The sequence below is a fragment of the Teichococcus aerofrigidensis genome, from assembly GCF_054073225.1.
This window is the reverse complement of the sequence record NZ_JBSXMU010000025.1, coordinates 1-44,354: the sequence shown is the minus strand read 5'-3', so window position 1 is coordinate 44,354 and position 44,354 is coordinate 1. Positions and strand designations below refer to the sequence as shown.

The following is a 44,354-nucleotide window of genomic DNA, read 5'->3' as shown; positions in this document are numbered from 1 at the left end:
GGCGCACCCCCCCCGGGGGGGGGGGGGCGGGTCTGGCCACGTGGCGCGCCGCCTCCTGCCAGAAGCCCGCGCGTAGCGCCTTCTTGTCGATCTTGCCGATCGGCGTGGTGGGCAGGGCGTCGATCAGCACCACGGACTTGGGCGCCTGCACCGGGCCCTTCAGGGCGCGCACATGCTCGGCCAGCGCCGCCTCGTCCGGACGCCGGCCATCGCGCGGCACCACGAAGGCCTGCACCCGCTCGCCCCAGCGCGCATCCGGCACGCCGATCACCGCCGCCGCCGCCACGTCCGGGTGGGTCGCCAGCGCATCCTCCACCTCGCGCGGATAGACGTTGAAGCCGCCGGAGATGATCATGTCCTTGCGCCGGTCGACGATGTGCAGGTACCCGCCCTCGTCCTCGCGCGCGATATCGCCGGTGTGCAGCCAGCCGCCGCGCAGGGCCTCCTCCGTCTCCGTCGGCCGCTTCCAGTAGCCGCGCATGACCAGCCGGCCGCGCACGCAGATCTCGCCCGGCTCGCCGCGCGGCACGGGCGTGCCGTCCTCCGCCAGCAGCCGCACATCGACGCCGGCCATCGGCTCGCCGCAGGAGGAGAGCAGCGCCGGCCGCGCCGGATCATGATCCGCCCGGCGCAGCAGGCAGACGGTGTTGGGCGCCTCCGTCTGGCCGTAGAGCTGCATGAACACGGGGCCGATCCGCTCCATCGCCTCCAGCAGCGTGGCGGGGGCGATGGGCGCCGCGCCGTAGATGAAGGTCTCCAGCCCGCGCGTGCGGGCGCGCGAGAGTCTGGGCTCGGCCAGCAGGGCGCGGATCATGGTGGGCACGCCGAAGCCGCAGTTGATGCCCTGCTCCCCGATGCGGCGGAGATAGGGTTCCGGCTCGAAGCCGCCCAGTACGTGCACGGTGCCGCCGCGCAGCAGCACCGGGATCACCAGCGAGCCCGCCGCGTGACTCAGCGGCGTCGCCAGCAGCATGCGCGGCACGGCGGGCCAGTCGTATTCGGCCAGCATCATCGTCGCGCATTGCACCAGGGCGCGGTGCGGCAGCATCACGCCCTTGGGCTGACCCGTGGTGCCGCCGGTATAGCTGAGCTGGCCGAGATCCTCGTCGTCGCCGACAGGGTCGAGATCATCGCCCGATTCTTCCGCCGCCGCCGCCTGCAGGTCGCGCCGCCGCCCCTCGCCGCCGCCGAGCGACAGCACCAGCGGGCATCCCGCCGCCTCCGCCGCCGCATGGGCGCGCTCCGCCTCCGCCGGGTCGTGCACCAGCAGGCGGATCTCGGCGTCGCGCAGGATATGGGCGAGGTCGGCCGGGCCGGCGAGGCGGTTCAGTGCCGTGTAGCGGCAGCCGATGAGCTGCGCGGCGGTACGGACCATGAACACCTCCGGCCGGTTGGCCATCAGGGCCGAGACGCCGTCCCCCCGCCGCAGCCCAAAGCGCAGCAGGGCGCGGGCCATGGCGCTGATGCCGTCCGCCACGTGCCGGCGCGACCAGACCTGCCCATCCTGCGCGAAGGCCGGCCGTTCCGGATGGCGCCGCAGGCCCAGCAGGGCGAGATGGGCGATGGTGACACCGGCCTGCGCCGTCGCGCCGCTCATTCGGGCTGGATCCCGGCGGCCTGGATCAGCCGCTGGTTCAGCGCGGCCTCGCGGGTCAGGCGGGTCATCAGCGCCTCCGGCCCCGGCGCGGCGGGCACCAGGCCGAGGCTGTCCAGCCGCGCGCGGGCCTCGGGCGCGGCGAAGGCCTCCACCGCCGCCTTCTCCAGGCTGGAGCGGATGCCGGGCGGCGTGCCCGCCGGCGCCGAGAGGGTGAACCAGCCGCTGCTGACGAAATCCTTCTGCCCCAGCTCCTCGAGGGTCGGCACCTCCGGCAGAACGGGGTTGCGCTGCGGCGAGGGGATGGCCAGCGCCCGCAGCCGGCCTGCCTCGACATGCGGCCGCGCCGGGGCGAAGGTGGAGAACATCAGATCGGCCCGGCCGGCGATGGTGTCGGTCAGCGCGGGCGGCGAGCCGCTGTAGGGCACGTGCAGCAACTCCGTGCCGGTGCGCGCCATCAGATCCACCATCATCAGATGCGCCGTGGTGCCCACGCCCCAGGTCGCGAAGGACAGCCGCCCCGGCCGCTGCCGCGCCGCCGCCAGCAGCTCCTCCAGGCTGGACCAGCGGGGATTGGCCACCAGCAGGAAGAGCGTGTCCGAGATCATCGTGATGTGGGCGAAGTCCTTCACCGCGTCGAAGCCCGGATCGCGCAGGGCGTAGGGCGCGGTCGTGAAGGTGACCACCGTGCCCATCAGCAGCGTATAGCCGTCCGGCCTGGCCCGCGCCGCCAGACGCGCGGCGAGGGTGGTGGAGGCGCCGGGCCTGTGGTCGAGCACGAAATTGCCGCCGAGCCGCCGGTGCAGGCCCTGCGTGAGCACCTGCCCCAGCACATCCGGCGCGCCGCCGGGCGCATAGGGCACCAGGATGCTGACCGGCTGGGTGCCGGGATAGTCGGCCGCCGCCCTGGCCGGGCGCGGCAGGGCGGGCGCCGCCAGCGCGCCGGCGAGGCCGGCCAGCAGGGGCCGCCGTCCAAGATTTGAAAGGGTCATCGTCCTTGTTCGCTCCCGCCAGTCCCTGTCCGAGCCCTCTTCGGGGCCGCCGCGGGGGGAGCCTGCGATAGGCTCGGCCCTGGTGTCAATTTCGCTGTGCGATCCGGAAAGATTGCTGGGCGGACATTGACGGCTTCCCCCCGGATGCTCCAGGCTGGCCGCAAGCGGCAGGACAGCCGCGCGACGTCCATGAGGCAGGGGAGTGGTCCGAGGATGGCGCATCTGGCGCGATGGGCCGGGCAGCAGCCCGAGAAGGTGGCGGCATACTTCCCGGATGACGGCACCGCCCTGAGCTTCGCCGAGCTGGACCAGCGGTCCAACCGCATCGCGCAATGGCTGATCGGCCTCGGCCTGCGGCCGGGGGACGGCATCGCCCTGCTGCTGGAGAACGGCCCCGCCTTCCTGGAACTGGCCTATGCCGCGCGCCGCGCCGGCCTCTACTACACCCCGCTCAGCACCCATCTCCGCGTGCCGGAAGTGGCCTACATGCTGGCGGACAGCGACGCGAAGCTGCTCATCACCAGCCCGGCCATGGCGGAGCTGGCGCAGGCGCTGCAGTCGGAGGGCGCCCTGGGCGAGCGGCTGCGCTACGCGACCGGCACGGGGCTGGCGGGCTATGAAAGCCTGGAGGCGGCGCTCCTGGCCTATCCCGGCCCGGCGGCGCTGCCGGAGCGCCCCGTGGGGCGGGAGTTCCTCTATTCCTCGGGCACCACCGGCCTGCCCAAGGGCATCCGCCGCGACCTGCTGCCGCCGGAGCGGCGCGAGGCGCCCGACTGGACGCCCGGCTGGCTCGCCAGCTACGGCTTCGACCGCGACACCGTCTACCTCTCCCCCGCGCCGCTCTATCACGCGGCGCCGCATCGCTACACCACGCGCGCCATCGACCTCGGCGGCACCGCCGTGGTGATGCGGAAGTTCGATGCCGGGAAGGCCCTGGCACTGATCGAGCGGCACCGCGTCACCCATAGCCAGTGGGTGCCGACCATGTTCATCCGCCTGCTGGCCCTGCCGGAGGAGGTGCGGAACCGCCACGATCTCTCGAGCCATCGCGTCGCCATCCATGCCGCCGCGCCCTGCCCGCGCGATGTGAAGCAGGCGATGATCGCGTGGTGGGGCCCGATCCTGGTCGAGTACTACGCGGGCTCGGAGGGCATCGGCGGCACCGTCATCGACAGCCGGGACTGGCTGGCGCATCCGGGCTCGGTCGGGCGGCCGCTGGAATGCCGCCTGCACATCCTGGACGAGGCGGGGCGGGAATTGCCGCCCGGCGAGGTGGGTGGCATCTGGTTCTCGCCGCTCACCCCCGGCGCCCCGCGCTTCCGCTACCACAACGCGCCGGAGAAGACCGCCGCGGCCTATGACGCGGAGGGGCGGGGCACCTATGGCGATGTGGGCTCCGTCGACGAGGAGGGCTTCCTCTATCTCAGCGACCGGCGGGCCGATCTCGTCCTCTCCGGCGGCGTGAACATCTATCCCTGGGAGATCGAGCAGGTGCTGGTGCAGCATCCGGCGGTGGCCGAGGCGGCGGTGATCGGCGTGCCGCATGCGGAGTTCGGCGAGACGGTGCGCGCCATCATCCGCGCGGCTGACGGCGTGGAGGCCGGGCCGGCCCTGGAGGAACGGATCATCGCCTTCTGCCGCGACCGGCTGGCCGGCCCGAAATGCCCGCGCCAAGTGGACTTCGTCGAGGAGTTGCCGCGCAGCGAGACCGGCAAGCTGCTGCGCCGCATCCTGAAGGAGCGCTACCGCGCCGCGCCCTGAACCCATACCGAGGAGACGACACCGCATGAGCCTGCCAGCGGGCCGCCCGCGCCCCGAACCGACACCCGAGACGCAGCACTTCTGGGAGGGCGCGCGCGCCGGCGAGCTGCGCCTGCAACGTTGCACCGCCTGCGAGAAGGTCTATTTCCCGCCGCGCCCCTTCTGCCCCGGCTGCGGCTCGCGCGAGGTCGCGGTCTTCGCCGCCAGCGGCCGCGCCACCCTGCACAGCTATGTCATCCATCACCGCAAGGTGCCGGGCTTCGAGCCGCCCTATGCCATCGCCGTGGTCGAGCTGGAGGAAGGGCCGCGCATGATGACCAATATCGTCGACTGCCCGCAGACGCCCGAGGCGCTGCAGCTCGACATGGAACTAGAGGTGGCCTTCACCCCGATGGACGACGAGATCAGCCTGCCGCTGTTCCGCCCGGCCCAGGGGTCAGACAGGGGAGAGCGGGCATGAGCATCGCCCCGGGCTCCATCGCCATCGTCGGCGCGGCGGAAAGCACCCGCATCGGCGCCGTGCCCGAGATGTCGCAGATCATGCTGCACGCCGATGCGGCGCTGAACGCCCTGGCCGATGCCGGGCTGAAGCCCGCCGACATCGACGGCGTGGCCTGCACCGGCGCGATGATGACGCAACAGATCGCGCACTACCTCGGCATCACGCCGAAATGGGTGGACGGCACCAGCGTCGGCGGCTGCTCCTTCATGCTGCATGTCCGCCACGCCGCCGCCGCCATCGCCGCCGGCTATTGCCGGACGGTGCTGATCACCCATGGCGAGAGCGGCAAGTCGCGCATCAACGCCACGCCGCGCCCGCCGGAGCCGCAGAGCCTGAACGGCCAGTTCGAGGCGCCCTATGGTCCCTTCGGCCCGCCGACGCTCTTCCCCATTCCCGTGCTGCGCTACATGAAGACCTATGGCGTGACGCATGAGCAGCTCGCCATGGTCGCGGTCGTGCAGCGGGAATGGGCGGGGCGGAATCCGCGCGCGGCGCAGCGCGAGCCGATCACCGTGGATGACGTGCTGAACAGCCGCATGATCGCCTATCCCTTCCGGCTGCTGCAATGCTGCCTGGTGACGGATGGCGGCGGCGCGCTGATCCTGACCTCGGCCGACCGCGCGCGCGATTTCCCCCAGCCGCCGGCCTATCTCCTCGGCACGGGCGAGAGCGTCGAGACCAACATGATCAGCCAGATGGAGGACTTCACCTCCTCTCGCGCCTTCCGCGTCGCCGGGCCGACCGCCTTCCAGGCCGCCGGCATCCGCCACGCCGATGTCGATCACCTGATGATCTACGACGCCTTCGCCCATCTGCCGCTCTACGGGCTGGAGGATCTGGGCTTCGTCGGGCGAGGGGAGGCGGGGGCCTTCATCGAGGCCCGCCACACCGCGCCCGGCGGCAGGCTGCCCATGAACACCAATGGCGGCGGCCTCTCCTACACCCATACCGGCATGTACGGCATGTTCGCCCTGCAGGAGAGCGTGCGGCAGGTGCGCGGGCAGGCGCCGGCCCAGGTGCCGGACGTGAAGGTCTCCGTCTGTCACGGGGTGGGGGGCATGTTCTCGGCCAGCGGCACCGTGATCCTGGGGCGGGAGCGGCCCTGAGGATGGCGGGCGGCCAGGCGGCGATCGAGGCGGCCATCACGGGCCGCCGCAGCATCCGCGGCTTCCTGCCGCGCCCGGTGCCGACGGAGGTCCTGCGGCGCATCCTGGCGGTGGCCAGCCGGGCGCCGAGCGGCAGCAACATCCAGCCCTGGAAGCTGCACGCCGTGACCGGCGCCGCCCTGGCGCGGCTGACCGCGGCCATGGGCGCCGCCCATGCGGCGGGCGAGGCGAGCCGCCGGGAATATGAATACTACCCGGTCACCTGGCGCTCGCCCTACCTCGAGCGGCGCCGCAAGCTCGGCTGGCAACTCTATGAACTGACAGGGGTGAAGCGCGGCGATCACGAAGCCGGCGCGCGGCAGGTCGGGCGCAACTTCAGCTTCTTCGGCGCGCCGGTGGGGCTGGTCTTCACCATCGATGCCGATATGGAGCAGGGCAGCTGGCTCGACTACGGCATGTTCCTGCAGAACATCATGATCGCCGCCCGGGCGCACGGGCTGGAGACCTGCCCGCAGGCCGCCATCGCCAACTACCCGGACATCCTGCGGCGGGAGCTCGGCATCCCGGAGAGCGAGATCGTCGTCTGCGGCATGGCGCTGGGCTTCGAGGACCCGGCGGAACCGGCCAACCGGCTGCGCTCGGAGCGCGAGCCGGTGGACGGCTTCGTGACCTTCCACGATCGCTGAAAGGCGGGAGGGGAAGGCCTCTTCCCCTCCGCCCGCCGGCGCGCGGGCTCAGAAGGCGACCTTGTCGCCGCCCTTCAGCGCCAGGATCTCGCGCGCCTCGTCCGGCGAGGCCACCTCCAGTCCCAGCCCCTCGATGATCTGCCGGGCCAGCCGCACCTGTTCGGCATTGCTCTCGGCGAGGCGCCCCGGTCCGCCCCAGAGGCTGTCCTCCAGCCCGACGCGGACATTGCCCCCCATGGCCGCCGCCATGGCCGCGATCGGGAGCTGGTTCCGCCCGGCGCCGAGCACCGACCACTTGTAGTTGTCGCCGAACAGGCGGTCGGCCGTGCGCTTCATGTGCAGCACGTCCTCCTCATGCGCGCCGATGCCGCCCTGCAGGCCGAAGACGGTCTGGATGAACAGCGGACCGGTGACGATGCCCTGGTCGAAGAAGTATTTCAGGTTATAGAGATGCGCGGTGTCGTAGCATTCGAACTCGAAGCGCGTGCCGTTCTCGCGGCAGGTCGTCAGGATGTACTCGATGTCGGCGAAGCTGTTGCGGAAGATGATGCCCTTGTCGGAGAGGTAGTCCTTCTCCCATTGGTGCTTGAACTCCTTGAACCGGTTCAGCATCCCGAAGAGGCCGAAGTTCATGCTGCCCATGTTGAGGCTGGCGACCTCCGGCTTGTGCGTGGCGGCCGGGCGCACGCGCTCCTCGATGGTCATGGTCGGCGCGCCGCCGGTGGTGATGTTCACCACCGCGTCGGTGCGTTGCTTGATCACCTTGAGGAAGGGGGTGAAGCCTTCCGGCGTCTGGTCCGGCCGGCCATCCTCGGGGTTGCGCGCATGCAGGTGCACGATGGCCGCGCCCGCCTCGGCGGCCCCGATGGCGGCATCGGCGATCTGCTCGGCGGTGACCGGCAGGTGCGGCGACATGCTCGGGGTGTGGATGGCGCCCGTCACGGCGCAGGTGATGATGACTTTCCGCTTCGTCGCCATGGATCAGTTCTCCTCCTGGGTCCTCTTGTGCGCGCGCAGCGCGGCCAGCCGCTGGTCGCGCCAGCGCATCTTCGCCGGCAGGTCGCCCTCGGCCGGCCAGTGCGACAGGATGCGCGCCGTCGCCTCCTCGCCATAGACCTCGGGCCCCGCCGGCTCGGCCGCCAGCCGTTTGTAGAAGCCGGTGTAGCGGGCGCAATAGTCCGGGATGCCGCCCGGCGCGTTCAGCTCGATGGTCTCGAAGGGCCCCATGAAGGACCACCGCAGGCCGAGGCCGTCCTTCACCGTGTGGTCCAGATCCTCCGGCGTGACATAGCCCTCGGAGACCAGGCGGAAGGCCTCGGCCAGCAGCGCGCCCTGCAGGCGGTTGAGGATGAAGCCCTCCACCTCCTTCAGCACCGTGATGGGCACCTGGCCGATCCCGGCATAGATGGCGCGGGCCCGCAGGAGGATCTCGGGGGCGGTCCATTCGGCGCCGGACAGTTCCACCAGCGGGATCAGGTGCGGCGGATTGACCGGATGGCCGATCAGGCAGCGCGACCGCCCCGCCAGCCCGGCGGCGAAGAGCGAGACGCGGATCGCCGAGGAGGAGGAGGCCAGGATGGCCTCGGGCGGCGCCAGCCGGTCCATTTCGGCGAAGAGCCGCTGCTTGACGGCGAGGTCCTCCGGCCCGTTCTCCTGCGCGAAGCTGGCCCCCTCCAGCGCCGCCGCGAGATCCGGGCTGGCCGTGATGCGCGCGGCGGCGCCGGCCGGATCGTCACAGAGGCCCTGCGCGGCGAGGTCCCGGAGGCCTTCCGCGCAAAGGCCGAGGGCGCTCCCGGCCACGCCCGGCGCCGGATCGTGCAGGGCGACGCGCCAGCCGGCGCGGGCGAAGATCATCGCCCAGGCGCGGCCGATCAGGCCGGCGCCGATGATGGCGACCTTGCGGGTCTCGGATGTCATGCGGTGATCCTTGAGGGGCGCATCAGAGCCAGAGGACCTTGCGCCGCAGGTCCAGATCGTCCCGCAGCAGGCGGGATTCGCCGCGCCAGGTCACCGCGCCGCGCTCCAGCGCCACGGTGCTGTCCGACAGCGCCAGGGCGAGGTCGAGGTTGTGGTCGACGATGAGGATGGAGATGTCCTTGCGCAGCCTGTCGAAGGCTTCGAACAGCTCCTCCGTGACGGCGGGGGAGAGTCCCTCGAAGGGCTCGTCGAGCAGCAGCAGGCGCGTGTCGCCGGACAGAGCGCGCGCGACCGCGACCATCTGCTGCTCGCCGCCGGACAGGGCGTCGGCCGGGGTGCGCCAGCGTTGCCTGAGGCGCGGGAAGGCTTCCAGCACCCGCTCCTCCGACCAGTGCTCGCCGGCGCCGGTCAGCCGCTTCAGCCGGCCGAGCGCCAGGTTCTCGGCCACCGACATGCCGGCGAACAGGCCGCGCCCCTGGGGCACGAAGCCGATGCCGCGCCGGGCGATGCGGTCGGCCGGCAGGCCCGCGATCTCCTCGCCGGCCAGGGTCATGCTGCCGCTGGCGGGCCGGGCGATGCCCATGATGCTCTTCAGCAGGGTGGACTTGCCGGCGCCGTTGCGGCCGAGGAGCGCCAGGATCTCGCCCTGCTTCACGGCGAGGTCCACGCCCTGCAGGATGTGGCTCTTGCCATAGAAGGTGTTGATGCCCTCGAGCCGCAGCAGATCCTCGGGCCGCGCCGAGGAGGTGCGCGGCCGCGCCGCGATGGCGCTGGTGCCGGAGCCGAGATAGACCGCCTGCACCCGCTGATCGGTGCGGGCATCCTCGACCGTGCCGTCCACCAGCACCTCGCCGTCGTTCATCACCGTCACGCGGTCGGCCAGGGCGAAGACGCGGTCGATGTCGTGCTCGACCAGCAGCACCGGGATATCGGCCGAGATGCGCTTGATCAGCTCGCCGACGCGGGCGCGCTCGGCGGTGGCCAGGCCGGCCAGCGGCTCGTCGAGCAGCAGCAGGCGCGGGCGGGTGGCGACGGCCACCGCCATGTCCACCAGCCGCTGCCCGCCATAGGAGAGGGCGCCGGCCTCGGCCTTCTCGATGCCGGCCAGGCCCATCCAGCGCAGCAGCGTCGCCGTGTCGTCGTTCATGTCGTCGTATTCGCGGGCATCGTGCCAGAGGCCGAAGCGGGCCGCGTGCCGCGCCTGGATGGCGAGGCGGAGATTCTCCTCGATGCTGAGGCCGGGGAAGAGGTTGGTGATCTGGAAGGAGCGGCCGATGCCGGCGCGGGTGATGCGCTGCGGCTCGAAGCCGGTGATGTCGCGCTGGTCCAGCATCACCCGGCCCTTGTCGGGCGGGAACATGCCGGAGATCAGGTTGAAGGCGGTGGTCTTGCCGGCGCCGTTCGGGCCGATCAGGGCATGCAGCGTGCGGTCGGCCATCTCGAAGCCGACGCCGCGCACGGCGTGGATGCGGCCGAAGCTCTTCTCCAGCCCCTCGACGCGCAGCACCGGCCCCTGCGCCACGCCGGGCCGAACGAACCGGTTCGGCACGGGGGAGGGATCGACGGTGCGCCGCGCCGACATGGCCGCGTCCTCGACCTCCTTGCGGCGGAAGGGCGCGAGGAGGCGCCGGCCGACACCGACCAGCCCGTCCGGCGAGAAGACGATGAAGCCGACGAAGAGCAGGCCGAAGACCAGCAGCCAGTTCGCCGTGTAGATCGAGAGGAACTCGCGGAACAGGATGTAGAAGAGGGCGCCCAGGGCGGGCCCGAGAAAGCTGCGCATGCCGCCGATGACGACCATGGCCAGCATCTCGCCCGAGAAGGCGATGGCGATGGGCTCGGCGGAGGCGAAGCGGTGGTTGAAGGCGGCGAGCACGCCGGCCAGGCCGGTGACGCTGGCCGAGAGGGTGAAGGCCAGCAGCTTGTAGCGGTCGGTGTCATAGCCCAGGAAGCGGGCCCGCTGCTCGTTCTCGCGGATGGCGACGAGCACGGTGCCGACCGGCGCGCTGTGGAAGCGCCAGAGGAGATAGACCACGCCGAGGCCGATGGCGGCGACGGCGGTGTAGTAGAGGGCCGCGCTGTCGAGCGCGGCGTAGCGGGTGATGCCGCCGAAGCCGTTCTCGCCGCCGGTGAGCGAGGTCCAGCGGAAGGCGATGGTGAAGAGCATCGCCGTCAGCGCGAGGGTCAGCAGGGAGAAGTAGACGCCGCGGCGGCGCAGGATCAGCAGGCCGGCGAGGCAGGCCAGGGCGGCCACCACCAGCACGGCGCCGAGGCCGGGGAGCAGCATGTCGCCCGGGAAGAGGCTGCGCTGCAGGATGCCGGCCGCATAGGCGCCGATGCCGAACCAGGCGCCATGGCCGAAGGAGACCAGGCCGGTATGGCCGACCAGGATGTTCAGCCCCATGGCCGCGATGGCGAAGATCGCCACATCGGTGGCCGAGACCAGGGTCAGGCCGAGCGCCGGCAGCAGGAAGGGCAGGATGATCAGCGCCGCGAGGGCGATCAGCAGCGGGCGGATGTCGCGGGTCATGATGCTCACTCGAACTTCGCGATGCGTTCGCCGAACAGGCCGCGCGGGCGCAGCAGCAGGACGAGCAGCATGAGGAGGTAGATCGAGGCCTCGGTGGCCGGCGGGAAGGCATAGGCGGCGATGCCGCGCACCACGCCGACGATGATGGCGGCGACCACCACGCCCCAGAAGGAGCCGAGGCCGCCGATGACCACGACGACGAAGGCGAAGGTCAGCACCTCGGCGCCCATCGCCGGATGCACGCCGAGCACCGGCGCCAGCATGACGCCGGCCAGCGCCGCGAGCCCGACCGCGATCATCACCACGGCCGACATGTAGGGACGGAGCGAGATGCCGAGCGCGCCCACCATGTCGGGGTTCTGCACGCCGGCCCGCACCACGCGGCCGAAATGGGTCTTGCGCAGCAGCAGCCAGAGGCCGAGCACGCAGAGCGCCGCCACGCCCAGGATCATCAGCCGGTAGCGCGAATAGATGAAGTCGCCCACCTCCACCTGGCCGCGCAGCGCGGCCGGGATGGAGAAGGGGATCGGCGCCGCGCCGAAGACCATGCGCAGCGTCTGCTCCGCCACCATCGCCAGGCCGAAGGTGAGCAGCAGGGAGAGCACCGGGTCCGCCCGGTAGAAGCGCCGCAGGAGGAAGCGCTCGATCACTAGGCCCAGCAGCGCCACCAGCACCGGCACGGCGATGAAGGCGCCGCCGAAGCCGAGGCTCGGCGCCAGCGCCACGGTCAGATAGGCGCCGATGGCGTAGAAGGCGCCATGCGCCAGGTTGACGATGCCGCCCAGGCTGAAGATCAGCGAGAGGCCGAGGGCGATCAGCAGGTAGTAGGCGCCGATCAGCAGGCCGTTGAGGACCTGCTCCAGCAGATCGAAGAATTCCAAGGGAAGGGCTCCTGCGACGCGACGGGGAACGGCGCCGGGAGGGCCCGGCGCCTCGGCATCAGCTGGGGAAGGTGCAGCTCGCCTCGTCCGGCGTGGAGGCGATCGCCTCCAGGCTCTCGCCCGGCCCCGGGATCGGCGGCGAGGAGGTGAAGATGTCGAAGCGGTCCTTCTGCTCGGCGGGGGGCAGGGCGGAGATCGCGTACATCTCCGTCATGATCTGGTTGTCGCGCGCGCGGAAGTAGCTCTCGCGGTCCTTCAGCACATTGAACCTGGCGCCCTTCTGCAGATGCTCGACGACCTTGGCGACGTCGTTGCTCTTCAGCTCGTTCATCGACTGCGCCAGGATCTTCACGGCGTTGTAGTCGCCCCAGGCCTGGTTCTCCGGCGGCCGGCCGAAGCGGCCGCGGAAGTCGGCGGTGAACTTCTTCGCCGCCGCGTTCTCCAGCCGGTGGTGCCACATGGTCGGCCAGGTGCCGAGGAAGTTGCCCGATCCCGCGCCCCAGGCCAGCGCCGTGTCGAAGCCGAAGCCGGCCACCGGCATGGCGAGGCCGAACTCGGAATACTGCTTCAGGAAGTTGGTGATCTGCGCGCCGGCGAGGTTCGCCACCACCACATCCGGCCGCGCCCGGCGCAGCTTCAGCAGGAAGGGCGAGAAGTCCGTCAGGTCGGTCGGGATCAGGTCCTCATTGGCGATGGTGCCGCCATTCTCGCCGAGGAAGCGCTTGGCGACCTTCAGCAGGTCGTGGCCGAAGGCGTAGTCGGCGGTCAGGGCATAAGCCTTCTTGTCGCGGATCAGCCCCTTCTCCATCAGGGCGCGGCCGACCGCCTTCACGTACATCGAGTTCTGGCCCTCGATGTGGAACATGTTGCGGCGGCAGTCGGTGCTGCGGAGCGCGTCGGAATTGGCGCCGGTGTTGATGAACATGGCGCCTTCGCGCTGCACGACCTGGCCGATGGCGAGCGCCGAGGCGGAGTTGATCTCGCCCAGGATGTAGCGGATCCCGTCACGCTGGATGTAGCGCTCCGCCTTGGAATTGGCGGTCTGCGGATTGACGCTGTCCTCGAAGCTGATCTCCAGCTTGCGGCCGTTGATGCCGCCGCCGGCATTGACCTCGTCCATCGCCAGCGTCGCCGCCTGCACGGCGAACTCGCCGAGCGGCCCGAGGAAGCCGGTGCGCGGTGTCAGGTGGCCGAAGCGCAGCGTGTCGGACTGCGCCCGGGAGATGGCGGGGGCACCCAGCAGGGCGGCGGCGCCGAGCAGGGCACCGCGCCGCGTCACGCGGGGGAGTTCGGTCATTCTCTCGGTTCCTCTCCGTGGCGGAATTCTGTGATCCCGCTTCTTGACCGATCACGGATCGTGATCTGTGATCACAGCAAGGCTTGCCCATCGCCGCCGGCTTGTCCAGAGAGAATCCGTGAACCACGCCATCGCCAGCTTGCCCGTGCTCGAGCGCCGTACCCTGGCGGAGGCCGCCTATGCGCATCTGCGCGAGCTGCTGATCTCAGGCCGGGTCGCGCCCGGCGAGCGGCTGTCGCTGCGCGACCTGTCGGAGGCGCTGGGCGTCTCGGTCATGCCGGTGCGGGAGGCGGTCAGCCGGTTGATCGCCGACCGGGCGCTGGAGGTGGCGCCGAACCGCGCCGTTCAGGTGCCGCGCCTGACGCGTGGCCAGTTCCAGGAGCTGGCCCAGGTGCGGGCCGGCATCGAGGGCTGGGCGGCGGGGTTGGCGGCGGAGCGGTGCGATGCGCGCGCCCTGGAGGCGATCACGGCGGCGGAGGCGGCGGCGCGGCTGGACCGCTCGGCGCCGGAGACCGGGCGGGTGGTGGCGCTGAACCGCGACTTCCACTTCGCCGTCTATGCCGCGGCAGGCCTGCCGACCCTTCTGGAGGTGATCGGCGGTCTGTGGCTCAAGGCGGGGCCGGTGATCAACCTCGACCTGCGCCACTCGCGCGACCGGCTGACCGCCGGCCATGCGGCACGCTGCCATGCCGCGGCGCTGGCGGCCATCCGGCGCGGCGATGCCGGGGCGGCACGTGCCGCCATCGCCGAGGACATCGTCCGCGCCGCGGAGTTCATCATCGACAAGGGCGGCCTACCGCCCGGCTGAAGGAGGAACGGCATCATGGATCTGGGCATCGAGGGGCTGCGCGTGCTGGTCACGGCGGGAGCGGCGGGGATCGGCCGCGCCGTCGCCGAGGCCTTCGCGGAAGAGGGCGCGAAGGTCTTCACCTGCGACCTGGACGAGGCGGGGCTGGCGACGCTGCCGGCCGGCATCGGCCATCGCCGCGCCGATGTGGCCGACCGGCGCGAGGTGGCGGCGCTGTTCGAGGCGGCGCTGGCGCAGCTCGGCGGGCTCGACGTGCTGGTGAACAACGCCGGCATCGCCGGGCCGACCGGGCGGCTGGAGGAGATCAACCCGGAGGACTGGGACCGCTGCCTGGAGGTCTGCCTGACCAGCCAGTTCAATTGCGCCCGGCTGGCCATCCCGCATCTGCGCCGCTCGGGCAATGCCAGCATCGTCAACCTCTCCTCGGCCGCCGGCCGGCATGGCTTCGCGCTGCGCGCGCCCTACGCGGCCGCCAAATGGGGCGTGATCGGGCTGACCAAGTCGCTCGCCATCGAGCTGGGCGATGACGGCATCCGGGTGAACGCCATCCTGCCGGGGCTGGTCGCCGGGGACCGGCAACGGCGCGTGCTGGAGGCCAAGGCGCAGCAGAAGGGCATCAGCTTCGCGGAGATGGAGCGGCTTGCCTTCTCCTTCACCTCCATCAAGGACTATGTCACGCCGCGACAGCTGGCGGACCAGATCCTCTTCCTGGCCAGCCCGCGCGGGCGGACCATCTCCGGCCAGGCGATCAGCATCGACGGCGATACGCGCATGCTGTCCTGAGAAGGAATTTTACATAACATATCTTATGCAGCTTGTGGCCCGCTGCCTTGGCCTGGCGCCGGCGCGTCCCCTCAGGCCGCGCCCCCTCAGGCCATGTCGGTCCAGTAGGTCCCCTCCATAGGGACCGTGGCGAAGCGCTCGTTCAGCACGGCCTGGCTGGCCGCCGGATCAAGCGCCGCCGCGGCCTGCGGATGGAACCAGCGGGCCATGGCTTCCACGGCGATGACATGGGTCGGCGAATCATTGAAGCCGTGCCACAGCGCATGCGCCCGCCCACCCTGCACCGCCGGCAGGCTGCCCAGGTTCTGGCGGCGGATGACCTCCTCCAGGCTGGCGCGCGCCGCCGCCGCCTCGACGCCCACGCCGAGGCTGACCCCGCCGCGCCCCCCGAAGGGCCCGCCCGTGGCCACATAGACATCCGGATTGCGCGCCAGCACGGCTTCGAGGTTGAGCTGCCCGGTCTCCGCCGGCAGGGTCTCGGCGCCGATGTTCCGCCCGCCGGCCGCCTGGATCAGGTCGTCGAAGACCCCGCGCCCGGGCGAGTAGCAGCAATCCGTGCCGCCCGCATGGACGTGCATGAAAACCGAGGGCCGCGACGCGGCTCCGGCGAGCACGGTCCGGACCGCCTGCATGCGGCCGCGATGGAAGGCCAGCAGCGCCTGGGCCTGGGCCTCGCGGCCGATCAGCGTGCCGAGTGTCTCGAGGCTCGGCTCCGTGTCGCGCAGCGGCGCGATGAAGAAGTCGATGACGGCGGCCGGAATGCCGGCGGTTTCCAGACTCCGCAGCAGACCCTGCGCCCCGGCCTCGCCCAGTGCCATCAGGTTGCGGCGGCTCAGCAGCACGAGGTCCGGCCGCGCCGCCAGGATCATCTCCAGCGAGGCGCCGCCCAGGTTCTGGCCGAGGTTCGGCAACTGGTCGAGCGCGGGGAAGCGCTGCCGGTACTTGGCGTATTCCCGCGCCTCGCCACGCCGCATGTCCTCGCTCCAGGCGACGACCAGGCTGGCGGGATCGGGATGCAGGAGATTGAGCACCGCCAGGTGCCGCCCCTGCCCCAGCACCACCCGGCGCGCCGGGCGCGGCAGCGCCACTTCCCGCCCCAGCAGGTCGCGGGCCCGCACCGGCGCCTCGGCCCGCGCCAGCCGGGGCGTGGCCAGAAGCGGCGATGCCAGGAGGGGGATGGCCATGCCCGCCGCGCCGCTCAGCAGCCGGCGCCGCGACAATCCCGTCCCGCCCGCGCATCCAGCCGCCATGCCCTGCCCTTCCATCATGTTCCTGCCCCGCGACCATAGCCGCGCGCCCGCGGCGCACAAGCCACGCCGCCGGTTTGACAGCCCCGCGTGGCGAGGGCGACGATGCCGGCCATTCAGATCGCCAGCGAAGACCGACGGACCCCCATGGACAATGCCCTGCTCGACGCGCTGAGGCGTCACGAAGCCGAATTCATCGCGCTGCGCCAGGACCTGCACCGCCATCCCGAACTTGGCTTCCAGGAGCATCGCACCGCCGGCATCGTCGCCGGCAGGCTGCGCGACTGGGGGTTCGAGGTGACGACCGGCCTGGCCGGCACCGGCATCGTCGGCACGCTGCGCGGCCGCCGGCCTGGGCAAGGCGCCATCGCGCTGCGGGCCGACATGGACGCCCTGCCGATCCGCGAGGCCACCGGCCTGCCCTATGCCTCGGAGCGGGACGGGGTGATGCATGCCTGCGGCCATGACGGGCACACCGCCATGCTGCTGGCGGCCGCCCGCCACCTGGCGGAGAATCCGGATTTCGGCGGCACGCTGCACGTCATCTTCCAGCCGGCCGAGGAGAATCTCGGCGGCGGCCGCGCCATGGTCGAGCAGGGTCTGTTCGACCGCTTTCCCTGCGACGCTGTCTTCGGCCTGCACAACGAGCCGGGCCTGCCGGTCGGGCATTTCGCCACGCGCGCGGGGCCGATGCTCGCCGCGATGGACAGCTGGGCGGTGGAGTTCCGGGGCACCGGCGGGCACGGCGCCATGCCGCACCGCGCGACCGACCCCACCCTGGCCCAGGCGCAGTTCCTGCTGACGCTGCAGGCCGCCATCGGGCGCAACATCCCGGCGCTGGAGGCGGCGGTGATCAGCGCCGGCTACATCTCGGCCGGCACGCCGGCGGCGCCGAACGTGATCCCCGCCAGCGTGGTGCTGGGCGGCACGGCGCGGACCTTCCGGTCAGAGGTGCGCGACATCCTGGAGCGCCGGCTGCGCGAGCTGGCCGAGGCCGCCGCCCTGGCGCAGGGCTGCACCGCGACCATCCGCTTCGAGGCCGAGTATCCGGTGCTGGTCAATTCCGCGGCGGAAGCGGCGCGCGCCGCCGATGCCGCCGCCGCCCTGGCCGGGGAGGCCGCGGTGCGGCGCGAGGCGGCGCCGATCACCGCCGCCGAGGACTTCGCCTACATGCTGCAGCGCAGGCCCGGCGCCTTCATGATGACCGGCAACGGCACCGGCCCGGATGGCGTCCTGCGCCCCGTGCACACGCCGCTCTACGACTTCAACGACGCCGCCCTGATCCATGGCGCCGCCTATTGGGTGACGCTGGCGCGGCGGGAGCTGGCCTGAGCCCTCGCCGGCCCGCTCAGGCCGCGTTGCCGGCGCGGATCGCCTCGGTGAAGGAGGCGTCCAGCAGATCGGCCGCCGCGATGCGCCGCCGCACCAGCCGGGCGCGGGTGTAGAGGTCGATGTTGCGCTGCTCGTCCGCCGCCACGCTGTCGTCGATCGGCACGACGCGGGTGCGCGCGCGGGCGAACCAGTGCTCGGCCACCGGCTGCGGAATGTTCATCAGCGCCGACCAGGACCGGGCATAGGCCGGGATATTGGCATTGGCCCAGGCCCGGGCCTGCGCCAGGCGGCGGACGAACTCGGCCAGATCGTCGCGCCGCGCCGCGATGGCGTCGTCCCGCGCCGCCTGGAAGGACAGGCCCGGCGTCAGCTGGCCGCCATGCACCACGCGCCGGCCGCCGGCCAGCACCTCCTCCTGGCTGACATAGGGCTCCCAGGTGGACCAGGCATCGACGGCGCCGCGCGCATAGGCCGCCTTGGCATCGGCCGGCAGCAGGAAGACCAGCTCCACCGCGTCGGTGCCAAGTCCGGCCTCCTCCAGCGCCGCCAGCACCAGCTGATGGCCGATGGAGCCGCGCCCCGTGGCGATCTTCCTGCCCTTCAGATCATCGAGGGAGCGGACCGGGCTGTCCTTCGGCACCACGATGGCCAGACCCTCGCGGTTCTCCCGCGTGGCGGCGATGGCCTTGGCCGGCACCCCGGCGGCGGCGCCGAAGGTGAAGGGGGCATCGCCCACCAGCCCGGTGTCGATGGCGCCGGCATTCAGCGCCTCGACCAGCGGCGCGGCGGCGGGGAACTCGCTCCAGGCGAAGCGCTCCTCGACGCCCTTCAGCACCCCCGCCGCTTCCATCACGGCGCGGGCATTGCCGCGCTGGTCGCCGACCCGCAGGGGCGTCTGCGCCCGCAGGAGGCGCGGCGCGCCCAGGCCTGTGGAAAGCCCCGCGCCCAGCGCGGCACCGGAAAGGATCAGGCTGCGGCGGCGGATCATTCGGCGGCCACGCCCTGCTGCTGGCGGGCCAGCCGCTCCGCGACCAGCCGGCGCGTGGCCGGCAGCAGGGAGCGGCCATACTCCACCGCGTCCTCCAGCGGGTCGAAGCCGCGGATCAGGAAGGTGGTCACGCCCAGCGCGTGGTATTCGAGGAAGGCTTCGGCCACCTGCTCGGGCGTGCCGACCAGGGCGGTGGTGTTGCCGCGCGCGCCGGTCTCCCGCGCGATGGCGGTGTAGAGCCGCCCCTCCGGCCGGTCGCCCAGGGCGGCCGCGGCCAGCAGGCGCTGCGAGCCGGCGTTCTGCGGCTGGCCGTCCGCCGGGCCCAGCGCCGCCGCGCCGCGCACCCGCCGCACCTCGGCCAGGATACGCTCCGCCTTGGCCCAGGCGGCCTCCTCCGTCTCGGCCAGGATCGGGCGGAAGGACAGGCTGAAGCGCACCTGCCGCCCATGCTTCGCCGCCTCGGCGCGCACCCGCGTCACGATCTCGCGCACCTGGGCCTGCGTCTCGCCCCAGAGCGCATAGACATCGGCATGCCGGCCGGCGACGCGCAGCGCCGCTTCCGAGGCACCGCCGAAATAGACCGGGATGTGCGGGCGGCGGACCGTCCGGACCTCGGGCGAGGCCCCCTTGATGCGATAATACGCGCCCTCGTGATCGACCGGCTGCCGTGCCGTCCAGATCGACTTCAGGATCGAGACGTACTCATCCGTGCGGGCGTAGCGGGAATCCTTGTCCAGCCAGTCGCCGTCGCGCGCCTGGTCGGCATCGTCGCCGCCGGAGATGACATGGATGGCGGCGCGGCCGCCGCTGAGCTGGTCCAGGGTGGCGAAGGCGCGGGCGGCGGTGCTGGGCGCCTGGAAGCCGGGCCGGTGCGCCACCAGGAAGCCCACCTTCCGGGTCTGCGCCGCCAGCCAGGAGGCCAGTTCCAGCCCGTCCGGGCCGTTGCTGTACCAGCCGATCAGCATGCGGTCGAAGCCCGCCTCGTCATGCGCGCGCGCCGAGGCCAGGAGATAGGCGGGATCGATCGCCTCGCCCTGCGCCGGATGGATCTCCGACTGCTCGCGCGGCTGGATCATGCCGATGAATTCAAGGGCGCCCGTCGGGTTCGGGTCGGTCTGGGTCATGGCGGATCTCCTCTGTCAGGCCAGCCCGAGGGCGGCCCGCCCGGCGGCGAGCCAGGCACTGTCGGGTTGCGGCGTATGGATGCGGGCGCACAGCACATCACGCAGATGCCGCTCCAACGGGTTGGCACGGGCCAGCGCGTGATTGCCGCAGAGCGCCACGGCCTGCTGCACCACGGCGATGGCGTTCTCCGCCGCCAGGGTCTTGATCAGGCCGTAATCGGACACGGCCATGCTCTCGCGCCGGGCGGCATCGGCCACCAGCCGGTCATTGGCCAGCAGCAGCGCCTCGATCCGGCCGACCGCCTCCTGCATGCGGGGCAGCGTGGCGAGCGGCGCGCCCAGGCTGGCCGGCGCGCGCTGGCGCAGGAAGTCGAGCAGCCAGTCGCGCGCGGCCTGCGCCACGCCGGTATAGAGCGCCGCGATCAGCAGGGTGTTCCAGGCGACCTGCTCGGCATCCGGGCGGCCCCAGGCGGCGGGCGGACGGAAGTCGATGGCATGGTCGAGGGGCAGCAGCACCTCCTCGAAGACCACATCGTGGCTGCCCGAGGCCCGCAACCCCGCCTGATCCCAGCTCTCCTCGATGCGCAGCCCGGCGGCGCCGGCCGGAACCAGCGCGATGCCGGTGCGCGGCTCGGCCTCCTCGGTGCGGCACCAGACCAGCATCCAGGACAGCGCCGGCGCGCCGGTCGAGTAGATCTTGCGGCCGTTGAGCCGCCAGCCCTCGGGGGTGCGGCGCAGGGTGGTGGCGGGCAGGCCGCCGCGTGCCGGCGTGCCGAGCTCGGGCTCGACCCGCAGCGCATTGACCAGTTCGCCGCGCTCGACCGCGCCGCGCCCGAGCAGGACGCGCAGATGCTCCGGCCAGCCGGCACTGCGAGCGATCGCCTGATGCTGGATGAACTGCATGGCCAGCACCAGCGCCGTGGCCGGGCAGCCGCGACCGATGGCGCGCACCACCGCGACGGCGCGCGGCAGCCCGGCGCCTTCGCCACCCTCCTGCGGACGGACGGTCAGTCCCAGCAGGCCGGCCTTGTGGAGCGCGGCGAAGTTCTCGTGCGGAAAGCTGCCCTCCCGGTCATGCGCCGCCGCTCCCCTGGCGAAGGCCTGCGCCAGGGTCTCGAGGCTGTCGGGACGATAGGACAGGCCATCCATGCGAGCGGAACCTTCCGATAGGGCGGGGCGAGACGAGAGATCGGAAGGTAGGCGCGCTGTATTTACCGATAAATAGGCGCTATTTTCGAATTCTGCGGCGCAGGGAGATGATTATTCCCCGAAGGCGGCCCGCCGAGGAAATCTATCCCTCATCGCCGCCGCGCCGGCGGAAGGCACCGGCCTCCAGCGGCAGGGCGGTGGTGTGCTTGATCCGCTCCATGGCGAAGCGCGAGGTGACGTTGCGCAGCGGGACGCTGGCGATCAGGCGCTTGTAGAGCCTGTCGAAGGCGGCCATGTCGGGCACGGTCACCCGCAGCATGTAGTCGACCTCGCCGGCCATGCGGTAGACCTCCATGATCTCGGGGATCTGCCGCACCAGCGTGGCGAAGCGCTCCAGCCATTCCGGGGAGTGATCGCCCGCCTCGATGGCCACGAAGACCGAGAGGCCGAGGCCCACCTTGTCCGGCGCCACCAGGCCCACCCGCCCGGTCAGCACGCCCGCCGCCTCGAGCTTCTGGATGCGCTTCCAGCAGGGCGTCGGCGACAGGCCCACCCGGTCGGCCAGTTGCGCGATCGGCAGGGTGGCGTCCTGCTGCAGCAGCGCCAGGAGCTTCTGGTCGATCTCGTCCATCAACATCGGAGGATGGTCCTCAGCCCTGGGCCTGATGCCGTTGCAGCGCCGCCGGGGAGAGGTCCGGGCGCACCACGGCATTGGCCAGCAGGAGCAGGATGCAGGCCAGCGGCACGCAGGAGACGAAGCCGAGATGGCCGAAGCTGAGCGCCCCCGCCACCCCGCCGCCGAAGAAGCTGGCCAGCAGCCCCAGGAGCAGGCGCAGCTTGGCCCGGTCGGCGCGGATGAAGGGGCGGTCCGGCGTCCGGCGGTCGCGGTTCCAGTAGACCAGCTTGCCGAGCTCGATGCCGATATCGGTGACGATGCCGGTCACATGGGTGGTGCGGATGCGCGCGCCGGAGATCTTGGTGATGGTGGCGTTCTGCAGCCCCATCAGGAAGCAGAGCAACGGCACGGCGGGGATCGCCACGCGCTCGCTCTGCGCCCAGGCGCCCAGCAGGCCGAAGGCGGCGAGCAGCGCGACCTCCAGCAGCAGCGGCGCGGCGAAGGGATTGCGCCGGAAGCGGCGGCGGCCCCAGTTCACCAGCAGGGCCGCGGTGGCCGCGCCGCCGAGGAAGGCGAGCAGCGCCACGAGCCCGCCCAGCATCAGCGCCACGCCGCCCACCGCCAGATGGTCCGCCATGGCGGAGACATTGCCCGACATGTGCGAGGTGTACTGCCCGACCAGCATGAAGCCGCCGGCATTGATGGCGCCGGCGATGAAGGTGAGCGTCAGGCCGAACTGCGCCTCGCTCGCCTCGGCGATCAGCAGCCGCGGCCCGGGGCGCGCGGCGTGGCGCTCCTCCCCCCGCCCCGCCGCCATCACCCTGGGCCTGCCCCTTCGGCCCCGGCCTCCGCCATCCGCAGGGCCGCCAGGATGCGGTCCCGCGTCCCGGCATCGGCCGCGTCCAGCGCCGCGCGCAGGCGGCGCATCTGGCGGCGGGCGCTGTAGAGCTGGTCCAGCAGGGAGAGCACGACCGGCATCGCCTCCTCATCCAGGGCCAGGCCCTGGCGCAGCTCGTGGATCAGCCGGGCGCGCGCCACGTCGATCTCGCGCAGGCGGTAGTGGCCGGGGCCGCCCTCGGCGCGCAGCCAGGCGCGACCGATCCAGAGTTCCACCTCCTCGCCGCGCAGCCCCTGGATGCTGTGGCAGAGAGTCTCGATGGTGATCATCGCCTAATCCACCATGCCCTGTCGCGGATTGAAGGGGTGTTCCGCACTCCACTCCCGCAGGAAGTCCTCCAGCCGCTGATCCACCTCGCCCCGGACGATGCGCAGGGAGACATAGGCATCGCCCGCCGGCCGCCCGCCGTGCGCCGGCACGCCGCGCCCGCGCAGCCGCAGCCGGGTGCCACTGTCGGAGTGGCGGGGCACCGTGACGCTGACCGGCCCGCCCGACGTCGGCACCGTGATCCTGCCGCCGAGCACGGCCTCGGAATAGGTCACCGGCACCTCCAGCTGGATGTCGTTGCCCTCGCGGCGGAAGATGGCGTGCGGACGGATGCCGATCTCGATCAGCGCGTCCCCCGCCTTGCCATCCGGCCCGGCGGCGCCGCCCTGGCCGCGCAGGCGCAGGATCTGCCCTTCCTCGATGCCGGCCGGCACCCGCACCTCCAGCGTCTTGCCGGTGGGCAGCGTCAGGCGCTGCGTGCCGCCGTTCACGGCGTCGAGGAAGTCCAGCTCCAGCCGGTAGTGCTCGTCGCGGCCCTGGCGGGGACCGGCGCCGCCCCGGCCCGGGCCTTGTCCCGGCCCCTGGCCTCTGCCGAACAGGTCGGCGAAGATGTCGCCCAGATCCTCGGGGTCGAAGCCGGCATAGGCGCCGGAGGCACCCGCGCCCGCCGCGCCGGGCCGGTAGCGCGGTCCCTGCCCGCCCTCGGCATAGCTGCGGTAGGAGGCGTGTTCCGGCTGCCGCTCCTGACCCGTCGCGTCGATCTCGCCGCGATCGTAGCGGGCCCGCTGCTCCGCGTCGGACAGCAGCGCATGCGCGGCCGAGGCCTCCTTGAAGCGCTCCTCGGCCGCCTTGTCCCCGGGATTGAGATCGGGGTGGTGGCGCTTGGCCAGCTTGCGGTAGGCGGAGCGGATCTCGTCCTCACCCGCCGTCCGGGCCACGCCCAGCACCTGATAGGGATCCTTGGCCGCCATTCCTGTCTCAACTCCGTCGGCGGCCGCCGCGATGCCGCCCTGCCTCTCCTTCCAAGATAGGCGCGGTCACGCTGGAATGAACAGCGGTCGCGGCGCTGCAACATTCTGTGGCTGGACGGAAGCCCTGTTGGCCTTGCTACCCTGGCGTGCATGTCCTCCGCCGCTTCGCCTCTGCAAGCCGAGATCCGCTTCGGCCTGGGCCTCCGGCCGGATCGCCCTCCGCCGGCCGATCCCCTGGCCTGGCTCGACGCCCAGCTCGAGGCGCCGGACCGCGCGCCGCCGGCCCCGCCGGGACGATCCACGCCCGGCGATCTCGCCGAGGGCTACCGCATCTGGGCGGAGCAGGATGCCATGCGGCCCTTCGAGCCGGGCCAGAAGCGGCCGCTCGAGCTCTACTTCGTCGATGAGGCGAGCACCGCGCTCGGCTGGCGTATCGACAGCGAGGCACCCTATCGCGAGCGCCTGGTGGCGTTCTGGACCAATCATTTCACCGTCAGCAAGCGCGGCGGCACGGGGGTCACGGCGGCGCTGCCCGACTTCGTGCGGCACGCCATCCGCCCGCATGTCACCGGCCGCTTCACGGAGATGCTGCTGGCGGTGGAGCGGCACCCGGCCATGCTGAGCTACCTCAACCAGAACTCCTCGGTCGGCCCGAACAGCCGCTTCGGCCGGCGCAGCGGGCGCGGGCTGAACGAGAACCTGGCGCGCGAGATCCTGGAACTGCACACCGTCAGCCCGGCGGCCGGCTATACCCAGGCGGATGTCACCGCCTTCGCCCGGCTGCTCACCGGCTGGGGCGTGCAGCGGAACCGCGAGCCCTTCGGCGCCGTGTTCCGCGTCGCCAACCACGAGCCGGGCGCCAAGACGCTGATGGGCCGGCGCTTCGAGGAGGGCGAGGCCGCCAGCGAGGCCGCGCTGCGCTTCCTGGCCGAGCATCCGGCGACGCACCGGCACCTCGCCGTCAAGCTCGCACGGCACTTCGTGGCCGACGACCCGCCGCCCGCCGCCGTGGCCCGCATCGAGGCGGTGCTGCGCGACACGGGGGGCGACCTGCTGGCCGTGTCCCGTGCCCTGCCCCGCCTGCCGGAGGCCTGGGCGCCGCCCCTGGGCAAGCTGCGGGCGCCGCAGGACTACATCGTCGCCGCCCTGCGTGCCTGCGGCGCCGAGGGCGAACGCCTGGCCCGCTTCGCCTTCGGCGCCTGCCACGCGCTGAACCAGCCGCTCTGGGTGGCGCCGCAACCCAATGGCTGGCCGGACCTGGCCTCGGCCTGGCTGGGACCCGAGCCGCTGCTGCGCCGGCTGGACTGGTCCTACGACCTGGCGGGCCGCTTCACCCGCGCCGAGCCCATGGCGCTGCTGGAGGCGGCACTCGGCCCCCTGGCCTCGGCCGAGACGCGCGCCGCGGTCCGGCGGGCCGGCGCCCCGCGCGATGCCATCGCCCTGCTTCTCGCCAGCCCGGAGTTCCAGCGCCGATGAGCCAGACGAATCCTCATCTGCCGCGCCTCGGCCGGCGTGGCCTGCTGCTCGGCCTCTCCGCCCTGGCCGTGGCGGGCAATGCCCGCCTGGCCCTGGCCTCCGGCGCCCCGCCGGCCAGCCATGCCGAGCGCCGCCTCGTCGTGGTGCTGTTGCGCGGGGCGATGGACGGCATGGCCCTGCTCGCCCCCTATGGCGATCCCGACTACCGCGCGCTGCGCGGCGCCGTCGCCCTGCCCGAGCCGGGGCAGGAGGATGGCCTGCTGGAGTGCGGCGGCTTCTTCGGCCTGCATCCCCGGCTGGGCGGGATGCACCGCTGCTTCCGGGAAGGGTCTCTGCTGCCGATCCACGCCGTGGCCGGCCCCTACCGCAACCGCAGTCATTTCGAGGCGCAGGACATGATGGAGAGCGGCACCGACCACCGGCTCTCCTCCGGCTGGCTCAACCGCGCCCTGGCCGGCCTGCCCGCGCGGCCGGCCGGACGGCCCGAGGCGGCACTCGCCCTCGGCCTCGACCTGCCCCTGCTGATGCGCGGACCGCAGCCGGTGGGCATGTGGGCGCCCCCGCGCCGGCTGCGGCCGGATCCCGACCTCTACGCCCGGATGGCGGACCTGCTGCATGCCGATCCGCTGCTGGGTCCCTCGCTGCGGGAGGGGCTGCGCGGGCGCGGCTATGCCGAGGGCGTGCTGGGCGGGGCGCCGCCGGCCAAGGGCGGCTTCGCGGCGCTGGCCGGCACCGCCGGACGGTTGCTGGCGGCACCGGGCGGGCCGCGCGTCGCCGCGCTGGAGATGGGCGGCTGGGACACCCACGTCGACCAGACGCGGCGCATGGATCCCGTGCTGGGCCAGCTCGACGAGGGGCTGATGGCCTTGCGCGAAACGCTCGGCGAGGCGGCGTGGAACCAGACCGCCATCCTGGTGATGACCGAGTTCGGCCGCACCGCCCGCGCCAATGGCGACAAGGGCACCGATCATGGCACCGGCGGCGCGGCGCTGCTCGCCGGCGGCGCGATACGCGGTGGCCGGGTGCTGGCGGACTGGCCGGGCCTGGCGGAGTCCCAACTCTACGAGAAGCGCGACCTGCAGCCGACGCGGGATCTGCGGGCCATCGCCAAGAGCCTGTTGCGGGATCATCTCGGCCTCGATGCCAGGGCCATTGCCGCCGCCTTTCCGGACAGCGGCGAAGTGGCACCGGAGGCGGGCCTGCTGCGGGGCTGATCGCCTTTGGCTTCCAGCCTTAAAGGATTGTCATAAGTACTTGATCCTGAAGTATTTTTCTTGGATCAGGCGGCGGCGGCCTCCCGCCGCTCCGCCCGGGCCAGATCGGCCAGGGCCCGGAGAGCCTGGCCGGACACCGCCCGGCTGAACTGCCGCCGCCCCAGCCGGTAGGCCGCCTCCGAACACTGCTGCCGGACCGTGGTGTCGGTCAGCAGCAGATGGAGCTCCGCCACGAAGTCGCGCCGCGAGCGGGCCAGGCGATAGGCGCCGGGCTCGCCCCCCTCGATGCCGTGCACCGCCTCCTGCGTCACCACCGCGGGCAGTCCGCGGCAGAGGTATTCCACGGTCTTGATCTTCAGGCCTCCGCCATAGAAGACCGGGTTGATGCCGATGTCGGCGGCATCGAGGAAGCCGTCGAGATCCGCCACGGCGCCATGCAGCACGACGCGGCCGGCCGTCGCGGCCGCCGCCCCAAGGGAGGCGCAGACCCCGCCGGCGACGTGCAGCTCGGCCTCATGGCCGTGGAAGCAGGGCCAGACCTGTTCCAGGAACCAGCGCAGCCCGTCGCGGTTCATCGGGCTGTCGCCGCCGACGAAGGCGACACGCCGCGCCGGCCGGCCGGCATCGTGCCGGCAGCGGTGCGGCAGGCTGTGCGGCAGGTAGAGGGCACGCCCCGGCAGGGCATCGGCAAGGAAGCGATGCTCGGCGGCCTGGATGGCCAGGACCAGGGCGAAGCTGTCCATGATGGCCAGCTCCTCCTGCACCGAGATCTGCAGGTGATGGTCCAGCCCGAAATGGGCGAAGTTCTCCGCCCGCAGCGACATCACGTCATGCGTGTCGAGCACCGTGAGGCGGGGCAGGCCCCGCGCATGGCGCAGATAGCTCAGCCGGATGTATTCCAGGATCACCGCCTCGCAGGGATGCGCCGCCAGATGCGCCTCCAGCGCGGCGAAGAAGACGCGGGCGAAGTGGCGCCTCTCGAAGCCCTTAAGCAGCGGAGACGACTCAATCCACGCGACACCCGGAAGGGCGTAGTCGCGGAAGGAGAAGACCCGGCCCCGGCCACCCACCACGCGCCGCGCCGCCGCCCGCTCCGCCGGGCTGAGGCTGCGCAGGACCAGCAGGTCGAAGTCGAGCCATTCCCGGCCGACACGCAGCATCTCGCAGATGCGCGCGTGGTTGCCGAGCTTCTCCTCCCAGAACGGCAGGTCCGTGACCAGCAGGACGCGCGGCCGGTCCAGGGCCAGGCGCAGCGCGGCGGGGGAGCGCAGGATGCCCATCTGCCGCTCGACGGTCGCGGCGTAGCGGTGGAACAGGCGCCGGCTGCCCTCGGCCACGCGCTCCCGGAAGGCGGGTTCGGCCAGGAAGCGATGCAGCGCCGGGGCCAGGGCGGCGGCATCGGCGGCGGCGTGGAACGGCTCCTCCGGCTCCAGCCCGAGCAGGGCGTCGGCGGTGCCGATCAGCGGGCAGCCATGCGCCAGCGCCTCGACCGACTTGATCTTGAGCCCGGTGCCGCCCTGGTGCGGATTGAGCGCCAGGTCGAGCCCGGCATAGAAGGGCGCCGCCTCGGCGACGGGCCCCGCCACCTCGAGCGGCCCCTCCAGCCCCGCCGTCGCCTGCCCCGCACCGCCGCCGATCCGGATCCTGCCGCCCTCCCGCGCCACGGCGTCCAGGTCGAGCGCCTGCAGGAAGGCCTTCAGCGCCGCCTGGTTGATCGGGTTGGCGCTGCCGAGATAGCCGGCCACCCCGCTCCCGCCGCCCTCCCGGCGCGGCGCCGCATCGGGAAGCGGATCGGGCACGAAGCCGAGCGTCACCACCGCGGCGCGGGTGATCTCCTCGAGCTGCGCCCTCTCCTCATCCTGGATGGCCAGGACCAGATCGGCGCGGTCCAGGCCACGTCCTTCCTCCGCCGGGGTGGTGTAGAAGAAGGCGGGCGGGAGGCCGAGGGCGCGCAGCCGCTCCTGCCGGCCCGAGAAGACGTCATGGCTGTCGATGATCTTCAGCGTCGTCTCGGGAAAATACTCCAAGGCCTTGCTGAGGAACACATATTCGACCAGGACCGCATCGTAGTGCCGCTCGGCCGCCAGCTGCGCCAGGGCCGCGGCGGCCGGCGGCTGGAACCAGTCGTCGATGCCATACACCTCGCCCAGGCTGCGCCGCTCGGCGGCCCGGTCGTGCGGCAGCAGGATCACCTCATCCCAGGCGCCCCGCATCGCCGCCAGATCCTCCTCGGCGACGGCCTCGCGTGCGATGAAGCAGAAGTCGATGCCATGGCCGAAACGGCGCAGGCCGCGCAGCAGCGCCTGGATCCGTTGCCGGTTGCCGGCATTGGCGGGATGGCTCGGTGTCGGGGAGATGACCAGGAAACGCATGGAACGGTCAGCCATTTCCTCAACGAAGAGACGCGAAACCACGCGAAGTCGCGGCGTGGGGTTGTGACGCTTCCTTAAGCTTCTAGTCCGTTCTAGGGTGCGGCGTCCATCTCCGCCAGCCAGGGACCGCCGCCCGACCCATGCGCCTCGCCCTGATCATGAGCCATGCCGACCGGTCGATGACCGGCGCCCTTCGGGAGCTGCATTTCCTGTCCCGCCTGCGTGGCATGGGTGTGGAAGCGGCCGCCTTCCGCATCCATGGCGGCCGCGCGATCGAACGGGAGAGCTTCCTGGACGGCGCGGTGGACACCATCTTCTGCCCGGAGGACCTGCCGGCCCCACCGATCCCGCATCGCAAGACCTCGGCGGCGATGCTGGAGACCCTGCGCGGCTTCGCACCCGACCTGCTGATCTTCAAGGGCCTGAGCTATGACATCAACGCCTTCCTCCTGCACGGGCTGGGGGTGGGGCAGCGGTACGGCTTCATCGTCGGCGGCAGCATCCGTGACCGCGTGCTGGACGGCGCGGAGTTCGTCTTCGGCGAGTACGAGGAGCAGCTGGAGCGGCACTTCCCGGCCTTCGCCGCGCAGGGCCGGGTCTACGTCATGCCGAAGTACATCGACCTCGAGGCAACCCGCCCGGAGCCCGCCGCGCCGCTGCACGACATCGTCAATGTCGGCAACTTCCGCGAGGCGCGGAAGAACCAGGCGATGCTGCTGCCGCTCACGCGCGATTGGCGTGTCGCCCTGGTCGGCGGCGGCAACCCGTCCGAGGCGCTGCGCCAGGGCGCCCTCTCTCCCGGCCATCTCAGCCTTCCCGGCCAACTGTCCCATGCGCAGCTGTTCCCCCTGCTGAAGCGCTGCCGCCTGATGGTGCATTGCTCCACCATGGATGGCCTGCCGCGCGCCATGGTCGAGGGCATGGCCTGCGGCCTGCCCGTGATCGCCTGCCGCGACACGGTCTATGGCGGGCTGACCGACGGGACGGAGGGCCTGCTGGTCGAGCGGGAGGCCCTGCTGCCCGCGGTGGAGGCGCTGCTGCGCGACGAGCCGCGGCGGCGCCGCATGGGCGAGAGCGCGCGGGCCCTGGTCGAGCGCCGGCATGGCCCGCCCGCCATCAGCGCCGCCGCCGAGCGCTTCATGGCGGCCCTGGCGGCCAGGGCCTGAGGCGCGCATGGCCTCCCCCCTCCGGCACATCCCCCTCCGGCGCATCATCGTCACCGGGGACTTCCTGCGGCCCGTGGAGAAGGGCTTCAGGCCCTCGCAGACGGAGAACATCCGCTGGCTCTACCGGCTGCTGCGCCGGCATCTCGGCGAGGCCAGCCGACTGCCGGTCGACTGCCTGAGCTGGGGTGACGGCCTCGATGCCGCCGCCTTCTACGCCTGGTTCGGGGCCGAGCCCAGCGCGGCGGGCTGGGCCGGCTTCTTCGATGCCGGAACCGTGCCGGCCGCCGTGCTGGAGACCTGTGAGGCCACCTTCGGCGATGCCATCGTGGTCGGCTTCGAACTGGCGGAATGGTTCAAGCGGACCCTGTCGCATCTCGACATCCCCTATGTCGACCTCAACATCCATCCGGTCCGCTTCCTGCCGGACGTCTTCTTCGCCGTGCAGACCAATGACGCGGAGGTCTTCGCCGCGCTGCTGTCGCACCACACCGACCCCGAGGCCTTCCATGGCTGGGCCGACCTGGTCTCGGCCACGGCGCTGAAGCTGCGGCCTGACCTCGCGCTGGAGGCGCCCGCCCTGCTGGTGGGGCAGACCAGCCTGGACCGCTCGCTGGTCGATGGCGGCCGGGTCGTCAATCTCGAGGACCATGCCGGGGCGGTGCGCGCCCTGCTGCGGCGGGACGGCTGCGTCGCCTTCAAGCCGCACCCCTACAACAGCGGCGATTTCGGCCTCTTCCGCACCGGCATCCCCTTTCGGCAGGTGCGGATGGTGCGGGCCAATGCCTATGCCCTGCTGGCGCATCCGGGCCTGCGGGAGGTGGTGGGGGTGAGTTCGAGCCTGCTGGTCGAGGCGCCCTATTTCGATACCGCCGCGCGCATCCTTCACCGCTCGCCCTTCGACCTGGCGGGCGGCCGCGGCGCCGCGCGGCCCGGCCAGCATCTGAGCCTGGTGGACGGCCTGCTGGAGACCGACGTCTGGCGGAGCATCCTGGCCCCCCTCCTGCCCGTCACCCGGCCGGATGGCTGGCGCTTCCGCCTGCCGGCCAACAGCCTGCGTCTCTCCCTGCGTAATTTCTGGGGATTCAATGAGTTGAGCACCGATTTTCTGGTGCAGCTTTACCAGGGCGGCCAGGCCAGGGCCGGCTGAGGGAGCGCCGCGCCCTCTCAGCCGGCGCGCCGCTCCAGGGTCAGGCCCACGAAACCCGGACCCAGGGCGCGGGAGTCGGGTGGCATCTCGCCCTCCGCGGCGGCCATGTGGTGCCGGGGTGCCATCAGCACCAGGGAAAGGCTGCCGGTGCCGCCATCCTCGGGCAGGTCGAACTCCGCGGCCAAACGCGGCGCGCGGTCCGTGGACCCCTCCTGCAGCCGGAGGTGCAGCGGTTGGCCATTGGCCAGCAGCGTCGCCGCCTCCAGGTCGAAGGTGGCTTGGAAAGGCATGGAGAGGTGCAGACCCAGGCGCAGGGCGCCCCCGCCGAGCGTCGGGACCAGAAGCGTGCTGTAGGGACCGTGCCGGCCGCCCCAGCGCCAGGCGCCGCGGCTCGAGCGCTCCGCTTCATACCAGCCGGCGCCGTTGAAGGCGGCATCGTCGGCGGCGAGGTCGAAGCGGTCCGACGGCAGCCCGGCCGGCCGGCCGCGCGAGCCGGGAATATAGCGCAGGGGATCCAGCCGGATGGCCGCCTCCCGCCCGCGTTGCGCGGCCTCCACCGCCTGGCGCGCCGCTTCCACCTCGGCGCCAAGCCGCGCCATTTCCTGCACGAGGAGATCCAGCGCCCCGCGCATGGCCGGATCGAGCCGCGCCAGCGCCGGCGCCAACCGGCCATCCAGGGCCTCGGCCCTGAGCCGCTGGGCCGCGCCCGCCACCAGGCGGTCCGCCTCGCCCAACCGTGTCAGATCCAGGCCGGACAGCAAAGCATCCTCGGTCATCGTGCCGGTCAAGCGAGCCTCTCCGTTCAGGCGATGATGCCGAGGCTAACACACGCCAGACGCAGGAGACAGCCTTCGGCAACCCGCGCGGGTGGACATGCGCTGTTATGCCACCATCCAAGGCCAGCGTCGTCCCGCCATGGGAGAGATGCCGCAAATCCAATGGATTGAAGAGGGAGGCCGATCGGGCTTTCAGAAGCAGGCCAGACCGCGTGCCGAGGGTTGCTGCCACTGCACGAGCGTCTCCGGCGCCATGCTCCGCAGCTCGGCCAGCGTCAGGTCCCGCAGGATGACCACCAGCGCCTCCTCGCGCCCGATGGCGCCCGGCAAGGGAGCCAGGGGGCTGTAGACGGTCCCCACCCCCTGCACCAGCAGCGGCGGGCCGGAGGGGGGATGCAGCAGCCCCTTCACCCGGAGAAGGCGGTCGCCGCAGAAGGCCGCCAGATCCTCCAGCCAGTCGAGTCGCTCCTCCCAGCTCGCCGCCGGGGTGAAGCGCGCCAGGGCCAGGGTGATGCGGGGATGCGGCGCCGCCTGGGGCAGGCCGGCCACGGGGGCTGCCCCCGGCGTGGACAGGAAGGTGGTGCGCGCCCGGGCGGCACCGTCCGCCTCCGCCACCACCGGCGCCAGGGGATTGACCGCCCGCAGCGCCGCGATGGCGGGTTCGGGCGCCGCGCGGTCCAGCTTGCTGAGCACCAGCGTGCCGGCGGCGGCCACCTGTGCCGACCATTCCTCGAAATGCTCCGCCTGGCGCGGCGCCAGCACCGCGTCGCACAGCGTCACGACACGCACCTGCAGCCCCAGCGCCGCCAGCGGCATCAGCGATCGCAGGATCGGACCCGGCTTCGACAGGCCGCTGCATTCCAGCACGATGCGGCGGAACGGCGGCCCACTGTCCCGCTCGCGCGCCGCGACCAGCTCGCGGATGGTGAAGACCAGGTCGCTGGTCAACGTGCAGCAGACGCAGCCATTGGCCAGCATGGCCATGGGCAGCGTGCCGGACTCCGCGATGATGGCGCCGTCGATGTCGATCTCGCCCGCCTCGTTGACGATGACGGCGGTGTCCTCCGCCTCCGGCAGGGCCAGCCAGTCCAGCAGCAGCGAGGTCTTGCCGCTGCCGAGGAAGCCCGACAGCAGCACGAACTCGGTCGTGCCCCTGGTCACAGGGGGGCGCCCGCCGCTTCCTTCTCCTTCTCGGCCGCCACCATGCCGCGCAGGTCGGCCAGCAGCTCGGCCACGTCGAAGACCAGCCCGGCGCGGATGGTGTGGCGCAGGGCGCGGCGCCATTCCGGCCGGCCGGTCGCATCGTTCAGCCGCAGCGCGCCGGTGCCGTAGAGCAGCTTCCAGTCGTCCAACGGGTTCTCGTCCAGCACCAGGAGATCGGCCGCCTTGCCGACCTCGATGCTGCCGGTCTCCTGGTCGATGCCGAGCAGCTCGGCACCCTGGATGGTGGCGGAGCGCAAAACCTCCAGCGCGTTGAAGCCGGCCTCCTGCAGCAGCTCCAGCTCGCGGATGTAGCCGAAACCGAAGGTCTGGAAGATGAAGCCGGAATCGCTGCCGGTGCAGACCCGGCCGCCGCGGTTCTTGTAGGCGTTGAGGAAGGCCATCCAGAGGCGGTAGTGGTGCTTCCACTCCACCTCGTTGGTGACCGACCAGCGGTACCAGTAGGCGCCATGCCCGCCCCGCGCCGGCTGGAAGTAGCGCCACATGCTGGGCCAGGTGTAGTCGTCATGCCAGTCGGCGCGCCGGAACCGCATCAGGTCGCGGTTGGCGTCGTAGATCGTCATGGTGGGGACGAAGGTGAAGCCGATCTCCAGGAAGCGGTCGAGCACCGCGTTCCACTTCGCGCTGCCCGGCTCAGCCGCCTGCAGGAAGGTCTGGCCGGCGGCGGAGAAGCGGAAGTACTCGTCATTGTAGTTGTAGCCGGTGGGGTAGCTCTGCACCACGCGGTCGTCATAGAGCGCCTCGGGCAGGCCGTAATAGTGCTCGGCGCTGGTCAGGCCCCATTCGGCGGTCGTCAGCGCGTTCATCCGCGTCACCGCCTGCTGCGCGTGGTGGCAGCCGGAGCGCAGGCCGAGCCTGGCGCATTCGTCGAGCGCCGCCTTCATGATGGCGGGCGGCGCGCCGAAGAACTTCACGCCATCCGCGCCGCGCTCCTTCGCCCGGCGCAGCCAGGCCCTGCCCTCCTCCGGCGTGTGGATGGTCTTGAGCATGTCGTTGACGGCGGGGAAATAGGGGTGCGCCAGGATGCGCGGCGCGGCGATGGCGTTCTCCGCCGAGGCCTGCCGCTGCTGCGCCACCCAGCCGAGGCCGCTGAAGCAGCCCATCTCGCGCACCGTGGTCACGCCATGCGCCAGCCAGAGCTTATAGACATAGTCGGCCGAGGCGACCGAGCCGTGCAGCGCGTGATAGGGCACGCCGATATGGGTGTGGCAGTCGATCAGCCCGGGCGTCACGAACTTGCCGTGGCAGTCGATCTCATGCTCGCCGGGGGCCGGGCGGCGCGCCGGGTCGATCGGCTTGCCCGGCGTGCCCACGGCCTGGATGGCGGCGATGCGCCCCTGCTCGATGACGAGGTCGACCGGTCCCCAGGGCGGCGCCCCGGTGCCGTCGATCACCGTGGCGCCGCGCAGCACCAGCCGGCGGAACGGCCCCACGCCCCGGTCGCGCCCCTCCGCCGCCGGCACCGGCGGCATGCCCCGCGCGGCGTTGCGGGCGGTCATCTCCTCGCCGACCTCGGGCTTGTCCTGGTCTGTGGCCATGGCGGGTCCTCCGTTCCTCTCCGTCAGCGACGGTACTTGCGACCGATCAGGGCACTGCCGAGCACGGTCAGCACCAGGGTCACGGTGAGCAGGATGAAAGCGAGCGCGGCGCCGAAGGGCCAGTTGTTGCCGCGCACGAACTGATCGTACACGGCGGGCGCCATCATCTTGAACTGCGGGCCGCCCAGCAGCACCGCGCTGGCATAGGTGTTCATGCAGAGGATGAAGACCAGGACGCAACCCGCCATCACCCCCGGCAGCGCCAGCGGCAGCAGCACGCGGCGGAACACCGTCATCGGCCGCCCGCCCAGGTTGGCGGCCGCCTCCTCCGTCTGGCGCGGGATGCCCTCGATCACGGCGGCGAGCGTCAGGATCATGTAGGGCAGCACCACGGCGACGATGCCGACCACGACGGAGCCGGTGTTGTAGAGCAGCGGCAGCGGCGCCGAGATCAGGCCGAGCCCGATCAGCGCCGCGTTGATCGCGCCCTCATTGCCGAGCAGCGCCATCCAGCCCGCCGCGCGCACCACATTGCCCACCAGCAGCGGAAAGAGCGTGACGATGGTGGCCAGGCTCTTCCAGCGGCTCTCCATGCGCGCCAGCCAGTAGGCCGCCGGGAACCCCATGACCAGCGTCACCAGGGTACAGCCGAGGGCGATGCCGAGCGTGGTCAGCAGCACCTGCTGGTAATACGGGTCCTGGACGGCCTGGAGATAGTTCTGCGCCGTCGTCGCCTCCACCATCAGCTCGGTCGGGCTGAAGCGGTTGAGCGAGATGCGGAACAGCAGCAGCATCGGCGCCACCAGCAACAGCACCACCAGCAGCCCGGCGGGGAGGACGAGCGCGGCCATGGCTCAGCCCTTGAACTGCTTGTTCCAGAAGTCGAGGATCCCGGCGTGGTTCTTCAGCAGATAGTCGTAGTCCGGCGCGCGCAGCCGCTGCTGCTCCGCCTCGCTCAGGCCGATCTGCTGCATGATCTCGGGCGGCAGCGCGGCGTCGGTCACGGTCGGCAGGTAGCCCATGCGGTCGGCGAAGGCGGTCTGGGCCCTGGCGTCGAGCGAGGCGTCGAGCCAGGTGTAGGCATTCTCCTTGTTGCGGGCGTTTTTCGGCACGCCGCACTCGAAGACGATGGCATAGGCACCCTCCTGCGGCACCACATGCTTCACCGGGATGCCGGCCTTCTGCCACATGAAGCCGCGGGCCAGCCACATCGGCGTCATCCAGATCTCCTCCGACTTGAGCGCGGCGGCCACCGCCTCGTTGGAGGGATAGACCTTGGCATCGAGCCCGCGCAGGTCCATCAGCGACTTCTTCGCCGGTTCGTAATTGTCGAAGGCGCCGCCGGCCGCCATGGCGGCGGCGAAGGTGTTGGTGCTGTAGAGGATGTCGGAGAAGCCGACGCGGCCGCGGTACTTCGGGTCCAGCATGTCGGCGAAGCCCTCGGGCTTCGGCATCTTGTCCGGATTGTAGAGCAACACAAGGGCCGAATAGATATGCGGCACGGCATAGGGCTTGCGCAGCGCTGGGATGATGGCGCCGTTGCGGCTGAGCTTCGCGGTGTCGATCGTGTCGAAGACGTTCTGCTGGCCGATCATGTGCATGTCGGTGTCGGACAGGCAGGCCACGTCATAGGTGCCGCGCCGCGCCTGCCGCTCGGCCAGCAGCTTGGTCTTGCGCGGATCGGCGTTGGCGATGTCCTGCAGCACCTCGATGTCCTTGGGCCGCATCAGCGGCGCATCGATGTTCTGACGCAGCAGCTCGCCATAATCGCCGCCCCAGGTGCCGACGACGACCTGCCCGCCTTGCGCGCGGGCCTGGCCGGGCAGGCCGGCGGTGATCGAGGCGAGGGCGGCGGCGCTGCCGGCGAGCGCCGCGCGGCGGGTGATGGTCATGGGCGCGTCTCCTGTCTCTCGGAATGCGATGGGCGGCGGTTCAGGCGAAGGTTGCAGACGGCGGCTTCAGGCGGCGGCGGGCAGCAGCCGGGCGGCCGAGGCCTCCCAGACGAGGGTCACGGCGTCGCCCGGGGCCAGCCGCCGCAGCGGATCGGCGGCGGCGGGGGTGGCGCCGATCACCACCAGCCGCGTGGCGCCGAAGTCCACATGGTACTCCGTCTGCGCGCCAAGGTAAGTGAGAGCCGCGAGCCGCGCCGGACCCTCGCCGCCGGCCCGCAGCGCGATGCGCTCGGGCCGCAGCGCCAGGATGGCCTCGCCCGCGTCGCCGCCGGCCTGGCAGAGCAGGAGGTCGCCCGCGCGGGTGCGGAAGCGGCCCGGCGCCTCGACCCGCCCTTCCAGCAGGTTGCAGCGCCCGACGAAGCCGGCGACGAAGGGATCGGCCGGGTCCTCGTAGAGCTGCTCGGCGGTGCCGACCTGCCGCACCCGCCCCTTCTCCATCACCACCAGCCGGTCCGCCATGGTCAGCGCCTCCTCCTGGTCATGGGTGACGATCAGCGTGGTCAGGCCGAGGCGCTGCTGCAGGGCGCGGATCTCCATCCGCACCTCGCCGCGCAGCTTGGCGTCGAGATTAGAGAGTGGCTCGTCGAGCAGGAAGACGGCCGGGTTGACCACCAGCGCGCGGGCCAGCGCCACGCGCTGCTGCTGCCCGCCGGAGAGCTGGCGCGGCAGGCGGTCGGCCAGGTGGTCGAGCTGCACGAGGCGCAGCGCCTCCATCACCCGCGCATCCCGCTCGGCGCGGCCGACCTTGCGCATCTCCAGCCCGAAGGCGACGTTCTGCGCCACGCTCATATGCGGGAAGAGGGCGTAGGACTGGAAGACCATGCCGGTGTCGCGCGCATAGGGCGGCATGCGCGTGACATCCCTGCCGCCGATCAGCACCCTGCCCTCGCTCGGGGTGATGAAGCCGGCGACCATGCGCAGCGTCGTCGTCTTGCCGCAGCCCGAGGGGCCGAGCAGCGCCACCATCTCGCCCTGCCGCACGTCGAGATCGACGCGCTCCACCGCGGTGGAGGCGCCATACCGCTTGACCAGCGCCTCCAGCACCAGACTTCCCATTCAGACTCCTCCAGCGGCTCGGCGGCGCATCAGACCACGCGCGACAGCTTGACGAAACGATCGGTGACCAGCATCAGCACCGCCACCAGCAGGATCTGCACCGTGGCCACGGCGGCCAGCGTCGGATCGACGCGGAATTCCAGGTAGCTCAGCATGGCGACCGGCAGGGTGGTGCGCCCGGGCCCCACCAGCAGCAGCGTCAGCTCCAGGTTCTCGAAGCTCTGGATGAAGGAGAACAGCGCCGCAGCGACGATGCCGGGCCGCATCATCGGCAGCGTGACGCGGCGGAAGACGGTGAGCGGCCGCGCGCCGAGATTGGCCGCCGCCTCCTCGGCCGAGACGTCGAGCCCGGCGAGGCTCGCCGAGACCAGGCGCACCGTCCAGGGGATGGTCAGCAGCACATGCGCCGCGACCAGCCCCTGCAGCGTCGCGGTGATGTCGCGATCGATCCAGAACTCCGCGCGCAGGTAGAACATGTAGAGGGCGGTACCCGCGACCACGCCCGGCACGGCGAGCGGGCCGAGCAGCAGGGTGTTCAGCGCCGCCTTGCCACGGATGCGGCTGCGCTGCAGGGCGAGGGCGGCGGCGGTGCCGAGCGGCACGCCGATCAGCGTGGCCAGGAGCGCGACCTGGAAGCTGGTGGCGAAGCCGCGGGCGAACTCCTGCCGCGCCCAGGCATTGACGTACCATTCCAGCGTGAAGCCGGCGGGCGGAAAGCTCACGATCTCCTGCCGGAAGACACTGATCACCATGACCATGACAACCGGCGCCAGGATCACCGCATAGGTGACGGCGATGCTGCCGTGCAGCAGCCAACGGCGGGTGTCGGCAGGTCTCATCGGCGATCCTTCCTTCGTCGCGGCCTCATCCCACGGCGTCCCTATGGGCGATGGCGCCGTTCGGCAACCCCTGTCGCCGCGCCCTCCACAGGCCCCGAGGCCATGACGATGCCGCCCGGAATCGGCGGCGGGGCCGGACGCACCCGCCCGGCCCCGCCCCATCCCGGACCCGTGCCGGACCCGTGCCGGACCCGTGCCGGACTTACCGGAAGGGGATGGCGTACATCAAGCCGCCCTTGCTCCACAAGCCGTTCAGCCCGCGCTCCAGCTTGAGCTGGCCGCCCTTCCCGACATTGCGCTCGAAGATCTCGCCGTAGTTGCCGACCGCCTTGACGGCGTTCAGCATCCAGCGGTTGTCCAGACCGAGCCGGCTGCCGAACTCGCCGGATGTGCCGAGCAGGCGCTGCGCCACGGGATTGGCGCCCTTGGCCTGCTCCTCCGCATTGGCCTGGGTGATGCCGGTCTCCTCCGCCTCGACCAGCCCGTGATGCAGCCAGGCGACGATCTTCGACCACTGCGCGTCACCGTTGCGGGTGAAGGGGCCGAGCGGTTCCTTCGAGATGGTCTCGGCGAGCACCACGTAGTCCTGCGGATTGGGCGCCACGCTGACCGCGCCGGCGAGCGCCGAGGCGTCCTGCGTCATGGCGTCGCAGCGGCCGGCGAAGAAGGCCTGGTACATGGTGTCCGGCCGCTCGAAGACGACGGGCTGGAACTTCAGGCCATGGGCGCGGGCATGGTCGCCCAGCGTCACCTCATGCGTGGTGCCCTGCGCCACGCAGATGGTGGCGCCGTCCAGCTCCGCCACCTTGCTGACACCCAGCTCGCGCTTCACCGCGAAGCCCTGGCCGTCATGGAAGTTCACCGGCCCCATCTGCAGCCCGATCGAGGCGTCGCGCAGGAAGGTCTGGGTGGAGTTGCGCATCAGCACATCCACCTCGCCCGATTGCAGGGCGGTGAAGCGGTTCTGCGCCGTCAGCCCGACGAAGCGGACCTTCGTGGCGTCGCCCAGCACGGCGGCGGCCAGCGCGCGGCAGTAATCGGTGTCGAGGCCGCGATAGACGCCCTGGCTGTCCGGCATGGAGAAGCCGGGAAAGCCGGTGCTGACACCGCAGATCAGCTGGCCGCGCTGCTTCACCGTGTCCAGCGTCTGCGCCATGGCGGGCGCGGTGGTGGCGGCGAGGGCGAGGCCGGCCGCGAGGAGAAGGGGCTTCATCATGCCGTGTGTGTCTCTCTTTCGGGAAGGTGCGGGATCAGGCGGGCAGGCCGCGCAGCGCGGCGTCCACGGCCTCGCCCAGCCGCTCGACGATCAACTCGATCTCGGCCGGGGTGACAATGTAGGGCGGCGCCAGCATCACATGGTCGCCGCCGCGGCCATCCACCGTGCCGCCGCCGGGGTAGCAGGCGAGGCCGCGGGCGAAGGCCTCCCGCTTGATCCGGGCATGGAGCTGCAGGGACGGGTCGAAGGGCGCGCGGCGGGCACGGTCGGCCACCAGCTCGACGGCGCGGAACAGGCCACGCCCGCGGATCTCGCCGAGATGCGCGTGGTTGCCGAGGCGCTCGGTCAGCCGCTGCTCCAGCAGCGCGCCCATGGCGCGGACCCTCTCCAGAAGCCCCTCCTCCCGGATCACCGTCTGCACCTCCAGGGCGGCGGCGCAGGCAATGGCATGGGCCAGGTAGGTGTGCCCGTGCTGGAAGGCGCCGGAACCCCGCTCGACGGCCTCCGCGATGCGACCCTGCAACAGCACCGCGCCGATCGGCTGATAGCCGCCGCCCAGTCCCTTGGCGATGGCCTGGATGTCCGGCGCCACGCCCTCCTGCTCCCAGGCGTGCAGCGTGCCGGTGCGGCCCATGCCGCACATCACCTCGTCCAGGATCAGCAGCGCGCCGTGCCGGTCGCAGATCTCGCGCACGGCGCGGAAATAGCCTTCCGGCGCGGGGACGCAGCCGGCCGTGGCGCCCACCACCGGCTCGGCGATGAAGGCCGCGACATTCTGCGGGCCGAGGCGCTGGAACTCCGCCTCCAGCTCGGCGGCGAGGCGCGCGGTGAAGCCCGCCTCGTCCTCCTCCGGCCGCTGCTCGTGATAGGCGAAGGCGGGCGCGACATGGCTGAAGGCCGGCGAGAGCAGCGGGGCATAGGGCGCCCGGCGCCAGGCGTTGCCGCCGGCCGAGAGCGCGCCCAGCGTGTTGCCGTGATAGCTCTGCCGCCGGGCGATGTAGCGCGTCCGCTCCGGCTGGCCGATCTCGAGGAAGTACTGCCGCGCCAGCTTGATGGCGGCCTCCACCGCCTCCGAGCCGCCGGCGACGAAATAGGCCTGTGCCAGGCCGCCCGGCTCATGGCCGACCAGCTCCTCCGCCAGCGCCTCGGCCGGCGCGTTGGTGAAGAAGCCGGTATGGGCGTAGCAGAGCCGGTCCGCCTGCCGCTTGATCGCCTCGACGATGCGCGGGTGCTGATGCCCCAGGCAGGAGACGGCGGCGCCGCCCGAGGCGTCGAGGATCTCGCGCCCGCCGGCCTCGACCAGCCAGGCGCCATGGCCGCCCACCGCCATCGGCGGCGTGGCGCGGGAGGAGCGGTGCAGCACACGGCTGCGGCGGACGGCGGGTTCGGCGTTCATGACGAGAGGTCCTGCTCGGGGGTATAGGCGGCGATGGCGGCCAGCCGCGCCTCGGTCTCGCGCAGGCGGACCAGGGACGCCTCGCCACCCAGGGCGAAGCAGGCGGCGGCGAGCGCCTGGGCCAGCGCCAGCGCGCCGGTCAGGCTGGGAAAGAAGCCGGGCGAGGTGGCGGCATCGAAGCGCAGCAGGTGGGCGGCGCCCTCGGCCATCGCCGCATGCGGCCGGTCGGCCAGGGCGATGGTGGTGCAGCCGCCCTCCCGCGCCGCGCGGGCGGCCAGGACGATGGCGCGCGAATAGGGCGCGAAGCTGATCAGCACCGCCGCGTCGCCGGGGCGCAGCGCGCCGAGGTCGAGATCCTCCGGACCGGCGCCGCCGATCAGCCGCACGCTGTCGGGGCGGAACAGCCGGAGCTGGTAGTGCAGCAGCTGCGCCACGCCGCGACAGGAGCGGAAGCCCGCGATCCAGATCCGCGGCGCCTCGTGCAGGGCCCGCGCCGCCGCGGCCACCGGCGCCGGATCGAGGCGCGCCAGGGCCTCGGCATCGGCCGCCAGCATGGCGGCGGGGAGATCCCTGCCCGGGTTCCGCCGCGCCCGCGCCGAATAAGGCGCGCCGCCTGCACCACGGCGGGCCTCGATCAGCGCCTCACGCAGGGCCTCCCATCCGGTATAGCCCAGGGCCTGGGCCAGACGAGTGAAGGTGGCGGGAGGGGCGCCGGCGGCGGCGGCGAGATCGCGCATGGAGCGCGTGGCGGCGTCGAAGTCGTGCTGCGCGACGTAGCGCCCGGCCGCCCGCAGGCGGGGCGGCAGCCCCGGCAGGGCCTGGCGCAGCAGGTCGATCGGCGAGGTCTCGCGCATGAAACATCTGTTGCATTACTCCAGGGTGAATGCAACATCCGTTTCCGAACGCCGACGCCGAGGAGACCCCCCGATGCGCATCGCCCTGATCCATGCCCTGCGCCATTCGCCGCCGCCGATCGAGGCCGCCTTCGCGCGGCTCTGGCCGGAGGCGAGGCTGATGAACCTCCTCGACGACAGCCTCTCCGCCGATCTGGCCCGCGACGGCGCCCTGACGCCCGCCATGACCGGCCGCTTTCTCGCCCTCGCCCGCTATGCGCTCGGCACCGGCGCCGACGGCATCCTCTTCACCTGCTCGGCCTTCGGCCCCTGCATCGAGGCGGTGCAGCGGGAGTTTCCTCGAATTCCCGTGCTGAAGCCGAACGAGGCGATGATCGAGGAGGCCGCCGCCGCTGGCGGACGCATCGGGCTCCTGGCCAGCTTCGCCCCGACCCTCGCCTCCATGCCGCCGGAGTTCCCCGCCGGCCTCGCCCTGCGGCCACGCCTGGCGGAGGGCGCCCTGGCGGCGCTGGACCGGGGCGACGCGGCGGAGCACGACCGGCTGGCCGGCGAGGCGGCCCGCGATCTCGCCAGCTGCGATGTCATCGCCCTGGCCCAGTTCAGCCTGGCCTCGGCCGCGCCCCGGGTGGCCGAGATCACCGGCCGGCCGGTGCTGACCACCCCGGAGAGCGCGGTGCGCAAGTTGCGCCGGCTGCTCGGCGCCGGCTGAAGGGGGCGAGCCCGCTCCTCGCCATGGTTGCCCCCGCCCTCCCCGGCGCGCATCATTCCCGCGCCGCGCCGGCGCATCGCGCACCGGGGGCTCACCGGATATCCGACAGCATGCCCGCCCGTCGCCCCGGCCTCCGCGTCGTCATCCTCGGTGGCAGCGGCTTCGTCGGCCTCAATATCGCCGAGGCCCTGCTGCGGCGGGGCCATGACGCCCTCTGTATCGACCGCGCACCCCTCCCCGCCGCCGCCAGCCTGGCCTTCCGCGCCCTGCCGGGCCGCCTCGAGACGGCGATCGCCGATGTGACCGAGCCGGCGCTCCTGCGGGCCATGCTCCCGCCCGGGGCCGATGCGCTGGTGGCGGGGGCGGCGATCACCCCCGGCCCGGCCCGCGAGGCCCGGGACCCGGAATCCCTCCTGGCGGTCAATCTTGGCGCCATGCCGGGCATCCTGCGCGCCGCCCGGGCGGCCGGCCTGCGCCGCGTCATCCATCTCAGCTCCGCCGCCGCCTATGGCGCCGCGCCGGAACAGGCGGTCCTGAGCGAGACGGACCCGGCGCGCCCGCAACGCATCTACGGCATCACCAAACTGGCCAGCGAATGGGCGGGCGAGCGGCTGGCGGAGCTCTGGGGCCTCGATTTCCTCAGCCTGCGCCTGAGCACCGTCTTCGGTCCCTGGGAATATGCCACGGGCCTGCGCGACACGATGAGCCCCCCCTACCAGATCCTGCGGGCCGCGGCGCGCGGCGAGGCGGCGCTGCTGCCGCGCGCGGGCCTGCGCGACTGGCTCTACGCGCCGGATGCGGCGAGGGCCGTCTGCCACCTGCTGGAAGCGGGCACGGCGCGGCACAGCCTCTACAACCTCACCTTCCCCGGCCGCTGGTCGCTGCTCGAATGGGGCGAGGCCGTGGCGCGATTGCGTGGCCAGGGCTTCGCCTGCCGCCTGGCGGCCCCCGGCGAGGCGCCGAATATCGACCTCTACGCCGTCTCCGACCGTGCGCCGCTCGACCCCGCCCGCCTGCGCGAGGAGTTCGGCTGGCAGGCCCGGCACGGCCTGCGGGAGTCCGCCCGGCACCTGGAAGCCTGGTGGCGGCGCCATGGCGGGGCGATGCTGGACGCGGCCTGAGCGCCTCAGTCCACCCGCCGCAGGCCCTCGGCGCCACTCAACCGCGCGCCCAGCGTCAGGCTGCGCGCGCCGCGCCGCAGCTCGACCTCCTCCCCGGTGATGCGGACGACCTCCCAGCCATCCGGTGCTTCGCCCACCGCGACGCGCAGGCTGCGGCCATCGGCGAGGCGCAGCAGGGCCAGGGCCCGCCCCTCGCGCAGCACCACGCCGAGCGCGGCGGCGGGCGCCTCCGGCTCCGGCTCGCTGGCCTCGGCGACCGGTGCCGCCACCTCCGGCGGGCGGCGACCCGGGACGAAGAGCGGCCGCTCCACCTGCTCCGCCCAGGGGCCCGCCGGCGGCGGCGGCAGGGCGGGGATGACGGGGACCGCGCCCGCGGGAAGGGCGGGCGCCGGCGGCGGGCCATCCTCCCCCCTCTCGGCGAGGCCCAGCCAGGCGAGGCCGCCCAGCGCCAGCAGCGGCAGGAGCAGGCGGATGCTCATCGCCGCGCCTCCCCGGCCCAGGGGCCGCGCAGCTCGAACTGGATCTCCAGCAGGCGGCGGCCGGCCGTGCCCATCGCCAGAGTCAGGCCCCGCACCTGCAGCGGCGCGCGGCCGCCCTCCAGCTCCGCGAGCAGGTCGCGCAGACCCTCCGCATCCGCCTGCAGGCGGCCCCGCAGCCCGATCATCCCATCGCCCGTCCGCTCCTCCGGCAACGTCTCCAGGCTGTGCACCGCGGCGCGGTGCCGTCGCGCCGCCTCGCGCAGCCGCCGCTGCCATTCGGCGCCGGCCAGGGCATGGCTGCCCGCCGCCGGAAGGTCGGCCACGCCCGACAGCGCCTGGCGCAGCGCCACGTTCTCGGCGCGCAGCGCCGGCT

Annotated in this window: 41 protein-coding genes; 13 read left to right on the top strand and 28 right to left on the bottom strand. The window is 72.2% G+C overall.

The window, feature by feature from the left end; all coding sequences use genetic code 11:
• Positions 1-1,597 (bottom strand): AMP-binding protein (locus ACVMLK_RS08115; RefSeq protein WP_457486120.1); only part of this gene is annotated, 1,597 nt, incomplete at its 3' end.
• Complete coding sequence (locus tag ACVMLK_RS08110; RefSeq protein WP_198366670.1) at positions 1,594-2,586, bottom strand: Bug family tripartite tricarboxylate transporter substrate binding protein; 993 nt, start codon at positions 2,584-2,586, stop codon at positions 1,594-1,596. The genes ACVMLK_RS08115 and ACVMLK_RS08110, both read right to left, overlap by 4 nt.
• A 213-nt stretch (positions 2,587-2,799) precedes the next feature.
• Between ACVMLK_RS08110 and ACVMLK_RS08105 the strand changes: the two genes are divergently transcribed.
• Genes ACVMLK_RS08105 through ACVMLK_RS08090 form a run of 4 tightly spaced genes read left to right on the top strand, consistent with a single transcriptional unit; the run spans position 2,800 to position 6,641 of the window.
• Entirely contained in the window at positions 2,800-4,347 is a 1,548-nt protein-coding gene (locus ACVMLK_RS08105) for an acyl-CoA synthetase (RefSeq protein ID WP_457486119.1), read from the top strand.
• Positions 4,348-4,372: 25 nt separating this feature from the next.
• Positions 4,373-4,807 (top strand): Zn-ribbon domain-containing OB-fold protein, encoded by a 435-nt coding sequence (locus ACVMLK_RS08100; RefSeq protein ID WP_198366668.1) that lies wholly within the window; start codon positions 4,373-4,375, stop codon positions 4,805-4,807.
• Entirely contained in the window at positions 4,804-5,955 is a 1,152-nt protein-coding gene (locus tag ACVMLK_RS08095) for an acetyl-CoA acetyltransferase (RefSeq protein ID WP_198366667.1), read from the top strand. The genes ACVMLK_RS08100 and ACVMLK_RS08095 overlap by 4 nt, the downstream gene beginning before the upstream one ends.
• A 2-nt stretch (positions 5,956-5,957) precedes the next feature.
• Positions 5,958-6,641 carry a nitroreductase gene (locus tag ACVMLK_RS08090; protein WP_198366666.1) on the top strand — a complete coding sequence of 228 codons (684 nt, stop codon included), beginning with the start codon at positions 5,958-5,960 and terminating at the stop codon, positions 6,639-6,641.
• Between the two features lie 48 nt (positions 6,642-6,689).
• Here ACVMLK_RS08090 and ACVMLK_RS08085 read toward each other — a convergent pair whose 3' ends face one another.
• Genes ACVMLK_RS08085 through ACVMLK_RS08065 form a run of 5 tightly spaced genes read right to left on the bottom strand, consistent with a single transcriptional unit; the run spans position 6,690 to position 13,266 of the window.
• Complete coding sequence (locus ACVMLK_RS08085) at positions 6,690-7,619, bottom strand: BKACE family enzyme (RefSeq protein WP_198366665.1); 930 nt, start codon at positions 7,617-7,619, stop codon at positions 6,690-6,692.
• Between the two features lie 3 nt (positions 7,620-7,622).
• Positions 7,623-8,558 (bottom strand): 3-hydroxyacyl-CoA dehydrogenase, encoded by a 936-nt coding sequence (locus ACVMLK_RS08080; RefSeq protein ID WP_457486118.1) that lies wholly within the window; start codon positions 8,556-8,558, stop codon positions 7,623-7,625.
• A 22-nt stretch (positions 8,559-8,580) separates the two neighbouring features.
• The gene (locus ACVMLK_RS08075; RefSeq protein WP_457486121.1) at positions 8,581-11,088 is read right to left on the bottom strand and encodes a branched-chain amino acid ABC transporter ATP-binding protein/permease; all 2,508 of its coding nucleotides are present in this window, start codon (positions 11,086-11,088) and stop codon (positions 8,581-8,583) included.
• 5 nt (positions 11,089-11,093) lie between these two features.
• Positions 11,094-11,969: a branched-chain amino acid ABC transporter permease gene (locus ACVMLK_RS08070; RefSeq protein WP_198366663.1), complete on the bottom strand. Its 876-nt coding sequence runs from the start codon at positions 11,967-11,969 to the stop codon at positions 11,094-11,096.
• Positions 11,970-12,027: 58 nt separating this feature from the next.
• The gene (locus ACVMLK_RS08065; protein WP_198366662.1) at positions 12,028-13,266 is read right to left on the bottom strand and encodes an ABC transporter substrate-binding protein; all 1,239 of its coding nucleotides are present in this window, start codon (positions 13,264-13,266) and stop codon (positions 12,028-12,030) included.
• A gap of 118 nt (positions 13,267-13,384) precedes the next feature.
• On the opposite strand from ACVMLK_RS08065, the gene ACVMLK_RS08060 reads away from it, so the two are divergent.
• Positions 13,385-14,074 (top strand): GntR family transcriptional regulator, encoded by a 690-nt coding sequence (locus tag ACVMLK_RS08060; RefSeq protein WP_457486117.1) that lies wholly within the window; start codon positions 13,385-13,387, stop codon positions 14,072-14,074.
• Between the two features lie 15 nt (positions 14,075-14,089).
• Positions 14,090-14,857: an SDR family oxidoreductase gene (locus ACVMLK_RS08055; RefSeq protein WP_198366660.1), complete on the top strand. Its 768-nt coding sequence runs from the start codon at positions 14,090-14,092 to the stop codon at positions 14,855-14,857.
• Positions 14,858-14,943: 86 nt separating this feature from the next.
• On the opposite strand, the gene ACVMLK_RS08050 is transcribed toward ACVMLK_RS08055, so the two are convergent.
• The gene (locus ACVMLK_RS08050; protein ID WP_198366659.1) at positions 14,944-16,041 is read right to left on the bottom strand and encodes an ABC transporter substrate-binding protein; all 1,098 of its coding nucleotides are present in this window, start codon (positions 16,039-16,041) and stop codon (positions 14,944-14,946) included.
• Between the two features lie 210 nt (positions 16,042-16,251).
• Between ACVMLK_RS08050 and ACVMLK_RS08045 the strand changes: the two genes are divergently transcribed.
• A complete protein-coding gene (locus ACVMLK_RS08045; RefSeq protein ID WP_457486116.1) occupies positions 16,252-17,436 on the top strand; it encodes a M20 aminoacylase family protein in 1,185 nt (394 codons plus the stop codon).
• A gap of 16 nt (positions 17,437-17,452) precedes the next feature.
• Here ACVMLK_RS08045 and ACVMLK_RS08040 read toward each other — a convergent pair whose 3' ends face one another.
• From ACVMLK_RS08040 to ACVMLK_RS08010, 7 genes are all read right to left on the bottom strand, one after another.
• Positions 17,453-18,424 (bottom strand): ABC transporter substrate-binding protein, encoded by a 972-nt coding sequence (locus ACVMLK_RS08040; protein ID WP_198366657.1) that lies wholly within the window; start codon positions 18,422-18,424, stop codon positions 17,453-17,455.
• Positions 18,421-19,548 (bottom strand): LLM class flavin-dependent oxidoreductase, encoded by a 1,128-nt coding sequence (locus ACVMLK_RS08035; RefSeq protein ID WP_457486115.1) that lies wholly within the window; start codon positions 19,546-19,548, stop codon positions 18,421-18,423. The genes ACVMLK_RS08040 and ACVMLK_RS08035 overlap by 4 nt, the downstream gene beginning before the upstream one ends.
• 15 nt (positions 19,549-19,563) lie before the next feature.
• Positions 19,564-20,697, bottom strand: coding sequence for an acyl-CoA dehydrogenase family protein (locus ACVMLK_RS08030; protein WP_422925252.1), 1,134 nt, complete (start codon positions 20,695-20,697; stop codon positions 19,564-19,566).
• A gap of 142 nt (positions 20,698-20,839) precedes the next feature.
• The gene (locus ACVMLK_RS08025; RefSeq protein ID WP_304621603.1) at positions 20,840-21,334 is read right to left on the bottom strand and encodes an Lrp/AsnC family transcriptional regulator; all 495 of its coding nucleotides are present in this window, start codon (positions 21,332-21,334) and stop codon (positions 20,840-20,842) included.
• A 13-nt stretch (positions 21,335-21,347) separates the two neighbouring features.
• The gene (locus ACVMLK_RS08020) at positions 21,348-22,130 is read right to left on the bottom strand and encodes a YoaK family protein (RefSeq protein ID WP_422925250.1); all 783 of its coding nucleotides are present in this window, start codon (positions 22,128-22,130) and stop codon (positions 21,348-21,350) included.
• Positions 22,130-22,480 carry a chaperone modulator CbpM gene (locus ACVMLK_RS08015; RefSeq protein WP_198366653.1) on the bottom strand — a complete coding sequence of 117 codons (351 nt, stop codon included), beginning with the start codon at positions 22,478-22,480 and terminating at the stop codon, positions 22,130-22,132. The genes ACVMLK_RS08020 and ACVMLK_RS08015 overlap by 1 nt, the downstream gene beginning before the upstream one ends.
• A 3-nt stretch (positions 22,481-22,483) precedes the next feature.
• Entirely contained in the window at positions 22,484-23,449 is a 966-nt protein-coding gene (locus tag ACVMLK_RS08010; protein WP_457486114.1) for a DnaJ C-terminal domain-containing protein, read from the bottom strand.
• Between the two features lie 150 nt (positions 23,450-23,599).
• Here ACVMLK_RS08010 and ACVMLK_RS08005 point away from each other — a divergent pair, with 150 nt between their 5' ends.
• On the top strand, positions 23,600-24,925 hold the full coding sequence (locus ACVMLK_RS08005; protein ID WP_422925247.1) for a DUF1800 domain-containing protein: 1,326 nt from the start codon (positions 23,600-23,602) through the stop codon (positions 24,923-24,925).
• On the top strand, positions 24,922-26,139 hold the full coding sequence (locus ACVMLK_RS08000) for a DUF1501 domain-containing protein (RefSeq protein ID WP_457486113.1): 1,218 nt from the start codon (positions 24,922-24,924) through the stop codon (positions 26,137-26,139). Before ACVMLK_RS08005 ends, ACVMLK_RS08000 begins: the two co-directional genes overlap by 4 nt.
• 65 nt (positions 26,140-26,204) lie before the next feature.
• Here the strand turns inward: ACVMLK_RS08000 and ACVMLK_RS07995 are convergent, their stop codons facing one another.
• A complete protein-coding gene (locus tag ACVMLK_RS07995; RefSeq protein WP_457486112.1) occupies positions 26,205-28,526 on the bottom strand; it encodes a glycosyltransferase in 2,322 nt (773 codons plus the stop codon).
• 125 nt (positions 28,527-28,651) lie between these two features.
• Here ACVMLK_RS07995 and ACVMLK_RS07990 point away from each other — a divergent pair, with 125 nt between their 5' ends.
• Together ACVMLK_RS07990 and ACVMLK_RS07985 are read left to right on the top strand one after the other, a co-directional pair.
• The gene (locus ACVMLK_RS07990; protein ID WP_457486111.1) at positions 28,652-29,677 is read left to right on the top strand and encodes a glycosyltransferase family 4 protein; all 1,026 of its coding nucleotides are present in this window, start codon (positions 28,652-28,654) and stop codon (positions 29,675-29,677) included.
• A gap of 7 nt (positions 29,678-29,684) precedes the next feature.
• Positions 29,685-30,824 carry a hypothetical protein gene (locus ACVMLK_RS07985; RefSeq protein WP_198366647.1) on the top strand — a complete coding sequence of 380 codons (1,140 nt, stop codon included), beginning with the start codon at positions 29,685-29,687 and terminating at the stop codon, positions 30,822-30,824.
• Positions 30,825-30,841: 17 nt separating this feature from the next.
• On the opposite strand, the gene ACVMLK_RS07980 is transcribed toward ACVMLK_RS07985, so the two are convergent.
• From ACVMLK_RS07980 to ACVMLK_RS07935, 10 genes are all read right to left on the bottom strand, one after another.
• Positions 30,842-31,612 carry a hypothetical protein gene (locus tag ACVMLK_RS07980; RefSeq protein ID WP_457486110.1) on the bottom strand — a complete coding sequence of 257 codons (771 nt, stop codon included), beginning with the start codon at positions 31,610-31,612 and terminating at the stop codon, positions 30,842-30,844.
• A 180-nt stretch (positions 31,613-31,792) separates the two neighbouring features.
• Entirely contained in the window at positions 31,793-32,761 is a 969-nt protein-coding gene (locus tag ACVMLK_RS07975; RefSeq protein WP_457486109.1) for a CobW family GTP-binding protein, read from the bottom strand.
• Complete coding sequence (locus ACVMLK_RS07970) at positions 32,758-34,359, bottom strand: amidohydrolase family protein (RefSeq protein ID WP_198366644.1); 1,602 nt, start codon at positions 34,357-34,359, stop codon at positions 32,758-32,760. The genes ACVMLK_RS07975 and ACVMLK_RS07970 overlap by 4 nt, the downstream gene beginning before the upstream one ends.
• Before the next feature lie 23 nt (positions 34,360-34,382).
• Complete coding sequence (locus ACVMLK_RS07965) at positions 34,383-35,210, bottom strand: ABC transporter permease (RefSeq protein WP_198366643.1); 828 nt, start codon at positions 35,208-35,210, stop codon at positions 34,383-34,385.
• Between the two features lie 3 nt (positions 35,211-35,213).
• Positions 35,214-36,251, bottom strand: a complete 1,038-nt coding sequence (locus ACVMLK_RS07960; RefSeq protein ID WP_457486108.1) for an extracellular solute-binding protein — start codon at positions 36,249-36,251, stop codon at positions 35,214-35,216.
• A 66-nt stretch (positions 36,252-36,317) separates the two neighbouring features.
• Positions 36,318-37,367: an ABC transporter ATP-binding protein gene (locus ACVMLK_RS07955; protein ID WP_457486107.1), complete on the bottom strand. Its 1,050-nt coding sequence runs from the start codon at positions 37,365-37,367 to the stop codon at positions 36,318-36,320.
• Positions 37,368-37,396: 29 nt separating this feature from the next.
• Entirely contained in the window at positions 37,397-38,206 is an 810-nt protein-coding gene (locus tag ACVMLK_RS07950) for an ABC transporter permease (RefSeq protein ID WP_198366640.1), read from the bottom strand.
• Between the two features lie 202 nt (positions 38,207-38,408).
• Positions 38,409-39,422 (bottom strand): amino acid ABC transporter substrate-binding protein, encoded by a 1,014-nt coding sequence (locus tag ACVMLK_RS07945; RefSeq protein WP_457486106.1) that lies wholly within the window; start codon positions 39,420-39,422, stop codon positions 38,409-38,411.
• A gap of 34 nt (positions 39,423-39,456) precedes the next feature.
• A complete protein-coding gene (locus tag ACVMLK_RS07940) occupies positions 39,457-40,818 on the bottom strand; it encodes an aspartate aminotransferase family protein (RefSeq protein ID WP_457486105.1) in 1,362 nt (453 codons plus the stop codon).
• Positions 40,815-41,672 carry a MurR/RpiR family transcriptional regulator gene (locus tag ACVMLK_RS07935; RefSeq protein WP_457486104.1) on the bottom strand — a complete coding sequence of 286 codons (858 nt, stop codon included), beginning with the start codon at positions 41,670-41,672 and terminating at the stop codon, positions 40,815-40,817. The genes ACVMLK_RS07940 and ACVMLK_RS07935 overlap by 4 nt, the downstream gene beginning before the upstream one ends.
• A 73-nt stretch (positions 41,673-41,745) precedes the next feature.
• Between ACVMLK_RS07935 and ACVMLK_RS07930 the strand changes: the two genes are divergently transcribed.
• Both ACVMLK_RS07930 and ACVMLK_RS07925 read left to right on the top strand, forming a co-directional pair.
• A complete protein-coding gene (locus tag ACVMLK_RS07930; protein WP_457486103.1) occupies positions 41,746-42,381 on the top strand; it encodes an aspartate/glutamate racemase family protein in 636 nt (211 codons plus the stop codon).
• 110 nt (positions 42,382-42,491) lie between these two features.
• On the top strand, positions 42,492-43,502 hold the full coding sequence (locus tag ACVMLK_RS07925; protein ID WP_457486102.1) for an NAD-dependent epimerase/dehydratase family protein: 1,011 nt from the start codon (positions 42,492-42,494) through the stop codon (positions 43,500-43,502).
• Positions 43,503-43,507: 5 nt separating this feature from the next.
• Here ACVMLK_RS07925 and ACVMLK_RS07920 read toward each other — a convergent pair whose 3' ends face one another.
• Both ACVMLK_RS07920 and gspM read right to left on the bottom strand, forming a co-directional pair.
• Positions 43,508-43,981 (bottom strand): hypothetical protein, encoded by a 474-nt coding sequence (locus ACVMLK_RS07920; RefSeq protein WP_457486101.1) that lies wholly within the window; start codon positions 43,979-43,981, stop codon positions 43,508-43,510.
• Positions 43,978-44,354: type II secretion system protein GspM (gspM, locus tag ACVMLK_RS07915; protein ID WP_457486100.1), on the bottom strand; the 377-nt coding region annotated here is incomplete at its 5' end. The genes gspM and ACVMLK_RS07920, both read right to left, overlap by 4 nt.

Coding starts and splice junctions, on each gene's coding strand:
- ACVMLK_RS08110 (WP_198366670.1), bottom strand. CDS start 2,586: ATGACCCTTTCAAATCTTGGACGGCGGCCCCTGCTGGCCGGCCTCGCC.
- ACVMLK_RS08105 (WP_457486119.1), top strand. CDS start 2,800: ATGGCGCATCTGGCGCGATGGGCCGGGCAGCAGCCCGAGAAGGTGGCG.
- ACVMLK_RS08100 (WP_198366668.1), top strand. CDS start 4,373: ATGAGCCTGCCAGCGGGCCGCCCGCGCCCCGAACCGACACCCGAGACG.
- ACVMLK_RS08095 (WP_198366667.1), top strand. CDS start 4,804: ATGAGCATCGCCCCGGGCTCCATCGCCATCGTCGGCGCGGCGGAAAGC.
- ACVMLK_RS08090 (WP_198366666.1), top strand. CDS start 5,958: ATGGCGGGCGGCCAGGCGGCGATCGAGGCGGCCATCACGGGCCGCCGC.
- ACVMLK_RS08085 (WP_198366665.1), bottom strand. CDS start 7,619: ATGGCGACGAAGCGGAAAGTCATCATCACCTGCGCCGTGACGGGCGCC.
- ACVMLK_RS08080 (WP_457486118.1), bottom strand. CDS start 8,558: ATGACATCCGAGACCCGCAAGGTCGCCATCATCGGCGCCGGCCTGATC.
- ACVMLK_RS08075 (WP_457486121.1), bottom strand. CDS start 11,088: ATGACCCGCGACATCCGCCCGCTGCTGATCGCCCTCGCGGCGCTGATC.
- ACVMLK_RS08065 (WP_198366662.1), bottom strand. CDS start 13,266: ATGACCGAACTCCCCCGCGTGACGCGGCGCGGTGCCCTGCTCGGCGCC.
- ACVMLK_RS08055 (WP_198366660.1), top strand. CDS start 14,090: ATGGATCTGGGCATCGAGGGGCTGCGCGTGCTGGTCACGGCGGGAGCG.
- ACVMLK_RS08050 (WP_198366659.1), bottom strand. CDS start 16,041: ATGGCCATCCCCCTCCTGGCATCGCCGCTTCTGGCCACGCCCCGGCTG.
- ACVMLK_RS08045 (WP_457486116.1), top strand. CDS start 16,252: ATGGACAATGCCCTGCTCGACGCGCTGAGGCGTCACGAAGCCGAATTC.
- ACVMLK_RS08040 (WP_198366657.1), bottom strand. CDS start 18,424: ATGATCCGCCGCCGCAGCCTGATCCTTTCCGGTGCCGCGCTGGGCGCG.
- ACVMLK_RS08035 (WP_457486115.1), bottom strand. CDS start 19,548: ATGACCCAGACCGACCCGAACCCGACGGGCGCCCTTGAATTCATCGGC.
- ACVMLK_RS08030 (WP_422925252.1), bottom strand. CDS start 20,697: ATGGATGGCCTGTCCTATCGTCCCGACAGCCTCGAGACCCTGGCGCAG.
- ACVMLK_RS08025 (WP_304621603.1), bottom strand. CDS start 21,334: ATGTTGATGGACGAGATCGACCAGAAGCTCCTGGCGCTGCTGCAGCAG.
- ACVMLK_RS08020 (WP_422925250.1), bottom strand. CDS start 22,130: ATGGCGGCGGGGCGGGGGGAGGAGCGCCACGCCGCGCGCCCCGGGCCG.
- ACVMLK_RS08015 (WP_198366653.1), bottom strand. CDS start 22,480: ATGATCACCATCGAGACTCTCTGCCACAGCATCCAGGGGCTGCGCGGC.
- ACVMLK_RS08010 (WP_457486114.1), bottom strand. CDS start 23,449: ATGGCGGCCAAGGATCCCTATCAGGTGCTGGGCGTGGCCCGGACGGCG.
- ACVMLK_RS08005 (WP_422925247.1), top strand. CDS start 23,600: ATGTCCTCCGCCGCTTCGCCTCTGCAAGCCGAGATCCGCTTCGGCCTG.
- ACVMLK_RS08000 (WP_457486113.1), top strand. CDS start 24,922: ATGAGCCAGACGAATCCTCATCTGCCGCGCCTCGGCCGGCGTGGCCTG.
- ACVMLK_RS07995 (WP_457486112.1), bottom strand. CDS start 28,526: ATGGCTGACCGTTCCATGCGTTTCCTGGTCATCTCCCCGACACCGAGC.
- ACVMLK_RS07990 (WP_457486111.1), top strand. CDS start 28,652: ATGCGCCTCGCCCTGATCATGAGCCATGCCGACCGGTCGATGACCGGC.
- ACVMLK_RS07985 (WP_198366647.1), top strand. CDS start 29,685: ATGGCCTCCCCCCTCCGGCACATCCCCCTCCGGCGCATCATCGTCACC.
- ACVMLK_RS07970 (WP_198366644.1), bottom strand. CDS start 34,359: ATGGCCACAGACCAGGACAAGCCCGAGGTCGGCGAGGAGATGACCGCC.
- ACVMLK_RS07965 (WP_198366643.1), bottom strand. CDS start 35,210: ATGGCCGCGCTCGTCCTCCCCGCCGGGCTGCTGGTGGTGCTGTTGCTG.
- ACVMLK_RS07960 (WP_457486108.1), bottom strand. CDS start 36,251: ATGACCATCACCCGCCGCGCGGCGCTCGCCGGCAGCGCCGCCGCCCTC.
- ACVMLK_RS07955 (WP_457486107.1), bottom strand. CDS start 37,367: ATGGGAAGTCTGGTGCTGGAGGCGCTGGTCAAGCGGTATGGCGCCTCC.
- ACVMLK_RS07950 (WP_198366640.1), bottom strand. CDS start 38,206: ATGAGACCTGCCGACACCCGCCGTTGGCTGCTGCACGGCAGCATCGCC.
- ACVMLK_RS07945 (WP_457486106.1), bottom strand. CDS start 39,422: ATGATGAAGCCCCTTCTCCTCGCGGCCGGCCTCGCCCTCGCCGCCACC.
- ACVMLK_RS07940 (WP_457486105.1), bottom strand. CDS start 40,818: ATGAACGCCGAACCCGCCGTCCGCCGCAGCCGTGTGCTGCACCGCTCC.
- ACVMLK_RS07935 (WP_457486104.1), bottom strand. CDS start 41,672: ATGCGCGAGACCTCGCCGATCGACCTGCTGCGCCAGGCCCTGCCGGGG.
- ACVMLK_RS07930 (WP_457486103.1), top strand. CDS start 41,746: ATGCGCATCGCCCTGATCCATGCCCTGCGCCATTCGCCGCCGCCGATC.
- ACVMLK_RS07925 (WP_457486102.1), top strand. CDS start 42,492: ATGCCCGCCCGTCGCCCCGGCCTCCGCGTCGTCATCCTCGGTGGCAGC.
- ACVMLK_RS07920 (WP_457486101.1), bottom strand. CDS start 43,981: ATGAGCATCCGCCTGCTCCTGCCGCTGCTGGCGCTGGGCGGCCTCGCC.